This is a genomic window from Thalassobellus citreus (assembly GCF_044385915.1).
Taxonomy (GTDB): domain Bacteria; phylum Bacteroidota; class Bacteroidia; order Flavobacteriales; family Flavobacteriaceae; genus Thalassobellus; species Thalassobellus citreus.
Genome location: NZ_JBISCC010000120.1, coordinates 1 through 57,671, shown reverse-complemented (window position 1 = coordinate 57,671; position 57,671 = coordinate 1). Strand labels below are relative to the sequence as shown.

At 32.2% G+C, this 57,671-nt stretch carries 47 protein-coding genes and 2 tRNA genes (1 of these 49 running past the window's edge); 31 read left to right on the top strand and 18 right to left on the bottom strand.

Annotation, left to right across the window (positions count from 1 at the left end; translation table 11 throughout):
• The 10 genes from ACH5TX_RS05285 to ACH5TX_RS05240 form a co-directional block, all read left to right on the top strand.
• Window positions 1–117: the 3' portion of an RNA polymerase sigma factor gene (locus tag ACH5TX_RS05285; protein ID WP_439338489.1), read on the top strand. Its footprint begins 465 nt before the window's first position; 117 of the gene's 582 nt are visible here — the last part of the coding sequence; its start codon lies off the left edge, out of view; it ends in the stop codon at window positions 115–117.
• 5 nt (window positions 118–122) lie between these two features.
• Window positions 123–869: a tetratricopeptide repeat protein gene (locus ACH5TX_RS05280; protein ID WP_439338488.1), complete on the top strand. Its 747-nt coding sequence runs from the start codon at window positions 123–125 to the stop codon at window positions 867–869.
• 84 nt (window positions 870–953) lie between these two features.
• Entirely contained in the window at window positions 954–1,721 is a 768-nt protein-coding gene (locus tag ACH5TX_RS05275; RefSeq protein ID WP_439338487.1) for a TatD family hydrolase, read from the top strand.
• 3 nt (window positions 1,722–1,724) lie between these two features.
• Window positions 1,725–2,753 (top strand): asparaginase, encoded by a 1,029-nt coding sequence (locus ACH5TX_RS05270; RefSeq protein WP_439338486.1) that lies wholly within the window; start codon window positions 1,725–1,727, stop codon window positions 2,751–2,753.
• Window positions 2,754–2,831: 78 nt separating this feature from the next.
• Window positions 2,832–2,919 (top strand) — tRNA-Ser (locus tag ACH5TX_RS05265).
• Window positions 2,920–2,995: 76 nt separating this feature from the next.
• Window positions 2,996–3,766, top strand: a complete 771-nt coding sequence (locus ACH5TX_RS05260) for a MotA/TolQ/ExbB proton channel family protein (RefSeq protein ID WP_439338485.1) — start codon at window positions 2,996–2,998, stop codon at window positions 3,764–3,766.
• Window positions 3,767–3,881: 115 nt separating this feature from the next.
• The gene (locus ACH5TX_RS05255) at window positions 3,882–4,316 is read left to right on the top strand and encodes a hypothetical protein (protein ID WP_439338484.1); all 435 of its coding nucleotides are present in this window, start codon (window positions 3,882–3,884) and stop codon (window positions 4,314–4,316) included.
• Window position 4,317: 1 nt separating this feature from the next.
• Window positions 4,318–4,923 (top strand): ExbD/TolR family protein, encoded by a 606-nt coding sequence (locus ACH5TX_RS05250; protein ID WP_439338483.1) that lies wholly within the window; start codon window positions 4,318–4,320, stop codon window positions 4,921–4,923.
• A 32-nt stretch (window positions 4,924–4,955) separates the two neighbouring features.
• Window positions 4,956–5,429 (top strand): ExbD/TolR family protein, encoded by a 474-nt coding sequence (locus ACH5TX_RS05245; RefSeq protein WP_439336074.1) that lies wholly within the window; start codon window positions 4,956–4,958, stop codon window positions 5,427–5,429.
• Between the two features lie 92 nt (window positions 5,430–5,521).
• The gene (locus tag ACH5TX_RS05240) at window positions 5,522–6,211 is read left to right on the top strand and encodes a porin family protein (RefSeq protein ID WP_439338482.1); all 690 of its coding nucleotides are present in this window, start codon (window positions 5,522–5,524) and stop codon (window positions 6,209–6,211) included.
• Here the strand turns inward: ACH5TX_RS05240 and ACH5TX_RS05235 are convergent.
• The 11 genes from ACH5TX_RS05235 to rplM all read right to left on the bottom strand — a co-directional run bounded on the left by ACH5TX_RS05235 (window position 6,206) and on the right by rplM (window position 18,295).
• Window positions 6,206–6,811 (bottom strand): hypothetical protein, encoded by a 606-nt coding sequence (locus ACH5TX_RS05235; protein WP_439338481.1) that lies wholly within the window; start codon window positions 6,809–6,811, stop codon window positions 6,206–6,208. The two genes, ACH5TX_RS05240 and ACH5TX_RS05235, sit on opposite strands and share 6 nt — an antisense overlap.
• Window positions 6,811–8,268 carry an RNA polymerase factor sigma-54 gene (gene rpoN / locus ACH5TX_RS05230; protein ID WP_439338480.1) on the bottom strand — a complete coding sequence of 486 codons (1,458 nt, stop codon included), beginning with the start codon at window positions 8,266–8,268 and terminating at the stop codon, window positions 6,811–6,813. Before rpoN ends, ACH5TX_RS05235 begins: the two co-directional genes overlap by 1 nt.
• Before the next feature lie 85 nt (window positions 8,269–8,353).
• Window positions 8,354–9,787 carry an asparagine--tRNA ligase gene (gene asnS / locus ACH5TX_RS05225; RefSeq protein WP_439338479.1) on the bottom strand — a complete coding sequence of 478 codons (1,434 nt, stop codon included), beginning with the start codon at window positions 9,785–9,787 and terminating at the stop codon, window positions 8,354–8,356.
• A gap of 133 nt (window positions 9,788–9,920) precedes the next feature.
• Complete coding sequence (locus ACH5TX_RS05220; protein WP_439338478.1) at window positions 9,921–12,311, bottom strand: efflux RND transporter permease subunit; 2,391 nt, start codon at window positions 12,309–12,311, stop codon at window positions 9,921–9,923.
• 47 nt (window positions 12,312–12,358) lie between these two features.
• Window positions 12,359–13,618, bottom strand: a complete 1,260-nt coding sequence (locus ACH5TX_RS05215; protein ID WP_439338477.1) for a DUF5686 family C-terminal domain-containing protein — start codon at window positions 13,616–13,618, stop codon at window positions 12,359–12,361.
• 60 nt (window positions 13,619–13,678) lie between these two features.
• A complete protein-coding gene (gene frr / locus ACH5TX_RS05210) occupies window positions 13,679–14,236 on the bottom strand; it encodes a ribosome recycling factor (RefSeq protein WP_439338476.1) in 558 nt (185 codons plus the stop codon).
• A 46-nt stretch (window positions 14,237–14,282) separates the two neighbouring features.
• Window positions 14,283–14,990 (bottom strand): UMP kinase, encoded by a 708-nt coding sequence (gene pyrH, locus ACH5TX_RS05205; protein ID WP_439338654.1) that lies wholly within the window; start codon window positions 14,988–14,990, stop codon window positions 14,283–14,285.
• Window positions 14,991–15,397: 407 nt separating this feature from the next.
• On the bottom strand, window positions 15,398–16,372 hold the full coding sequence (gene tsf, locus ACH5TX_RS05200) for a translation elongation factor Ts (protein ID WP_439336065.1): 975 nt from the start codon (window positions 16,370–16,372) through the stop codon (window positions 15,398–15,400).
• Window positions 16,373–16,457: 85 nt separating this feature from the next.
• The gene (rpsB, locus tag ACH5TX_RS05195; RefSeq protein ID WP_439338475.1) at window positions 16,458–17,264 is read right to left on the bottom strand and encodes a 30S ribosomal protein S2; all 807 of its coding nucleotides are present in this window, start codon (window positions 17,262–17,264) and stop codon (window positions 16,458–16,460) included.
• A 189-nt stretch (window positions 17,265–17,453) separates the two neighbouring features.
• On the bottom strand, window positions 17,454–17,840 hold the full coding sequence (gene rpsI, locus ACH5TX_RS05190) for a 30S ribosomal protein S9 (protein ID WP_345273950.1): 387 nt from the start codon (window positions 17,838–17,840) through the stop codon (window positions 17,454–17,456).
• Window positions 17,840–18,295 (bottom strand): 50S ribosomal protein L13, encoded by a 456-nt coding sequence (rplM, locus tag ACH5TX_RS05185; protein WP_439336063.1) that lies wholly within the window; start codon window positions 18,293–18,295, stop codon window positions 17,840–17,842. The genes rpsI and rplM overlap by 1 nt, the downstream gene beginning before the upstream one ends.
• A 294-nt stretch (window positions 18,296–18,589) precedes the next feature.
• Between rplM and ACH5TX_RS05180 the strand changes: the two genes are divergently transcribed.
• Complete coding sequence (locus ACH5TX_RS05180; protein WP_439338474.1) at window positions 18,590–20,542, top strand: YgiQ family radical SAM protein; 1,953 nt, start codon at window positions 18,590–18,592, stop codon at window positions 20,540–20,542.
• 551 nt (window positions 20,543–21,093) lie between these two features.
• Window positions 21,094–22,161 carry a methyltransferase gene (locus tag ACH5TX_RS05175; protein ID WP_439338473.1) on the top strand — a complete coding sequence of 356 codons (1,068 nt, stop codon included), beginning with the start codon at window positions 21,094–21,096 and terminating at the stop codon, window positions 22,159–22,161.
• A 7-nt stretch (window positions 22,162–22,168) separates the two neighbouring features.
• On the opposite strand, the gene ACH5TX_RS05170 is transcribed toward ACH5TX_RS05175, so the two are convergent.
• The gene (locus tag ACH5TX_RS05170) at window positions 22,169–22,381 is read right to left on the bottom strand and encodes a hypothetical protein (protein ID WP_439338472.1); all 213 of its coding nucleotides are present in this window, start codon (window positions 22,379–22,381) and stop codon (window positions 22,169–22,171) included.
• A gap of 95 nt (window positions 22,382–22,476) precedes the next feature.
• Between ACH5TX_RS05170 and ACH5TX_RS05165 the strand changes: the two genes are divergently transcribed.
• Both ACH5TX_RS05165 and ACH5TX_RS05160 read left to right on the top strand, forming a co-directional pair.
• Window positions 22,477–22,746: a helix-turn-helix domain-containing protein gene (locus ACH5TX_RS05165; RefSeq protein ID WP_439338471.1), complete on the top strand. Its 270-nt coding sequence runs from the start codon at window positions 22,477–22,479 to the stop codon at window positions 22,744–22,746.
• Complete coding sequence (locus ACH5TX_RS05160) at window positions 22,747–24,711, top strand: DUF2075 domain-containing protein (RefSeq protein WP_439338470.1); 1,965 nt, start codon at window positions 22,747–22,749, stop codon at window positions 24,709–24,711.
• A 3-nt stretch (window positions 24,712–24,714) separates the two neighbouring features.
• On the opposite strand, the gene ACH5TX_RS05155 is transcribed toward ACH5TX_RS05160, so the two are convergent.
• Both ACH5TX_RS05155 and polA read right to left on the bottom strand, forming a co-directional pair.
• Window positions 24,715–25,107 carry a (deoxy)nucleoside triphosphate pyrophosphohydrolase gene (locus tag ACH5TX_RS05155; RefSeq protein ID WP_439338469.1) on the bottom strand — a complete coding sequence of 131 codons (393 nt, stop codon included), beginning with the start codon at window positions 25,105–25,107 and terminating at the stop codon, window positions 24,715–24,717.
• Between the two features lie 9 nt (window positions 25,108–25,116).
• Complete coding sequence (gene polA, locus ACH5TX_RS05150; RefSeq protein ID WP_439338468.1) at window positions 25,117–27,969, bottom strand: DNA polymerase I; 2,853 nt, start codon at window positions 27,967–27,969, stop codon at window positions 25,117–25,119.
• A 162-nt stretch (window positions 27,970–28,131) separates the two neighbouring features.
• Here polA and ACH5TX_RS05145 point away from each other — a divergent pair, with 162 nt between their 5' ends.
• Both ACH5TX_RS05145 and ACH5TX_RS05140 read left to right on the top strand, forming a co-directional pair.
• Window positions 28,132–29,364, top strand: coding sequence for a metallophosphoesterase (locus tag ACH5TX_RS05145; protein WP_439338653.1), 1,233 nt, complete (start codon window positions 28,132–28,134; stop codon window positions 29,362–29,364).
• A 143-nt stretch (window positions 29,365–29,507) separates the two neighbouring features.
• Window positions 29,508–29,804 (top strand): thioredoxin family protein, encoded by a 297-nt coding sequence (locus ACH5TX_RS05140; RefSeq protein WP_439336055.1) that lies wholly within the window; start codon window positions 29,508–29,510, stop codon window positions 29,802–29,804.
• A gap of 207 nt (window positions 29,805–30,011) precedes the next feature.
• Here ACH5TX_RS05140 and ACH5TX_RS05135 read toward each other — a convergent pair whose 3' ends face one another.
• Together ACH5TX_RS05135 and ACH5TX_RS05130 are read right to left on the bottom strand one after the other, a co-directional pair.
• Complete coding sequence (locus ACH5TX_RS05135) at window positions 30,012–30,674, bottom strand: polysaccharide deacetylase family protein (protein ID WP_439338467.1); 663 nt, start codon at window positions 30,672–30,674, stop codon at window positions 30,012–30,014.
• 10 nt (window positions 30,675–30,684) lie between these two features.
• Complete coding sequence (locus ACH5TX_RS05130) at window positions 30,685–34,248, bottom strand: protein O-mannosyl-transferase family (RefSeq protein ID WP_439338466.1); 3,564 nt, start codon at window positions 34,246–34,248, stop codon at window positions 30,685–30,687.
• Window positions 34,249–34,486: 238 nt separating this feature from the next.
• Between ACH5TX_RS05130 and ACH5TX_RS05125 the strand changes: the two genes are divergently transcribed.
• Together ACH5TX_RS05125 and ACH5TX_RS05120 are read left to right on the top strand one after the other, a co-directional pair.
• Window positions 34,487–34,559, top strand: a tRNA-Gln gene (locus ACH5TX_RS05125).
• Between the two features lie 291 nt (window positions 34,560–34,850).
• The gene (locus tag ACH5TX_RS05120; RefSeq protein ID WP_439338465.1) at window positions 34,851–37,916 is read left to right on the top strand and encodes a choice-of-anchor I domain-containing protein; all 3,066 of its coding nucleotides are present in this window, start codon (window positions 34,851–34,853) and stop codon (window positions 37,914–37,916) included.
• A 236-nt stretch (window positions 37,917–38,152) separates the two neighbouring features.
• On the opposite strand, the gene ACH5TX_RS05115 is transcribed toward ACH5TX_RS05120, so the two are convergent.
• On the bottom strand, window positions 38,153–38,977 hold the full coding sequence (locus ACH5TX_RS05115; protein WP_439338464.1) for a universal stress protein: 825 nt from the start codon (window positions 38,975–38,977) through the stop codon (window positions 38,153–38,155).
• A gap of 136 nt (window positions 38,978–39,113) precedes the next feature.
• Between ACH5TX_RS05115 and rimP the strand changes: the two genes are divergently transcribed.
• From rimP to ACH5TX_RS05095, 4 genes are all read left to right on the top strand, one after another.
• The gene (gene rimP / locus ACH5TX_RS05110; protein ID WP_439338463.1) at window positions 39,114–39,575 is read left to right on the top strand and encodes a ribosome assembly cofactor RimP; all 462 of its coding nucleotides are present in this window, start codon (window positions 39,114–39,116) and stop codon (window positions 39,573–39,575) included.
• Between the two features lie 10 nt (window positions 39,576–39,585).
• Window positions 39,586–40,818, top strand: coding sequence for a transcription termination factor NusA (gene nusA / locus ACH5TX_RS05105; protein ID WP_439338462.1), 1,233 nt, complete (start codon window positions 39,586–39,588; stop codon window positions 40,816–40,818).
• Window positions 40,819–40,847: 29 nt separating this feature from the next.
• Entirely contained in the window at window positions 40,848–43,691 is a 2,844-nt protein-coding gene (infB, locus tag ACH5TX_RS05100; protein ID WP_439338461.1) for a translation initiation factor IF-2, read from the top strand.
• Between the two features lie 203 nt (window positions 43,692–43,894).
• The gene (locus ACH5TX_RS05095; RefSeq protein WP_439338652.1) at window positions 43,895–44,278 is read left to right on the top strand and encodes a phage tail protein; all 384 of its coding nucleotides are present in this window, start codon (window positions 43,895–43,897) and stop codon (window positions 44,276–44,278) included.
• On the opposite strand, the gene ACH5TX_RS05090 is transcribed toward ACH5TX_RS05095, so the two are convergent.
• Window positions 44,275–44,673 (bottom strand): SPOR domain-containing protein, encoded by a 399-nt coding sequence (locus ACH5TX_RS05090; RefSeq protein WP_439338460.1) that lies wholly within the window; start codon window positions 44,671–44,673, stop codon window positions 44,275–44,277. The genes ACH5TX_RS05095 and ACH5TX_RS05090 overlap by 4 nt on opposite strands.
• Window positions 44,674–44,888: 215 nt before the next feature.
• Here ACH5TX_RS05090 and ACH5TX_RS05085 point away from each other — a divergent pair, with 215 nt between their 5' ends.
• The 9 genes from ACH5TX_RS05085 to ACH5TX_RS05045 all read left to right on the top strand — a co-directional run.
• The gene (locus ACH5TX_RS05085; protein ID WP_439338459.1) at window positions 44,889–46,190 is read left to right on the top strand and encodes a cytochrome c3 family protein; all 1,302 of its coding nucleotides are present in this window, start codon (window positions 44,889–44,891) and stop codon (window positions 46,188–46,190) included.
• Window positions 46,191–46,223: 33 nt separating this feature from the next.
• On the top strand, window positions 46,224–49,322 hold the full coding sequence (locus ACH5TX_RS05080) for a TAT-variant-translocated molybdopterin oxidoreductase (protein ID WP_439338458.1): 3,099 nt from the start codon (window positions 46,224–46,226) through the stop codon (window positions 49,320–49,322).
• Between the two features lie 28 nt (window positions 49,323–49,350).
• On the top strand, window positions 49,351–50,808 hold the full coding sequence (nrfD, locus tag ACH5TX_RS05075) for an NrfD/PsrC family molybdoenzyme membrane anchor subunit (protein ID WP_439338457.1): 1,458 nt from the start codon (window positions 49,351–49,353) through the stop codon (window positions 50,806–50,808).
• Between the two features lie 3 nt (window positions 50,809–50,811).
• The gene (locus tag ACH5TX_RS05070; RefSeq protein WP_439338456.1) at window positions 50,812–51,342 is read left to right on the top strand and encodes a DUF3341 domain-containing protein; all 531 of its coding nucleotides are present in this window, start codon (window positions 50,812–50,814) and stop codon (window positions 51,340–51,342) included.
• 7 nt (window positions 51,343–51,349) lie between these two features.
• Complete coding sequence (locus ACH5TX_RS05065; RefSeq protein ID WP_439338455.1) at window positions 51,350–51,895, top strand: c-type cytochrome; 546 nt, start codon at window positions 51,350–51,352, stop codon at window positions 51,893–51,895.
• Between the two features lie 20 nt (window positions 51,896–51,915).
• Window positions 51,916–53,277: a quinol:cytochrome C oxidoreductase gene (locus ACH5TX_RS05060; protein WP_439338454.1), complete on the top strand. Its 1,362-nt coding sequence runs from the start codon at window positions 51,916–51,918 to the stop codon at window positions 53,275–53,277.
• A gap of 31 nt (window positions 53,278–53,308) precedes the next feature.
• Window positions 53,309–54,376: a cytochrome c oxidase subunit II gene (locus ACH5TX_RS05055; RefSeq protein ID WP_439338453.1), complete on the top strand. Its 1,068-nt coding sequence runs from the start codon at window positions 53,309–53,311 to the stop codon at window positions 54,374–54,376.
• Between the two features lie 26 nt (window positions 54,377–54,402).
• The gene (locus ACH5TX_RS05050; RefSeq protein ID WP_439338452.1) at window positions 54,403–56,196 is read left to right on the top strand and encodes a cytochrome c oxidase subunit I; all 1,794 of its coding nucleotides are present in this window, start codon (window positions 54,403–54,405) and stop codon (window positions 56,194–56,196) included.
• Between the two features lie 227 nt (window positions 56,197–56,423).
• A partial coding sequence (locus ACH5TX_RS05045) for a hypothetical protein (protein WP_439338451.1) occupies window positions 56,424–57,671 on the top strand: 1,248 nt, incomplete at its 3' end.

Below are 57,671 nucleotides of genomic sequence, written 5' to 3'. Positions count from 1 at the left end.
GTCGCTAAAAGTTTAGGTGTTACCTATGCTTATGCTAGAAAAAAGAAGTCTTTATGTATTGGTAAATTAACCGAACTGGTTCAAGAGTCGCCTAAATTTAACCAACTTAATAATTAATTGCTATGAACGATCAAAATTACATAGAGTTTGAAGCCTACCTTTCTAAAGAAATGGCAAAGGAGCATGTAGTTACTTTTGAAACACGATTAAAAAATGAACCAGAATTTAATCAAGCTTTCATTACATATAAAGGACTGTCTTCTTTTTTAGAACATAAATTTGAAAATGAAACAGCATCAAATGTGTTTCAAGAGAATTTGAAAAAGATATCTAATAAACATTTTAGCAATCAGAAAAATGTTGAAAAGAACACAATAAAGCCTAAAACATTTAACCTTTTTAAATATGCCATAGCAGCAAGTGTTGCATTGTTAATTGGTGTTTTTACATTTAATCAATTTTCAAATCCTACCTATGGCGATTATGCGAGTTATGATGCCATAAGTTTAACGGTTAGAGGCGCGAATGATGCATTATTGCAAACTGCCGAAAATGCATTTAATAATAAAGAATTTGCTAAGGCTGAACATGCTTTTAAAAGCTTAATTGAATTAGATAGTGAAAATTCAGAATTGATACTTTACAGTGCTATTTCTAATATTGAATTGAATAATTTTGAAATTGCAGATGGTTTATTAGAGGATTTAAAAGAAGGAAAATCGGCTTATAAATATAAAGGAGCATGGTATTTAGCTTTAAGTAAGTTAAAGCAGAAAGATGAAAAAGCATGTTTAGAAATTTTGAAAACAATTCCAGAAGATGCCGATGATTATAAACAAGCTCAAAAACTTATTAAGAAACTAGATTAGTTTTTACCGTTGCAAGCTTTATTGTTGAAAATATAAATTATAAAAAAGTCATCTTAAATTAGATGACTTTTTTACTTTTACCGCATGATTATTACAGACACACATACACATTTATATAGTGAAGCATTTGAAGAAGATAGAAGCGGCATGATGAGTCGTGCTATAGAACAAGGTGTTTCCAGATTTTTTATTCCAGCAATCGATTCAACGTATACCGAATCGATGCTTCAGCTTGAAAAAGAGTATCCAGAGAATGTTTTTTTAATGATGGGGTTGCACCCTACGCATGTAAAAGAGAATTATAAAGAAGAGTTAAAGCATGTTGAAGAGATGCTTGCAAGCCGAAAATTTTATGCAGTAGGCGAAATTGGTATTGATTTGTACTGGGATAAATCAACATTAGAAATTCAAAAAGAAGCCTTTAAATATCAAATTCAATTAGCAAAAAAGTATCAGTTGCCAATTAATATACATTGTAGAGATGCTTTTTATGAAGTTTTTGAGGTTTTAGAGAGTGAGAAAAGCGATGATTTATTTGGCGTTTTTCATTGTTTTACCGGAACTTTAGAACAAGCACGTCAAGCTATTTCTTATAATTTAAAATTAGGAATTGGCGGTGTGGCTACTTTTAAGAATGGAAAAATAGATCAGTTTTTAAATCAAATAGATTTAAATGACATAGTTTTAGAAACCGATGCGCCATATTTAGCACCAACACCATATAGAGGGAAGCGAAATGAAAGTGCATATATTATAAAGGTGTTAGAGAAATTAGCTGTCCTATATAATAGGACTCCAGAAGAAGTTGCAACTATTACAACTCAAAACTCAAAAAACGTTTTTAAAGTTTAAAGTATGAATAAATCAAAAGCTAACATATTGCTTATATATACAGGTGGTACTATAGGTATGATTAAAGATTTTAAAACGGGAACGTTAAAGGCTTTCGATTTTAAAACACTTCTTGAGAAAATACCAGAGTTACAATTATTAGATTGTAATATAGATACAGCTTCATTTGAGCCAATAGACTCTAGTAATATGAAACCTGAGTATTGGGTGCAAATAGCAGAGCTTATAGAAACAAATTACGAAAAGTTTGATGGTTTTGTTGTTTTACACGGAAGTGATACTATGAGCTATACAGCATCTGGTTTAAGTTTTATGTTAGATAATTTAGCAAAACCTGTCGTTTTTACAGGTTCGCAATTACCAATTGGCGATTTGCGTACCGATGCTAAAGAGAACTTAATAACCTCTATTCAGGTCGCTTCTTTAAAAAGCGAAGGCAAACCTTTAATAAAGGAAGTCTGTTTGTATTTTGAGTATAAATTATATCGAGCAAATAGGACTACAAAAATTAATGCAGAAAATTTTCAAGCATTCGCCTCTTTTAATTATCCAGATTTAGCAGAATCTGGAGTGCATTTAAAAATTAATAATAAGTATTTATTCAAGCCTAATTTGAATAAAACCTTGCAAGTTTATAAGAAGTTAGACAACAATATCGCGCTCATAAAGCTATTTCCGGGTATTTCTGAGTCAATAATTAGAGGGATTATTAGTACATCGAAGCTAAAAGCAGTCATAATTGAAACTTTTGGCTCTGGAAATTGTACCACAGAAAAATGGTTTATCGATATTTTAAAAGAAGCAATTTCAAAAGGAATTTATATTGTTAATATAACACAATGTTCCGGTGGTAGTGTTATGATGGGGCACTATGAGACTAGTAATCAGCTAAAAGAGATTGGTGTTATATCGGGAAAAGATATAACTACAGAAGCAGCAATTGCAAAGTTAATGTTTATGTTGGGGCAAAATATTTCAAGTGAAAAATTTAAAGGAATGTTTGAAAAATCGATTAGGGGAGAAATGTCCTAAATTTAACTGATAAAATTTTAGCTTTTAAACTTTTTTTCGTTATTTCATGCCCTGTAATTTAAGTGATGTTTAAAATACAGAGAGGTGGCCGAGTGGCTTAAGGCGCACGCTTGGAAAGCGTGTATGCGTTAATAGCGTATCGAGGGTTCGAATCCCTTTCTCTCTGCTGTTATTTTTTCCTTTTAATTACTTTATTTTTTATATCTTTAACACTTTAACTAATAAAATTAAGAAACGAGAACATGAAAAGATTATTTTCTATCCTTGCTATCACAGGAATGATGGCATTCGGAACTGCTAATGCAACTACAAATACTAGTGTTAGTGCAGCAGTAACAACTGTAACAACAACTCAAGACGCTGATCCAGCACCTGCTGAAGAGCTAGGGTTTCATCAAGAATTAAAGAAACGTTTTATTGAAGGTGGCCCAGGTTTTATGGGAATAGTGCTTTTATGTTTAATTTTAGGTTTAGCTATTGCTATCGAAAGAATTATCTTTTTAAACCTTTCTACTACAAATTCAAAAAAATTAACTCAATCTGTTGAAGATGCATTATCATCTGGTGGTGTTGAAGCAGCAAAAGAGGTTTGTAGAAACACGAAAGGACCTATTGCTTCTATTTTCTATCAAGGTTTAGATAGAGTTGATGAAGGTGTAGAAGCTGCAGAAAAAGCAGTTGTAGCATATGGTGGTGTACAAATGGGGCAATTAGAGAAAAATGTATCTTGGATTTCTTTATTTATTGCATTAGCGCCAATGCTTGGTTTCATGGGTACTGTAATAGGTATGATTCAAGCATTCGATAAAATTGAAGCAGCTGGAGATATGAATCCTTCTTTAGTAGCAGGTGGTATTAAAGTAGCACTTTTAACAACTGTATTTGGTTTAGTTGTAGCAATTATACTTCAAATTTTTTACAATTATATTATTGCTAAAATTGATAGCATAGTTAATGATATGGAAGATTCTTCTATTACATTAATGGACTTGTTAATTAGAAACAAGAAGTAATAATTTAAAATTGTAAGTATTATGAAATGAGCCATATATAATTAGGGTTGTATTAATCTTATATATGATTTTGGCGAATTACATCTGACTTATTAACACAATAAAATTTAAACAGATGAAAAAAATATTAACTATATTATTAGCGGTTGTAGGCATACTTTCTATTGTATTTCTAGCTATGATAATATCAGCAGGAGATGAAGCTATAAAAGCTGGGGAATCAAGTGGATCTGTAAATTCGTTTATGTATATAGGATACATTGTTTTCTTTTTAACATTAGCTTTTGTAGTTGTATTTAGTTTGATAAACATAGTATCTGATGGAGATAAACTAAAGAGCACTTTAAAGGGTGTTGGTATTTTCGCTTTACTATCAGCTATATGTTATTTCGGATTAGCTAATGGAGTTGAAACACCATTAAAAGATGGAGGTTCTTTATCAGCAGGAGGTTCACAATTATTGGGAGCAGGTTTATACTTATTCTATGCACTTATTTTAATTGCAGCAGGATCTATGTTGTTTTTTGGAATTAAAAAAATGGTAAAATAATATGGCAAAAAGAGCAGCACCAGAAGTTAATGCAGGCTCAATGGCCGACATTGCTTTCTTACTATTAATCTTCTTCTTGGTAACAACTACCATAGAAAAAGATTCTGGTATCAACCGAAAATTGCCACCTATTGATGACTCTGAACAAGATGTTGTTATTAAACAGAAGAATATATTTACTGTTATAATAAATAAAAATGATCAGTTGTTAGTCGAAGATGAGGTGATGGAACTTAAAGATTTAAGACAAGCGGCTGTTGATTTTTTAGATAATAATGGAGACGGTTCTTGTGGCTTTTGTCAAGGAAGTAAGAATTCTTCATCTTCTGATAATCCTGTAAAAGCAATTATCTCTTTAGCTAATGATAGAGAAACTTCTTATTCATCATATATATCTGTACAAAATGAATTAGTTGCAGCTTATAATGTGTTAAGAAATAGAAGGGCACTACAAATTGGAGGATCTAAAGGTTTTCCTGGTATGGATTTTGTTAAAATGCAAGCCAATTATAAAAGTGTTCAATGGCCTGGAAATAAGGATAAGTTAAAAGCGGTTATCGATTTAATTAAAGAAGAGATTCCTCAAAAACTATCTGAAGTACAGTAGTATAATTTAGAATTAAATAAATAAAGATTAATATGTCTAAATTTAAAAAGAAGAAGGATGGAGGGTTAGCTCCAATTAATACGGCATCATTACCAGATATTGTATTTATGTTATTATTCTTTTTTATGGTTGCTACCGTAATGAGAGAAGATACACTTAAGATAAAGAATGCATTACCTTTGGCTAATCAAATAGAGAAACTAGATAAAAAGAATCCTGTTAGTTATATATATATGGGAAAACCTAGTGATAACTATAAGAATTTTGGTACTGAAGCAAGGATCCAATTAAATGATAATTTTGCTGAAGTTACTGATATAGCTGCTTTTATAGGTGCAGAAAGAGCTGCATTAAGAGAAGAACTTATTCCTTATTTAACAGTTTCCCTAAAAGTAGATAAAGATGCTAATATGGGCATAGTAGGAGATGTTAAGCAAGAATTGAGAAAAGTAAATGCATTAAAAATTAACTACACAACTGGTAGTGGAGATGCATTGAATAATTAAGTAAAATAATCTTAATTTGTTAAATATATAAGGGTGTTCTTTAATAGAATGCCCTTTTTTATTTTCGGTATATTATAATAATATTAGTTACAATGAAGAAATTATTCACTTTTATTTATGTTACTTTTTTTGTAATAATTATTAATGCACAAGAGGTTGTTAATACAGAAATTGATTCACTTTATCGCGAAGATCAATTTTATATAGGTGTAACCAATAATTTATTTGGGAATAAACCTAAGTGGTTGTCTCAAAGTGGGTTTTCTGGTGGTTTTCACTTAGGTTTCATTAGAGATATGCCTTTTAATAAAAATAGAAATATAGCTATTGGTTTAGGGCTAGGTTATTCTGTTAATTCTTTTAATGAAAACTTATTTGTAAGTAAAGATGATTTAGGAACTGTATTTTATAATATTTTAGATGAAAATACGTTTACTAAAAATAAATTTTCTAGACATTTAATAGAACTTCCTTTAGAATTTAGATGGCGTACTTCATCACCTTCAGAATATAGTTTTTGGCGTATTTATACTGGTTTTAAACTAGGGTATTTGTTTACGCACAGTACAAAATATAAAGGTGACTTGGGTAGTTTCAAATATACCGATATTGAAGATTTTAATAAGTTTCAGTATGGTTTAACATTTAGTGTAGGCTACAATACTTGGAATGTTTATATGTATTACGCTTTAAATTCTATTTTCTCTAATAAAGCCATAGTAAATGGAAAGTCAATAGATATGAATGTTATTAAGGTAGGTTTAATGTTTTATATTTTATAACCAATAAGAAACTAGTAATAGTTGCGGTATTATGCCAACAAATAAACCCATAATTAATTCTTTATAAGTATGAGCTTTTAAATGTAATCTAGAAGTTGCTACGGCTCCAATTATAATCATCATTAAAGCCAAAGTACCATTAATGTTAATACTAAAATGAATACTTAAGACTACAAAAAACATAAATACTCCTGATACATAAATCATATGTATACTTGCTTTAAACTTTACAAGGGCAAGAAATAAACAAGTCATTGTAGAAATTAATAAGCCAACAAAGAAATAATAAAGTTCTAGTACTTGAGTTGGGGTTAAAATACGTTGTATTACAATAAAAATAATAGCACAATTAAGAGCTAACGGATATACCCTTTCATTTGTGTTTTTTAGATAAATAGACTTTACTTTTCCTAAAGTTTTAAGCAAATAGTAGATTAGTATTGGTAGAATTACGGTAAGTATAATAAGAGAGACTATTTTAGCTTGTTTAATCTCAGTGGGTATATATCTAGGCGATTTCGAAAAATAAAAGCAAACACCTAAAAGAGGCATAAATAAGGGGTGAAAAATATACGATATACTTTTTAAAAGCCAATTCATTATATTTTTTTACGTAATCTAGCTACCGGTATGTCTTGTTGTTCTCTGTATTTAGCTACTGTACGACGAGCAATAGGATATCCTTTTTCTTTTAGAATAGACGCTAATGTTTCGTCTGTTAATGGTTTTTTCTTGTCTTCTTCGTCTATAACCGTTTCTAGTATTTTCTTTATTTCTCTTGTAGAAACATCTTCTCCTTGGTCATTTTTCATCGATTCAGAAAAGAATTCTTTTATCAATTTTGTACCATAAGGTGTGTCAACATATTTGCTATTTGCAACTCTAGATACTGTAGAAACATCCATAGAAATTTCATCTGCAATATCTTTAAGAATCATAGGTTTTAAATTACGCTCATCACCTGTTAAAAAATACTCGCTTTGATAGTGCATAATAGCACTCATAGTTATAAATAAGGTCTGTTGACGTTGTTTTATAGCTTCAATAAACCACTTAGCAGCATCTAACTTTTGTTTTATAAAAGTAACGGCGTCTTTTTGTGATTTTGATTTGTCTTTAGATTCTTTATAACCATTTAGCATGTTGTTATATTCTCTAGAAACATGAAGCTCTGGAGCGTTTCTTCCGTTTAAGGTTAACTCTAATTCGCCTTCAACAATTTTAATTGCAAAATCAGGAACCACATGTTCAACAATTCTATTGTTTCCAGCGTAAGAACCTCCTGGTTTTGGATTTAAATGTTCAATATTTGAAATTGCATCCTTTAATTGATCTTCTGAAATATTAAATTTCTGAAGTAATTTTTTATAGTGTTTTTTAGTGAACTGCTCAAAAGCATTATCAATAATATTAATGGCCAATTCACAATCTGCTGTTTTCTCTTTTCTATGCAATTGAATGCTTAAGCATTCTTGTAAGTTTCTTGCACCAACTCCAGCAGGATCTAATTGGTGTACTATTTTTAAAACTTTTTCTATACTTTCTTCTGTGGTATAAACGTTTTGTGTGAACGCTAAATCGTCCATAATATCACTTAAATCGCGACGTATATAACCGCTTTCATCTACACTGCCAACTAAAAATTCAGCAATATCTCGTTCCACATCAGATAATCTATAGGTGTTTAATTGATTAACTAAATGTTGGGTGAAAGAAGTTCCAGCTGCATACGGCATGGTTTTATCTTCATCATCACTACTGTAATTATTTGCTTGTGTGCGATAATCTGGAATTTCATCATCGCTTAAATATTCATCAACATTAATATCTTCAGCATTTATCGTTTCATTATCATTAATGTCATTGGTGTTGTCTAGATCAGCATCAAACTCATTATCAAGATCCTCCTTGCCACCTTCAAGTGCTGGATTTTCTTCTAATTCTTGTTTTAAACGTTGTTCAAATGCTTGAGTAGGCAACTGTATCAATTTCATTAATTGAATTTGTTGCGGCGATAATTTTTGCGATAATTTAAATTGTAAATATTGCTTAAGCATGTTTAGATTTAAGGTTGTTGCTCAAAGATAAAAAAAGGAATTAGCATACCAAAGTCGTGCCAAGATTCCTTTTTTTTAAAATTTACTAAAATTCAGCATTTTGAGGTGTTCTAGGAAAAGGAATAACATCTCTAATATTACTCATTCCTGTAGCAAACATAACTAAACGCTCAAAACCGAGCCCGAAACCTGAATGTACAGCTGTACCATATTTACGTAAGTCTAAATACCACCAAAGGTCTTCTTCTGGGATATTAATAGCGGCCATTCTTTCTTTTAAGATATCTAAACGCTCTTCACGTTGTGCGCCACCAACAATTTCTCCAATACCTGGGAATAAGATATCCATGGCTCTAACCGTTTTGCCATCTTCATTTAAACGCATATAAAAAGCTTTTATATTTGCTGGATAATCAAAAAGAATAACAGGGCATTTAAAATGTTTTTCAACTAAAAAGCGTTCGTGTTCACTTTGTAAATCACAGCCCCACTCGTTAATTAAATATTTAAATTTTTTCTTTTTATTAGGTTTACTATTTCTTAAAATATCAATAGCTTCAGTATAACTAACACGTTTAAAGTTGTTTTCTGTGACGAAGTTTAATTTTTCAATTAAACTTAACTCACTGCGTTCTGCTTGAGGTTTTGTTTTTTCTTCGTCTAGTAAACGTTTGTTTAAAAACTCTAAATCTTCACGGTTATGTTCTAAAATATATGTGATTACAGACTTCATGAAATCTTCAGCTAAATCCATATTACCAGCTAAATCCATAAAAGCAACTTCGGGTTCTATCATCCAGAATTCTGCTAAATGACGGGATGTATTTGAGTTTTCGGCTCTAAAAGTAGGTCCAAATGTATACACTTTACCTAAAGACATGGCATAGGTTTCTGCTTCTAGTTGGCCAGATACCGTTAGGTTGGTTTCTTTTCCGAAGAAATCTTTAGAATAATCAACTTTACCTTCATCATCTAGTGGCGGGTTTTTAGAATCTAAACTAGAAACTTTAAACATTTCTCCAGCTCCTTCAGCATCGCTCCCAGTGATAATAGGTGAGTGCATATAATAAAAGCCGTTTTCATTAAAATATTTATGAATAGCAAATGATAATGTAGATCGTAAACGCATTACGGCACTAAAAGTATTTGTTCTAGTACGTAAATGTGCATTTTCTCTTAAAAACTCAAACGAGTGTTTTTTTGGTTGAATAGGGTATGTTTCAGGATCTGAATCGCCTAAAACCTCTAGGTGACTTACTTGTATTTCTACTTTCTGACCCTTGCCTTGGCTTTCAACCAATTCGCCTTTAATATGAATAGCAGCACCTGTTGTAACTCTTTTTAAAAGTGCTTCATCAAAATTTTCAAAATCTAAAACACATTGAATATTATTAATAGTTGAACCATCATTTAAAGCTATAAATCGATTAGCTCTAAAGGTTCTAACCCATCCTTTAATTTCTACTTCAGGTAATATAATGTCTTGTGTTAATAATTCTGAAACGGTACGTAATTGCATAAATACTTGTTTTGAAATGTAAATATAATGGTTTAAATTGTTAAAATTAAAATTATAAATTGCAAAAATTACAAGTAATTTGTTTTAATTAACATAATTATGTTTAAATCTGTAATTTAATTTTTTAACTTCTTTATTGTTCTGTTTCGTCCTCTTCTGGAATAATATTAATTGAGGGTTTTCTAAGTACTTGTTTATTCGCAATACTACGTTCTAACGATAATAATAATGAAGGAAGTAATAACAAGTTAGATAACATAGCAAATAACAACGTTGCAGAAACTAAGGCTCCTAAAGCTACGGTGCCACCAAAGCTTGAAATTGTAAATACCGAAAAGCCAAAGAATAGTACAATAGAAGTATAAAACATACTAACGCCTGTTTCTCTTAAAGCACCATACACAGATGTTTTAATTTTCCAGTTATTAGCTTGTAATTCTTGACGGTATTTTGCTAAAAAGTGAATAGTATCATCTACCGAAATACCAAAAGCAATACTAAAAACTAAAATAGTTGAAGGCTTTATAGGAACTCCTAAATATCCCATTAAGCCAGCAGTAATAACAAGTGGTAGTAAGTTGGGTATAAGAGAAACAATAACCATACGTCCAGACCTAAACATATAAGCCATAAAAATTGATATTAAAAATATGGCTAGTGATAACGAAATGGCTAAGTTTTTAACCAAGTATTTTGTTCCTTTTTGAAATACTAATGCTTTACCTGTCATGGTAACATCGTATTTTTCTTTAGGAAAAACTTTGTCTATTTTAGTTTGAAGGTTTTCTTCAATACGCTCCATTTTGTCTGTACCAATATCTTTCATAAAGGTTGTGATACGAGCATATTGACCAGTTTTATCTACAAAGTTATTCAGTAAATCGACATTTGAAGTTGAGTTTTTTGCATATGATAAGATGAAACTGTTTTCTTGAGATGTTGGTAATTGATAAAATTTTGGATTACCGTTGTAGTATGCTTGCTTAGAATATTTAACTAAACCTACTACAGATATTGGTTTAGATAATTCTGGAGTTTCAATAATTAAATCTTCTAATTCGTTCATTCGTTTTAGCGTAGAAAGTTTCATAACGCCTTTCTTACGCTTTGTATCTACCATGATTTCTAACGGCATAATACCATTAAATTCATTTTCAAAAAAACGAATATCATTTACAAATTCAGAATCCTGTGGCATATCTTCAATTAAACTACCAGATATTTTTATTTGATAAATACCAATAATACTAGCAACAAGAAGAATAAGAGACGTTACGTAAATAGCAATACGTTTTTTACGAACCATCCATTCCATCCAATTAACAAATCCACCAATCCACTTTTTATTTAAATGTTCTAAATGTCTGTCTTTAGGATAAGGCAAAAACGTGTAAATAATAGGTATAATTAATAAACATAGTATAAATATAGATATAATACTTAATGAAGCTACCACCCCAAACTCTTTTAATAATGAGCTTTCTGTTAGAATAAAAGTAGCAAAACCAGAAGCAGTAGTAACATTGGTCATTAATGTAGCATTCCCAATTTTTGTAATAACACGTTGTAACGATTTTACTTTATTACCGTGTAATTTTACTTCATGCTGATATTTGTTAATTAAAAAGATACAATTAGGAATACCAATAACTATAATTAATGGAGGAATAAGCGCTGTTAAAACACTGACTTCGTATTTTAAAAGGCCTATAATTCCTAAAGTCCATGCAACACCAATACAAACTACAATTAATGAGATAAAAGTGGCTCTAAACGATCTAAAAAAGAAAAAGAAAATTAATGAGGTTACCAATAACGCAGCAATAACAAAAAGGTTAATTTCCTCAATAATATTTTGCGAATTTAAAGTTCGAATATAGGGCATACCCGAAACTCTAACATCTAAATTGTATCTAGCCTCAAATGCTTCAATATTTGGTATTAATACATTAACAACAAAATCTTTTCTAGCAGCAGTATTTACAATGGCTTTGTTTAAGTAAAGGGCGCTTCTAATTGTTTTTGTGTCTTTATTAAATAAGAAATTATCGTAAAAAGGATACTTGTTAAAAAGTTCGTTTTGAAGGACTTCTATTTCTTCAATTGTAGAAATGGAGTCCTTAATAAAAGGTTCTAAAGTAAATTTTTCGTTTTTAGTATCTTTTACAAGTTTTTGTAAATCTTTTATAGATATAACAGATTCTACCGCAGAATCTTTTTTAAAGGTTTGAGATAATTTATTCCAAGCGTTTAATTTTTCTACAGAAAATAGAGTTGTGTCTTTTACTCCAATTACAATTAAGTTTCCTTCTTCACCAAACTTTTGTAGAAAGTCATTATATACCATGTTTACTTCATGATCATCAGGAAGTAAATTAGCTTCGGTATACGTAAAACGCATGTATTTCCATTGCGTACTAAATAGTAAAGTAATTATAACGATACCAATAAGAATGATAATTTTATTACGCAAAATTAATCTTGCAATAACGTCCCAGAAGTCTTTAGAAAAAAGTTTAAACATGCCTTGTATAAAAGATGCGCAAAGGTAGAAAAAAGGAGTGTATTACCTCATAAAGAGACGTTAAATGTAAACTTAAAAGCAACATTATCTCCAAATTCAGGTAGGTGATATGCGCCATAACGGTATGTGAAGCTTAATCCGAAGCCAAATAACAATTTATTAAATTCAAATCCAGATTCTGTGTAGCCCTTTTTTAAAGAGCCAAAAGTAATGTTTTGGTGTCTTACAGGGTTTTTCATGTCGCCAATGGCATAGCGTGTTATTATAACCAATTGAGGTTTAAAACGTTCTGTAACATTAAAAGGTTTTAAATAATGTTTTATTTGAAGGGTTCCAAATTTATCAGAAAAGAACTCGTTAAAAAACATGGTTTCAAAACTATTTAATCCAGCAACTGAGAAACGTTGTAAAATGGTCTCTTTATTTATGTTGTTTGGGTAGGCATGGTATAAATGAGTTATGGGTATATTTCCATTAGCTATACCAGAAACTAATGTGATTTTTGTTAAACCATTACCTTTTGTTCCTATTTCATGAATGGTTCTAAAATCTAATTTAGAAAAGTTAAAATCACTTTTAAATATATTTTTAAAACTTTTGGTATACTGTAATGTAAATTTAGGAAAGCCTTCTTTAGTTTCTTTAAACCCTTCTGGTGAAGTTTCATATTTACTAAACGGGCTCCATTGAAGTGCTATTTTTGCAATACTTAAGTCGAAGTTTTCAAAGGTGTTGCCATTAACGTTATAACTGTAATTATAAGTAGGATCTATTTTACTTATTGCTAATTCAGTCTCAGTTAATAAATGGGGTGTTAATTGATGCTCTAAATCTACTGATTTTGTAATATGTTTATGAAACAAATCAATATTAAGTAAGCGGGGTTCAAAGAATTGAAAAAATCGCTTGTCTGTTAAAAATTTAGTGCTACCAGTTTCTTGTAAATCATCTGTATATGAAATATTTAACCAAGTATTTGTTTTTTCTGCTAATCTAAAGCTACCACCAATACTGTATTTAAATCTGTGATCATTAAACCCATAAACTAAATAGCTATTTATACGGTATTTTTTTGAGAAAGCATCATTAGTAATTCCTCCTATGCCAGTTCTAAGTGCTTCATATTGGTTGTATTTAATTAAATACCTTAAATCGAAGTTAAAGTATTTTGTAGGGAGGTATCCGTTTCCAAGGTGTTTAATAAATTCACTTTTCCCAATGGAATCTCGTACTGGCGCATCGCCAGTTTGACTATACGTTAATGTGTAGCAAAGAATAAATAAAAAAAGAAAACAATGCTTCAGCATTTATTTAAATAAAATAGGAATGAATTTATAAAAAAAGCGACAATTTAGTCGCTTTTCAAATTATACTGTCATGATTTCTTTTTCCTTAGCTTCAAAGAGAGTATCAATTTTCTTAACGTAATTATCTGTTAAAAGTTGTACATCTGCTTCTCCATTTTTTTTAAGGTCTTCAGATATATCTTCTGTTTTTTTGATGTCGTTATTAGCATCTTTACGAGCAGTTCTTACGCTTATTTTTGCATCTTCAGCTTCAGATTTTGCTTGTTTTGCTAAATCACGTCTACGTTCTTCTGTTAAAGGTGGTACATTAATAATAATAGTATCACCGTTATTCATAGGGTTAAAACCAAGGTTAGCATAAGCAATACCACGTTCAATTTCTTGTAGCATATTTTTTTCCCAAGGTTGTACTGTAATGGTTCTACCATCAGGCGTGTTTACATTGGCTACTTGACTTAGTGGTGTTTGCGACCCGTAATAATCTACCATAACGCTACCAAGCATTGCAGGACTAGCTTTTCCTGCTCTAATGTTAGTGAATTGCTTTTCTAAATGCTTAATAGCATTATCCATTGATTCTTTTGTGCTATCTAATATAAATTGTATGTCTTCGTTCATTGTTTTAAACTTTAAAGTTCAATAAATACAAAAATTACGCCAAATGCTATACGTTTACTTCGGTTCCTATATTTTCACCAGAAACCACTTTCAGTAAATTACCTTTTTTATTCATATCAAAAACAATAATTGGTAATTCGTTTTCTTGACTTAAAGTAAAAGCTGTTGTGTCCATAACTTTTAAGCCTTTACGTAAAACATCATCAAAAGATATGAAATTAAATTTAATTGCTTTGTCATCCTTTTCAGGATCTGCATTATAAATACCATCTACACGCGTACCTTTTAAAATAACATCGGCTTCAATTTCTATGGCACGTAAAACGGCTGCAGAATCTGTAGTAAAATAAGGGTTTCCTGTTCCGCCACCAAAAATTACCACACGTCCTTTTTCTAAATGACGCATTGCTTTTCGTCTAATAAAAGGTTCAGCCACTTCATTAATTTGAATAGCCGTTTGTAATCTTGTTGGCATGCCAGCATCTTCTAAAGCACCTTGTAATGCTAAACCATTAATAACGGTTGCAAGCATACCCATATGGTCTCCTTGTACACGATCCATACCTTTGCTAGCACCAGCAACTCCTCTAAAAATATTACCGCCACCAATAACTATGGCAACTTCAATACCTTTATCTGTAATTGTTTTTATGTCTTGAGCATATTCGGCTAAACGGTCTGGATCTATGCCGTATTGACGATTTCCCATTAAGGCTTCGCCAGATAGTTTTAAGAGTATTCTTTTATATTTCATGAGTAGTTTATCAGGTGTCCACAAAAGTGGAATCAAAAGTTTAGCAAAGCTACATAAATTTTTTATTTTTTTGAATTTATTAAGCGCAATACCAATCTATGTTTTTAAATATTGTTAAAATAGTTTTGGGCGGGTTTTTATGAAAAATAAAAAGCGAGCTATCCACTATATCTTTTTATATGAAGTATGTTTTAGTATTTTAATTAAGCTAAGGAATGCATGATGTTTATTACTTTCTATTTATAAAACGAAAGCATATAAAAAGGATGCCGTTTCTATCTCTCCCGCATTAATCTGCCAAAAACAGTTACAACACCTAGCTAATAGACTTGTTTGCATAAAAAAACCACTACTCAAAACGAATAGTGGTTTAATATTATAGATTTCTGCTTTCACAGAAAATAGGTTTATCCTAAAGTAACACGTTTAAAACCTGTTAAAGCAACATCTCCGTAAGATGCTACATATTTAGCAACGTCTATTTTTTCATCTTTAATAAACTTCTGGTCTAATAAACATTGTTCTTGATCTAAAGTTGTATTGTCAGAAATATAACGCTCCATTTTTCCTGGTAAAATTCTATCCCAAATTTGTTCTGGTTTACCTTCAGCTTTTAATTCAGCTTTTGCAGTTTCTTCAGCAGCAGCTAATACTTCAGGAGTTAATTGTGCCATAGAAATATATTGAGGTACGTTTTTAAGTGTTTTACCTAAACGACCTAATTCAATATTATCTTTTTCAATAACAGCAATTCTTGCTTCAGTTTCTGCAGCAATGTAAGCAGGATCAAAATCTTTGTAAGATAATGTAGTTGCACCCATAGATGCAATTTGCATAGCAACATCTTTAGCTAAAGTTTCAGCTTTATCAACGTTTGCAGATAAACCAACTAAAGCAGCAATTTTGTTAATATGTACATAAGTACCAACGTAAGCAGCTTCTAATTTTTCAAAACCGTTGATTTCTAATTTTTCACCAACAACTCCAGTTTGCTCAATTAATTTTTCAGCAACTGTCATACCATCAAAATCAGCAGCTAAAAAAGCTTCTTTAGTATCGCAGTTTAAAGCAATATCAGCCAATTGATTAGCAAGTGCTAAAAAGTTTTCGTTTTTACCAACAAAATCAGTTTCACAACCTAATACAATAGCAACACCAGCAGTGTTGTCTGCATTTATTTTAGAAACAGCAGCACCTTCGCTAGACTCACGGTCAGCTCTTTTTGCAGCCACTTTTTGACCTTTTTTACGTAAAACTTCAATAGCTTTATCAAAGTCTCCTTCAGCTTCAACTAATGCTTTTTTGCAGTCCATCATACCTGCACCAGTAGCTTGTCTTAATTTATTTACTTCAGCCGCTGTAATTTTTACTGTAGTACTCATAGTTATTATAATTTAAAAAAGTCGCTCAATATATTTTCAACAAAGAAAAGAATTAAACGACTTATTTGTGTTGTATTAATGTTATTTATTCTTCTTCTTCAGAAACCGCTTTTTTTGCTGGAGCAGCTTTAGCTATAGGAGCAGCTTTTTCAACTGCAACTTCTGCTTTTGCTTCCGCTTTTGGAGCAGCCGCCGCATCTTTTTCAGCTTTACGTTCTGCTAATCCTTCAGATACTGCAGATGTTACGTGAGATAAAATTTTATCAATTGATTTAGAAGCGTCATCATTTGCTGGTATTACATAATCAACCTGACGTGGGTCAGAGTTTGTATCAACCATTGCAAAAATTGGAATGTTTAATTTTTGAGCTTCTTTAATCGCGATGTGCTCACGTTTAATATCTACAACAAATAAAGCACCAGGTAAACGTGTCATATCAACAATAGAACCTAAATTCTTTTCTAATTTACCACGTTGACGATCTACTTGTAAACGTTCTTTTTTAGATAAAGTTAAAAAAGTACCATCTTTCTTCATTCTATCAATAGTAGCCATTTTTTTAACAGCTTTTCTAATAGTAACAAAGTTAGTTAGCATTCCACCTGGCCATCTTTCAGTGATGTAAGGCATGTTAATTTCTCCTGCTTTTTCAGCAACGATATCTTTTGCTTGTTTTTTTGTTGCAACGAATAATATTTTACGTCCAGAAGCTGCAATTTTAGCAAGTGCTGCACCTGCTTCATCAATTTTAGCTGCTGTTTTGTAAAGGTTTATAATATGGATGCCGTTACGTTCCATATATACGTAAGGAGCCATGTTTGGATCCCACTTACGTGTAAGGTGTCCGAAGTGTACACCTGCTTCAAGTAATTCTTTTACTTCTACTGCCATTTTTGTAATAGTTTACGTTCTGTTGAATTAGCAATAATTAAGTGGTCATTTTTTTAATTCGCCTTAACTATTTAGATGCTAAACTAAATCCTGTTTTTACACTAGGACAACAATAACTTATTTAAAATTTGTTTGTTTGAAAATGATAAAGAAATCTGTGTAAACAGATCCTGAACCAAGTCCAGGATATTAACGTTTTGAGAATTGAAACTTCTTACGAGCTTTCTTCTGACCGAATTTCTTACGTTCAACCATTCTTGGATCTCTTGTTAATAAACCTTCTGGTTTTAATGTTAATCTGTTTTCAGCATCAACTTCGCACATAGCACGAGAAATTGCTAAACGAACAGCTTCTGCTTGACCAGTAATACCACCTCCATATACATTTACTGTAATATCAAAGTTGGCGTCATTGTTAGTCAAAACTAATGGTTGTTTTACTTTGTACTGTAAAGTAGCAGTCGTAAAATAATTAGCTAAGTCTTTTTTATTGATTGTAATGTTACCTTTTCCTGGGGCAACATAAGCGCGCGCAACAGCCGTCTTTCTACGGCCAATTTTGTGAATTACATCCATTATTTGAATTCGTTTAAGTTAATTGTTTTTGGCTTTTGAGCTTCGTGTTTGTGCTCTGTACCAACAACAACTGTTAGATTACGGAATAACTCTGCACCTAATTTGTTTTTAGGTAACATTCCTTTAACTGATTTTTCTACTACTCTTGCAGGATCTTTTCCATACAATTCTGTAGCAGTTAAACTTTTTTGACCTCCTGGATATCCAGTGTGACGAATGTACGTTTTGTCGTTCCATTTGTTACCAGATAATGTGATTTTTTCTGCATTGATAACAATAACGTTATCCCCGCAATCAACATGAGGTGTGAAGTTTGGCTTGTGTTTACCTCTAATAAGTTTTGCAACTTTAGATGCTAAACGACCAAGCGCCTGACCTTCAGCATCAACTAATACCCACTGCTTATCTGCAGTAGCTTTGTTGGCTGAAATCGTTTTGTAGCTTAATGTGTCCACACTAATTAATTTTTATTTATTAAACATTCCTCTCTTAAAAAGAGTTTGCAAATGTACGACAATCTGATTGATTACCAAATAGTAACACAGTAATTTTTTGCCAGATTAATCAAGATGCTTTTGTAAAATGAAATTCCTTGATTTTAAGGCTGTTGTTTGCCGTAATTGTTTATTTATGTTTAGTTTTAGAATGATACTTTCTATTCTTCAACTTTTAAGGTTTATTGGTTTAAAAGGCTAGCAACATCTTATTCTGTTATAAGACTAGCAATTTTTGTCTATTTTTGCAGTCTTATGCAAGACTTAAAACTTTCAGATTGGTTGCCTACCACAAACAAAGAGGTGAAAATACGCGGTTGGGATGCGCTAGATGTTATTCTATTTAGTGGCGATGCTTATGTAGACCATCCATCGTTTGGGCCTGCTGTTATTGGTCGTATTTTAGAAAGTTACGGCTTGCGTGTTGCTATTGTTCCACAACCCAATGTAAACGATAATCTTCAGGATTTTGTAAAAATGGGTAAGCCAAAATTGTTTTTTGGTGTTACTGGTGGTTGTATGGATCCAATGCTTAGCAATTATAATGCTAATAAAAAGCGTCGCGATAAAGATGCTTATACGCCTAATGGCGATATTGGCTTTAGACCAGATTATGCAACAACCGTTTATTCGAATATTTTAAAAGAAAAATGGCCCGATACACCTATTTTAATTGGAGGTATTGAAGCATCATTGCGTCGTGTTACACACTACGATTATTGGAGCGATAAGTTGATGCCTAGTATTTTAGAAACTTCGAAAGCGGATATGTTGGTATATGGTATGGGCGAGCAACCTTTACGAGAAGTGGTGCGTTTACTTCAAAAAGGCGTTCCGTTTTCTAGTATTACAACTATTAAACAAACCGCCGTTTTATTGGATGCTGGTGCAAAAATTCCTAAAAACAGTAATTGGGAAGATGTAGAAATTGCTTCACATGAAACCTGTTTAAAGGACAAGAAAAAGTATGCTTCTAATTTTAAGGTTATTGAGCAAGAATCTAATAAGCTAGCGGCAAGACGCATTTTTCAGAAAGTAGGCGATAAGACCTTGATGATTAATCCGCCATGTCCAACCATGACCGAAGACGAAATTGATGCGTCTTTCGAGTTGCCTTACACGCGTTTACCACATCCTAAATATAATAAGCGCGGACCTATTCCTGCTTACGAAATGATTAAGTTCTCAATTAACATACATCGTGGATGTTTTGGAGGTTGTAGTTTCTGTACTATTTCGGCACATCAAGGAAAATTTATTGCGTCTCGTAGTCAAGAATCTGTTTTAAAAGAAGTTGATATTGTTGCAAATATGCCCGATTTTAAAGGGTATTTATCTGATATTGGAGGACCGAGTGCGAATATGTATAAAATGAAAGGTAAAGTACAGTCTATATGCGATAAGTGTGTAGCGCCAAGTTGTATTTCACCTGTTATTTGCAGTAATTTAGATACGTCACATAAGCCATTAACCGAGTTATATCAAGCGGTTGATAAGCATCCAAAAATAAAAAAATCTTTTATAGGTTCTGGAATACGTCATGATATGTTGGTTCCAGAATTTAATAAGAATGCTGACCCTAAAGAGTTAGATGATTATACGGAAGAAGTAATGACGAAGCATGTTTCTGGTCGACTAAAAGTAGCACCAGAGCATACTAGTGATCCGGTTTTGAAACTGATGCGTAAACCATCATTTTCATATTTCCATAAGTTTAAAGAACGTTTTGATAAGATTAATATTAAGAAAGGATTGAAGTTACAACTGATACCTTATTTTATTTCGAATCATCCAGCTTGTGAAGTTGAAGATATGGCAAATTTGGCTGCCGAAACCAAAGATATGGGATTTCAGTTAGAGCAAGTACAGGGTTTTACACCAACACCTATGACGGTGGCTACCGTTATTTATTATAGTGGTTATCATCCGTACACACTTCAAAAAGTAAATACGCCTAAAACACGAAAAGAAAAAGACGAGCAACATCGTTTTTTCTTTTGGTATAAAGATGAAAATAAAGCTTGGATTAAAAATACCTTAAATAAATTAGGTCGTAAAGACTTATTAAAAGTTTTGCTTCCTGAGAAGTCAGAAAAGTGGAGAAAAAACAAGCCAACAGGTGAAGTTAAAAACACCTATGATGATGCCATTCCTTTTAATAAGCGTAAAAACAAGGCTAAGTTTAGATCTAAAAATAAGCGTAGGTAGGTTATAGTGTAGACGTGAATACCCCTAAGAGCTATGCTCGGTATCTTCTATGAAAATATATTTCCATTTTGATAACCCTCAAGGGGATATTTGTTTGCGTTGTTTATAATGTTTTCAGTCCTTTTAGAGTGTTTTATTAAAAGAAATGTGCTTTCTGAATTTCTGTATTTAAATAAAGAAGTCTAATTTGTAAATATTAGATAATATTTACAAGAAAGTCTGTTGGTCTAGATTGTCCCCTTGAGGGGGCTTTAGGGGTGTCTTATCACGCTATTTTAAAGACCTAATCATATTCTTTATTATTATCATTATAACATATTTTAAAAAAGTACCTTTGTCGCATTATTTATCTGTTGATATTAATTGATATTTCGCATCACTTCAGCGAAATTTTCAGACTTTCTTTCTTAAGTCTTTAATTTTGATTAATGAAACCCTAGTGACCAACTTAATGCCTGCTTACTAGTAAGTAACTATGTAATAGTGATTTTTTAACCTTACGACTTGCTAACGTCATTACTCTGCAATCCGTTTCAATTTAGAATAAAACGATGATTACAGATATACATGTAAACAAACCCGTGCCTTTTTTACCAGAACAGCCATTAGCTCAATTTAATAAATCTATAAATATTACGCGTGCCATTAAAGGTTTAGAAGCGGGCAAGCCTATACAAATAACCGAATTTTATAGTAACGGTTTATTGCTACTTAATGAGTTGCATAAGCACCTTAAAAAAACTTTGCCTAATAAAACATTTCAAGAGCAACGCGCGTATCGTTCGGCATATAGAAAGTTATCAAGTCTTATTTATATAAAAATTGTAGATCATAAATTAACCGTAAAAAAAGCACCTGCTATTGGTTGGTTAGCAAAATTATATCCAGAAGTTAGTAATTTCTTATTGCCTTTTTCTAAAGTTCAAGGATTAAATAGCTCTTGGCAATGGCATCAAAATGGTATTTTACTTCCTGTTTTACGAAATAAAATCCATCCTTATTATGGTGTTTATTTTCCAACGCGGTTCGATCATTTAATATTGTTTGATAATTGGTTGAAACGTTACGAAGGTGCTAAAAAATCGGCTATTGATGTGGGGGTTGGAAGTGGTGTATTGGCTTTTCAAATGATAAAACATGGTTTTCAAAAGGTTTTCGGAACCGACACTAATCCTAATGCTATAGTTGGACTTACAGAATCTATGGGCGACACAAAAATGTCTCGGAAAATAGAACTCGATTTTGCTTCGCTTTTTGGTAAGTTTGAAAAGCAAACCGAATTGATTGTTTTTAATCCACCGTGGTTACCAGCAAATCAAGACATGGATAAAAACGATGAAGCTATTTATTATAATGAAAACCTGTTTTTAGAGTTCTTTACTGAAGCTAAAAAAAGACTTTTTCCAGAAGGAAAGCTCGTTATTATATTCTCGAATTTAGCCCAAATAAGCCATGTTACAAAAGACCATCCTATAGAGAAAGAATTAGCCAAAGGCGGACGTTTTAAATTAGACGCCTGTTTAAAAAGAAAAGTGAAAGCGGCGTCTAATAAAACCATGCGAGAACAAAATTGGCGTTCTGAAGAGGAAGTGGAGCTATGGGTGTTGGTTAATGCTTAAGGTTATTTTAAAATCTATTTTTTATAAAATAATGATGTATTCCATTTATTGCTAATATTGCTGAGTATTCACTTATTTGTTTTTGGTTAGATATTGATTCTTTTAAATTAGAAGCGATTAAATATGATTTAATTGCATCTGTTTCTGAATTTCCTCTTTCGTTTCCTAAATGATTATTATTCTTATATATAGCGTAAATTTTACTTGATTTATTCTTCATTGTAATTATTTAAAATAATTAGATTCATTACAAAGATAATAAAATGATACTTATTGTATGTTGATAATTGCATACAATAAGTATAGTTTCGACTAATGGTAAATAAATTCCTTCTTAAAGAATTTGGACAAAGAATTCGAGAGTTAAGACTTGAAAATAAACTGAGTCAAGAGAAACTATCTTTTAAAACAGGTTTTCATCGAACATACATTGGTATGATTGAAAGAGGTGAGCGTAATATTTCGCTAACCAATATTGCTGTCTTTTCAAAAGCTTTTGAAATGGATGTTTCTGATTTGCTAAACTTTAAAAAGCAGAATCCAAAACTTAGCTATCACGATTATAAACTTAAAGCGGATAGCTAAATGAATAGAGCATATTACAATAATACAATCTCAGGTTTTCTTTCTGAAGATTCAAATTCAATATTAGGGCAATTAAGTTTAAATCATACAAATCGTTCTCTTGAAGATTTACAAAAAAATGCTTGGGTTAAACAGATTGAAATTCTTAAAGGTGAATTAAAAGAAATAAATGGGACAATTTATTTTGAATTTACTATTCCGAGAATGGGAAAGAGGGTTGACAATATTATAATTGTTGATGATTGTGTTTTTGTTGTCGAATTTAAAGTTGGTGATGATTCTTATGGGAAACATGCAGAAATACAAGTAATAGACTATAGTTTAGATTTAAGAAACTTTCATGAAGGTAGCCATTACATTAAATTAATACCAGTTTTAATCGCTACAAATGCTGAATCTAGTTTTACTGACATTGATGAGGTAATAGAACTTAATCAAGTTGCTAAATGTAACAAATTTGGAATAAAAGAGATTATTGAAAAATTTACCCAATTTTCAAATCATAAAATTGATATTGATAAATGGCAAAGTTCAATCTACAAGCCTACACCAACAATAGTTGAAGCAGCTCAAGCACTTTATAAGGGGCATAAAGTTAAAGAAATATCTCGTTATGATTCAGAAACTATAAACCTTTCTAAAACTTCTAATTTTATTAATGAAATTATAGAGAATTCTAAATTAAATAGAAAAAAATCAATTTGTTTTATTACTGGAGTTCCTGGAGCTGGAAAAACTTTAGCGGGCTTAAATTTAGCAAATGAAAGGATGAATGCAGATAAGAATGAACATGCGGTTTTTCTATCAGGAAATGGTCCTTTGGTTGAGGTTTTAAGAGAGGCTTTGGCAAGAGACCTTGTTTTAATATCAAAGGAAAATGGAGAACATATTACTAAAGAAAATGCAAAAAGAAGAACTAGTGCATTCATTCAGAATATACATCATTTTAGAGATGAATATTTAAAGCATAATGTTGAACCAACTGAAAAGGTTGTAGTATTTGATGAAGCTCAAAGAGCATGGACTAGAAAGCAAGTTAGTTCATTTATGAAAAGAAAGAAAGGAATTGAGGATTTTGCAATGTCAGAGCCAGAGTTTTTGATTGATGTAATGAATCGTCATGAAGATTGGTGTACAGTTGTATGCCTTATTGGAGGAGGGCAAGAAATAAATACAGGAGAAGCAGGATTGGAAGAGTGGGTTAATGCATTTGAAAATAATTATAAAGGTTGGGACATTTATTTTTCTAATTCAATTGTTGATAGTTCAAATTATATTAAAAAGCAAAGACAAAAAGATTGGCTTTTTCAAAATGCAATTTCTGAACCTGATTTACATTTATCCGTTTCTGTTCGTTCTTTTAGGTCTGAAAAAGTTTCTGCTTTTGTTCATGAACTTTTAGATTTGAATATAGTTAATACTAAAAACTTGTTTTTAGAAATTAAAAAACAATTTCCAATATATTTAACTAGAGATATAGAAGTTGCTAAGAATTGGTTAAGAAAACAGAGAAAAGGTTCAGAAAGGACTGGTTTAATTGCTTCTTCGGGTTCTAGAAGGCTTAAAGCTTTAGGTGTGGATGTAAAGAATGAGATTTCTGCTCCTAATTGGTTTTTGAATTCTGAGGATGACATTAGGTCTTCTTATTTTTTAGAAGATATAGCAACAGAATTTGATATTCAAGGTTTAGAAATTGATTATACATGTTTAATTTGGGGAGCTAATTTTTATTTGAATAATAGTGATTGGAAATATCAAAGTTTTAAAGGAAGCAAATGGATGAATATAAATCAGGAGATAACTAAAGATTATCTTAAAAACACCTATCGTGTATTGCTAACTCGTGCAAGACAAGGGATGGTGATTTTTATTCCTGAAGGCTCTAAATTAGACCATACAAGACCAAGTCATTTTTATGATGGTACTTATGATTATTTAAAAGAAATTGGAATTAAAGAAATATAAATCTTAATTATAAGATTCAATGAATTCTTTTAAAATTGGTAAGTCAGCTTCAGCCCAATCTAAATTAATCAATTCTTCTTTATTTGCTAAAACAAAATTACAATGTTCTCTTAATTTTAATTCACCTGAAAGATATTCAGCAATAAAAGGAATTAATTTAATTTTGAAATTTGGGTATTGATGAATAACAGGTGTCAATCCTTCTTTGACTTCAATTTCAATATTTAATTCTTCAAAAATTTCCCTTTTAATACAATCAATTTCAGATTCTCCTCCTTCAATTTTTCCTCCTGCAAATTCCCATTTCAATGGAAGCTTCATTGTTTCACTTCTTTGAACAACTAGAATTTTATCATCAAAATTAATGATAGCACAAGTAACATTAATGGTTTTCATTTATAAAAATTAATGCGCCTCCAACCAATCATTTCCAATACCAACTTCAACATCCAATGGAACATCTAAAACAAAAGCATTTTCCATTTCTGTTTTAACCAAAGTTTTAATGGTTTCTAGTTCGGGTTTGTAAACATCGAACACTAATTCATCATGAACTTGCAGTAGCATTTTGGTTTTATAGTCACCTGCTTCAAGTTTGTTGTAAATATTAATCATGGCAATTTTAATAATATCGGCAGCACTACCTTGAATAGGAGCGTTAACGGCATTACGTTCGGCAGCACCACGCACCACGGCATTACGCGAATCGATATCTTTTAAATAACGACGACGTCCTAAAACGGTTTGCACATAACCATTATCGCGAGCAAAATCGACTTGCTCACTCATGTACGCTCGAAGTTTAGGGTAGGTTTCATAATAGGTGTCAATTAATTCTTTTGCTTCGCCACGAGATAAATCGGTTTGATTGCTCAATCCGAAAGCAGACACGCCATAAATAATTCCGAAGTTTACAGTTTTCGCATTGCTACGTTGTTCGCGAGTCACATCTTCTAAAGCTACATTAAATACTTTTGAAGCTGTAGACGCGTGAATATCTTCACCATTTTTAAAAGCTTCAATCATAGTTTCTTCTTTGCTTAAAGCAGCGATGATACGAAGTTCTATTTGCGAATAATCGGCAGCTAACAAAGTGTATTCTCCATTTCTAGGAACAAAGGCTTTACGCACTTGTCTGCCTCGTTCGGTACGAATAGGAATATTTTGTAAATTCGGGTTGTTACTACTTAAACGCCCGGTTGCAGCAACGGTTTGCATATAATCTGTATGTACTCTGCCTGTAGCTTCATCAACCTGAGTTGGTAATGCATCAACATAGGTGCTTTTTAGTTTTGCTAATCCGCGATAGTCTAAAATATTCTGAATAATATCGTGCTCTTTTGCTAAATATGATAAAATATCTTCGCCAGTAGCATACTGTCCTGTTTTGGTTTTTTTAGGCTTATCGACTAGTTTTAGTTTTTCAAAAAGAATGATTCCTAATTGTTTTGGAGATGCAATATTGAACTCCTCGCCAGCGGTTTCATAGATTTTTGTTTCTAAAGTTTTAATGTCGTTATTTAAATCTTCCGAAAGGGAATTTAAAAAAGCAACATCTAAATTAATACCTTCAACTTCCATAGCTGCCAATACACGAAGCAACGGAATTTCAATATCATCAAACAGTTTTTGAGTATTAGCATCGCCTAATTCTTTTTCAAAATGTTCTTTAAGTTGCAAAGTAATATCGGCATCTTCAACAGCATATTCCGTTTGTTTTTCTAACGGCACCTCACGCATCGATAATTGGTTTTTACCTTTTTTACCAATTAATTCTGTAATAGAAATGGGCGTGTAGTTTAAATAGGTTTCTGCCAAAACATCCATATTATGGCGCATATCTGGATTGATAAGATAATGCGCTAACATAGTATCGAATAATTTTCCTTTTACGGTGATGTTATATTTTGCAAGGACTTTGATATCGTATTTTAAATTCTGGCCAATTTTCTGAATAGTATCACTTTCAAAAAACGGACGTAATTGTTCTATAAGTTCTTGAGCTTCTTCTTTGCTTTCAGGAAAGGGTAAATAAAAACCTTTACCAACTTCCCATGAAAAGGCAATACCTACTAATTCTGCGGTTAGCGGATTTAAACCTGTGGTTTCCGTATCAAAACATACTGAGGTTTGATTCATTAAGTTTTTAATAAATAGCTTCGTTGCCATTCCTGGTGCTACACTTTGGTAAAAGTGCGAAGTGGTTTCATTCGTTTTTCTAGTGAATTCCGATACCGTTTCGGTTTCAGTAGTACTAGAAGGATCTGCTCCAAATAATGAAAATTGACCAGCACCTGCCGAAGCCGTTTCTTTTGGTGTTGCAGTTTTTGCTTCTGTTTTTTCTGAAGTTTTTTCAACAGCAGCAGGAGGTGTTTCAACAGCAAATGTCTTGGTGAAGTTATCAATCATCCTTCTAAACTCTAACTCCTGAAATATCTCAGTCACTTTCGGAATATCGGGTTGATCTAATTCAAAATCTTTGGCATTAAAAGTCACGGGAACATCTAGCATGATGGTTGCTAACTTTTTTGAAAGCAGACCTAATTCGCCATTGGCTTCAATTTTCTCTTTCATTTTACCTTTTAGCTCGTGGGTATTGGCTAAAAGATTTTCCATACTACCATAAGCCGCTAAAAACTTTTTGGCTGTTTTTTCGCCAACACCAGGAAGTCCAGGAATATTATCACTAGAATCTCCCATCATTCCTAAAAAGTCAATAACTTGTATTGGGTCGGTCACTTCAAACTTTTTCTGAACCTCAGGAATACCCCAAGTTTCGTAACCACCACCAAAAACAGGACGGTACATAAAAATGTTTTCAGAAACCAATTGTGCAAAATCTTTATCGGGCGTTACCATAAAGGTTTGGTAACCTTCTTTTTCGGCTTGTTTAGCTAGGGTTCCTATAACATCATCGGCTTCAAAACCTTCTTTTACCATAATAGGAATATGCATGGCTTTTAAAATATCTTGAATAATAGGAACGGCTATTTTTATGGCCTCTGGTGTTTCGTCTCTGTTGGCTTTGTAAGCCTCGTACATTTCTACACGGTCTGCACTTCCGCCTTTATCAAAACAAACAGCTAAATGGTCGGGGCGTTCTCGCTTTATAACATCTAAAAGCGAATTCATAAACCCCATAATAGCTGAGGTGTCTAATCCTTTTGAATTGATTCTTGGGTTTTTTATAAAGGCATAGTAGCCACGAAAAATTAATGCGAAAGCATCAACTAAAAAGACGCGTTTGTTATTGGACATGTTGTTTGTTTTGATAGAAAATCAAAACTACAAAAAGTTATGCTTAAAATAAGATATTCAGATTTCATTCTTTAAAGAGATAATTCTTAACAATTAGTTAAATAAAACTTAGCTATCAATAATTACTTTGCAATACTGTTATCTTTGGTAGAAAAAAGAATTATGCTTCGTTGGATTATTTTTCTAATTATTTTTATTGTTGCCGATTTATATGCCTTTCAAGCCTTTAAAACGGTTGTAAAAAGTAATTGGATTCAAGTATTATACTGGTTGGTTTCAGTTCTAGTATTAGGTAATTTCGTTTTTCGTTATTACGGCTTAAATAGAGATGATTTTACACATGCACATGCTTATGCATTTGGCTTTTTAATAGCTGTTTTAATTCCAAAAATAGTTTTGTCATTTGGTATGCTTGCCGAAGACGTTTTTAGAGTACCTCAAGCTATTTATAGTTATTTTACAGCTGGTGATGCTGCAAAAGGGCAGTATTTTGTTTCTAGAAGACAATTTGTAAGCAAACTAGCGCTTGGTTTGGCAGCCATTCCTTTAGCGTCTATAATTTACGGTATTTATAAAGGACGGTACAATTTTAAGGTTTTAAAATACACTATGTATTTTGAAGATTTACCAGCGGCTTTTAATGGTTATAAAGTTACCCAAATAAGTGATATTCATTCTGGTAGTTTTGATGATGTAGAGAAAGTAGAATATGCTATAAACCTAGTAAATGAACAACAGAGTGATGTGATATTATTTACAGGCGATATGGTAAATAATAAAGCTGAAGAATTAAAACCATACATAAATATTTTTGGAAAGTTAAAAGCCAAAGACGGCTTGTTTTCAATTTTAGGAAATCACGATTATGGCGATTATGTTACATGGAAATCAAAAGAAGCTAAGCATCAAAATTTAGAAGATTTAAAAGCGCTTCAAAAGGAAATTGGTTTTGATTTATTATTGAATGAAAGTCGGTTTTTAGAAAAAGATGGGGAGCGTATCGCTTTAGTTGGTGTTGAAAATTGGGGTGTTGGCGGTTTTAAACAAGCAGGAGATTTAAAAAAGGCATCTCAAAATATTGATGCTAACGATTTTAAAATATTAATGAGCCACGATCCGTCGCATTGGGAAAATAAAGTAATTCAAGACGATTATCATTATCATTTAACCCTAAGCGGTCATACCCATGGTATGCAATTTGGTATAGAAATACCAGGTTGGTTTAAATGGAGTCCTGTAAAATGGCGTTATAAATATTGGGCAGGTATTTATCAAGAAATGGGACAATATATAAATGTAAATAGAGGTTTTGGTTATTTGGCATTTCCTGGGCGTGTTGGCATCTGGCCAGAAATTACAGTAATAGAACTAAAAAAGGGTGTAAAACCTGCTTAAACGCTAAGATTTATTGTAATTAAAAACAAAATTGTTTATATTTATAAATAGGTATAAAGCAAAGTGATTAAAACGTTGATTTTCAAACAAAAATAAAAATTGTACGTTTGTAAAATTATAAGTTGACTTAAAACTTTTAAGATATGTCAAAATTTGGAGAGCTTATCGATGTAGATATCCCTGTTCTGTTAGATTTTTATACAGAATGGAATGAACAATCTACAGCTATGCACCCGGTATTGCGCGATGTAGCAGCAGCAATGGGCGATAAGGCTAAGGTAATTAAAATTGATGTTGAAAAAAATCAAGAATTAGCCGAAGCTTTACGTGTAAAAGGTTTGCCAACGCTAATTGTTTACAAAAATGGCGAAATGAAATGGCGTCAAAGTGGCGAGCAAGATGCTAATACACTCATTAGTATTATTCAAGAATATATTTAAATTACTAAAGCGTAACCTTTTAAATGTTTGGGCGTTACCCAAGGGTCGGGCTTTACGTTACAATCTTTTGTTTTGTCATTCTTGCTAAGGCAGGAATCTATAATAAAGTTAGGAGTTTTTCTAAGTTCAGTTTTATCTAAAGAAAACAAAAGGATTTCCTCTGCAATCCCTAACGCAATGCGGAATTGGTATAACTCTATAACTAGTTTAAACAGCCGAATTTAAAGCTTTAAAACAATATCCTTTTTCGCTAAAATACGTTAACACTTTAGGTAAAGCGTATTGCATGTTTTTAGAAGCTTTTACACTATCATGAAACACAACAACACTTCCATCGCTTGTCTTTTTAATCACATTATCTAAACAAGTTTCTTTACTTACATTGGCATCCCAATCAAAAGATAAAATATCCCACATAATGATGTTATAGCCTTTGTTTCTAAGTAGTTTTCCTTGTTTAGGAGAAATTTGTCCGTAAGGAGGTCTAAAAAGGTTTGTAATTAATGATTGATTATTTGGGATCTGATTTTTGAATTCAGATTCACATAACTCAATGTTCTCATTATATGCTTCTGCCTTTGTTTTCCAACCTTTAATATGGTTGTGTGTATGGTTTCCAATGGCATGACCTGCTTTTACTATATTTTGAAAAATATCAGGATGTTTGTTAACATTATTTCCAATGCAAAAAAAAGTCGCTTTTGCATTAAATTTTTCTAAGGTTTGTAATGTCCAGTTTGTAATTTCTGGAGTAGGGCCATCATCAAAAGTAAGGTAGATTGTTTTGCTAGTTGAAGCGATGTCCCAAATATAATTTGGGAACATCTTCTTTACAACTAATGGTGTTTTTATTGGGGTTATTAAGGTCATAACCTTAAAACTATTCAATTTCTAAGCTACTATCAGTAGGAATATCAATGTCTTGTCGTTGTTCGTTTACAGGTTCATCTCCACCGTAAAAAGATCTAAATAACATTAAAAAGTTATTAAAAGTGTCACCTTCCGTTTTTGCAAACTCAGTATCGTATTCAACTAAAACGTCAACTAATCCTTTGTAACGTTGAATATCGGTGTAAATATCTTCAAACAAGCGCTCTTGTTTATCAATTTTTAAACTACTATAATACGTTAGGTTTTCTTGATATTTATTAGCAACTTCTTTAAATAATTGTTGTGCTTTTTCTTTGTTTCCAACTTCATAATATGCGCTAATATAAGGTTCTAAAAGGGTGTAATAACCAAAATATTCAACAGGCATATTTGTCATTGCTATATCTGCAATTTCTTCAGCTTTATCTAGTTTCTTTTCGTTAATTAATTTTTCAATTAATCGAGCTAAATTACTTCTATAACTTATTGAGTTTTTACGAGTTTCTGGGTCGTGATAAATATCTGGACTACCACTGTTTCCCCAGTCCCATGTTTTTACTTTTTCATACATTAAATCGGCATCTACACGACCCATTTCAAAAGGATTGTTTTTATCGAGCTCGCTTTTAATAGGTACTAGTTTATAGCACATACCATCTAATTGTAAGTAGTCTTTCATCCAAAGATAATCGTCGTCACCAAAACTACCACCTGTAAAATATATAGGGCGTTTCCATTCATTATTGGCTACAATATCAAGCATCAATAATCTGTTTTTATATAATGCGCCGCCTGTAACATGAATATCAATATATGGTACAATTTTATCGGCATCTTTTTCATTTACAATACCAGATTTTAAGGCATTTCCTTTATTTACAGGAAGTCTTAAATTTGGGGTTGGCATATAGCTTGCCTTTAAGTCTTGTGGTCTTACTTGGCTAATGTCAACACCTTGTTTTTCTAGTACATGCCCATATTTTGTTCTAGAATCATCGCTTGATATAAAATCTAAAAACTTTTTAATTTTTAAAGTGTCAGGAATGACATTCTCGATAATAATATAATCGTTGGTACCATATTTATATAAATTGTGGGTTAATTGAGACGGAATCGGATCGCTTTCATAAGCTTTACGTTTCATTTGGTCTATATACCAATCCGTTTGAAATAAACTAGTATTAACAACACGAACATCGGTTCTGTAGCCTTCAATTTCTTGAGCATACCAAAGAGCAAACGTATCATTGTCTCCAATGGTAAATAAAATACCATTTTCTTCACAGGAGTCTAAATATTTTTTTGCCATAGACCTGGCAGTGTATTTATCAGATCTATCATGGTCATCCCAATTGTTAGCAGCCATAATACTAGGTACTAAAATTAAGCAGGCAATTGATATTATTGGTGCTGCTAAATTTTCAGGTAAATATTTTTTAAGTGTATCATAAATAGCATATACGCCAAAACCAATCCAAAGGGCAAATACATAAAAAGATCCTACAACCGAGTAATCGCGTTCACGAGGTTCAAACGGGCGTACATTGGTATAAACTTGAATGGCTATTCCTGTAAAAAGGAAAAATACAAGCATCACCCAAAACAGTTTTTTGTCTTTATTAAATAAAAAGAAGAATCCTAATATACCTAAAATAAGAGGAAGCAAGTAATAAGTGTTTCTTGCTTTGTTGTTTTTAACATCGCTAGGTAAATTGTCTTGCGGGTAGCCTAAATGTAATTCGTCTAAAAGTTTTATTCCTGTTATCCAATTTCCGTGATTGTCATAACGACCTTGAATATCATCTTGTCTTCCAGAGAAATTCCACATAAAATAACGCCAATACATATAGCCTAATTGGTACTCAAATAAGTAAGCAATATTACTAACTAATGAAGGCTTTTCTATTTCAATAGAGTTCTTTTCTTGAGATAAAAACTTATCATAATCTTCATAGTCTACTTGACCTTGAGCTACTTGTTTTTTAAATGAGGCTATTTGTGCTTTATAATCAGTTACTCGATTTAATGCATAAGTATTCGCTTGTTCTTCCGAAGCACCTGCGTTAATAGCACTGTTGTAAAATGTGTTTTGTAAACTAGGTTTTACTTTGAAATCTAAAAAACCAGAAAACATCATATAATTTTCAGCATGTTCTCCACTCCACATACGCGGTAGAATAGAAGCTTGTTTTGAGTTAAAGTTTTGTTTCGCTTTTTTATAATCGTTTACAATTACATATTCACCTTTTTCTAAGTCCTTTTCATATTTAGGTTTTTCGTCTACATAAGGCTCATTTTCGTCTAAATATGCGTATTTGTCTGTAAACTGTGGTCCATAAAACAAGTGTGTTTTTGGGTATTGCTCTAAATTATAGTACGCCAATAATTCTCTAGCACTAGATGGGTTGTTTTCGTTAATAACAACATTAGCATTGGCACGAATAGGTAGCATTAACCAAGTAGAAAATCCTATAATAACAAATGTTAAACATAGGATAGCGGTATTTAAATGTATGTATTGCTTTTTTCTAGTGTATTTTAAACCGTAGTAAATAATAGCAACCAACAGTATACCAGCAATAATAGATCCTGAATTAAAAGGAAGCCCAATAGTGTTAACAAAAAAGATTTCTAAAGCACTAAATATTTTTAGAATGTTAGGAGCTAATAATTTAAAAATAAATAGAAGAACACCTATTGAAATTAGGTTTACTAAAGTAAAATGTAAATTAGATTTTATAAATTGTTTGAAAGTAATACTGCTATTTGTTTTGAAAAAGAAGAAGTAACCAATACAAGTAATTAATAAAGTTAATATAAAAAGTGGATTTTTTAATAAATCAGATAAATAATTAATATTAAATAAAATAATAATTATGTCTAAAATTGCTAGCAAAAAAAGAGCAAAAGACATAAGGAAAATTTCTTTGTTTAATATATTATAGCTTTTAAAATAGTATATAAGTCCGATAGCAGGAATGGTTAATAACCCCATAAAGTGAACTCCAAAAGAAAGTCCAATAACAAATGCAATTAAAATAAGCCAACGGTTACCACGTGGTTTATCCATGTCTTGTTCCCAACGTAATCCTAACCAAAATAAAATAGCCATGATTAAAGTTGCCATAGCATAAACTTCGGTTTCAACAGCATTAAACCAAAAAGAATCGGTAAAACAAAAAGCTAAACTACCAACTAAGCCACTTCCTAAAATAGCGATGGCTTGGTTTTTATTAAAAGCATCATTACCTATAATTAGCTTTTTAAGCAATAATGTAATGGTCCAAAACATAAATAGAATAGTAAAAGCACTAGATACGGCGCTCATCATATTCATCATCCAACCAATTTGTGAAGGCTCAAAAGCAAATATCGAGAAAAAAGCACCCATCATTTGAAACAAAGGTGCTCCAGGTGGGTGTCCTACTTGTAGTTTCGACGATGTTAAAATGTACTCTCCAGCGTCCCAAAAACTAACGGTAGGCTCTACTGTTAAACTGTATGTAATAAGTGCTATTAAAAAAGAGAACCATCCTGTAATGGTATTCCATTTTTTAAAATTAAAATCTATCATAAAAGTTTTTGTTTATTTGCTTTGGCGAATTTAATAATAATTATGAAATGAGGCATAACTATTTAGTTTGTCTTAACATACCAAATACTATATATAAGTATAATAAGCTTGAAATAATGTAATATTTGGTTGATGTATTTAGGTTGTTTTTAAGAAACAATATTTATTTATAATATTTTTTCTTAAAAAACTTGTGGAAAGAAAAATTTCTTCTAAATTTGCACCCTCAATTACACATTGGCCTATGGTGTAACTGGCAACACGTTGGTTTTTGGTACCAAAGAGTCTAGGTTCGAGCCCTAGTAGGCCAACAGAAAATCCTAATTTCGAAAGAAGTTAGGATTTTTCTTTTTAATACATTTTCCAAAGTTGTTGCTTAATCATTTGTTCATCATTTCTTTTGGTGTAATTTTCTTCAAGAAAGAATTAAAAAGAGTCTTATAAAACTCAATATTTTAATGTTTAGTTAATATTCTTAAACTTAAGATTGCAATTAATTAAGATTGCAGCATCATGTTTTACATTAAAATAATTTTGTGGTGATATCAAAATAGACTGTAATAGCGTCATTTGTTGGGTTAATTAATCCAATTTAATATAAAATGAAAAAAATTACTCTTTTTGCTAGTTTACTAGTATTTGCTGTAACAGCTGTTAGAGCTCAAAACCCACTTAATCATTTGGCTTCTTATCAAGCAACAAAGGTTAATGCTGATGATTCTGCAGCAGAAACAGTAGCTTATGATGTAACAAATAAACATGCATTTTTTACAAATTCATCAAAAAATGAATTTACAATTGTAGATATTAGTACACCTGCGACTCCAACTTTAGTTAAAACAGTTGATTTATCTACTTACGGAGGAGGGCCAAATTCAATAGCTATATACGGAGGTATTGTAGCGATTGCAGAAGAAGCGAACATAAAACAAGATGCTGGAAAAGTAGTGTTTTTTGATCTGAATGGTGATTTTGTAAAGGAAGTTACTGTTGGTGCTTTACCAGATATGTTAACTTTTACACCAGATGGTAAAAAAGTTTTAGTAGCTAATGAAGGTGAGCCTTCTGGCGATTACCTTAACGATCCTGAAGGAACTATTAGTGTTGTAGATTTGACTGGAGGTGTAGCTTCTGCATCTGTAACTTCTATTAATTTTAATGGATATGATGATAAAAAAGTATCGTTACAAAATAAAGGTGTTCGTATTTTTGGAAACAATGGAAGTGCTACTGTTTCTCAAGATATGGAGCCAGAGTATATTACTGTTTTAGAAGATGGTAGTAAAGCATACGTTAACTGTCAAGAAAACAATGCTTTAGTGGTTATAGATTTATCAAATAATACCATTCTTGATATTTTACCTTTAGGGTATAAAAATCATATGTTAGGGACTCCTAAAGTAACACAATATGTTGTTAATGATTTAGTTGCTAATTGGCCAACATTAGGAACGCCTGTGTACGATGGAGGACAGCCAACAGTTAATTTAGGAGGTTTTTCAGGTTTGTTTTACGATGAAGCAAATTCAACAGCTACGGAGTATGTGTTTTATGCTGTGCCAGATAGAGGCCCTAATGATTCGCCAGTTAAAAATGCTACGGATGTAAAAACACCAACAAATACTCCAAAAAATTTAAGACCATTTAAATTACCTAATTATCAAGGTAGAATTGTAAAATTTACATTAAATAAAACAACAGGAGCTGTTACTTTAGATGACCAAATTCTATTAACTAGAAAAGATGGAACAACACCAATAACAGGAAAAGGAAATATACCAGGTGTTGATGAAGTACCCGTAACATATACCGACAATACAACTGATTATAAAAATGTTGATTATACTTTGGATACTGAAGAATACCACGCTTTACCATATGATGCATATGGAGGAGATTTTGAAGGTGTTTTAAGAGATAAAGATGGTAATTTCTGGGCTTGTGATGAGTACAGACCAGCATTATATAAATTCCAATCTAACGGAACTTTAATAGAGCGTTATGTAGCATCAGGAACATCAGCATTAGGAACTACAGCTCAACCAGAAGGTACTTATGGTGCTGAAACGTTGCCAGCAGTTTATGCTAAAAGAAGAGCTAATAGAGGTTTTGAGGCAATTGCTTACGATGAAGCAAACAATACTATTTATGGTTTTATACAATCGCCAATGTATAATCCTTCTAGTGCTACTAAAAATAATTCAGATGTTATTAGAATTTTAGGGATCAATGCAAATGATGGAACTCCAGTTAGTGAGTATGTATATTTATTAGAAAGAAATAAAGATGCAGGATATGCTTCTTCAAGAGTTGATAAAATTGGAGATGCTGTTTACACAGGAAACGGTAAATTTTTAGTAATTGAAAGAGATTCAGAAGGTCCAACAGTTGCTTATGGTAAAAAGTATGTATTTGAAATAGATATTAATTTTGCAACTAATATTTTAAATAAAACTTTAACAGGAAAAGAGTTAGAAGAGTTGACGGCTGATGAAATAGCGGCTGAAAATATTGTAGCAGTTCATAAAATAAAAATGGTTAATTTACCATCTGTTGGGTATCAAGGGTCTGATAAAGCAGAAGGAATTGCTTTATTACCAAACAATGAAATTGCTGTTATAAACGACAACGATTTTGGTTTAGCTGGTGCAGGAATTACAGATAACAGTGTATTAGGAATTATTTCTTTTGCAAATGATTATGGTTTTGATGCATCTAATAGAGATGATAAAATTAATATCACACAACATCCAACTTTAGGTATGTTTATGCCAGATGCAATTACATCTTATAAAGTTGGTAATCTAAATTATATTATTACAGCAAACGAAGGTGATTCTAGAGATTACGATGGGTATTCTGAAGAAGAACGTGTAAAAGATTTAACATTAAATTCTACTTATTATCCAAATGCAGCAACCTTACAAGAAAATACTAATTTAGGAAGATTAAAAACAACCACAGCTACAGGAGATTATAATGGTGACGGTACTATTGAGCAAATTTATTCTTATGGCACAAGATCGTTTTCAATTTTTGATGAATACGGAAATTTAGTATTTGATAGCGCAGATGAATTTGGTCAAAAAATAGCGACTGAAGAAGCTGCTTTATTTAATCAAGATGACGGTGAGTTTGATGGGAGATCAGATGATAAAGGTGGCGAGCCAGAAGCTGTTGCAATTGGAACTATTAATGGTAAAACCTATGCTTTTGTTGGATTGGAAAGACAAAGCTCTATCCTTATGTATGATATAACAAACCCTAAAGATGTAGAATTTGTAACATATTATAAAGGCAACACAGTATCAGGAGATGTTGCGCCAGAAATTATAAAATTTGTTCCTGCTGCCGATAGTCCAAATTCAAAAAATCTATTATTAGTAGGTTATGAAGTAAGCGGTACATTAGGAATTATTGAAATAGATCAAGCATCACTAAGTGTTAGTAAAGTAGTTGCTAAAAACGATTTTAAAATGTATCCTAACCCTGTGGTTGAAAGTAAATTAAAATTCAATAAAACATTATCAGGAGTTATATATAATATCAATGGTCAAGAGGTAAAAAGATTTGAGAGAGAAACATTATTAAACCTGTCTCAACTTACATCAGGAGTTTATATTATAAAAACAAAATCATACGGTGTTAAGCGTTTTGTTAAATTATAGATTAAAACATTATCCATTAAAAATCCCAATCGTTAGGTTGGGATTTTTTTATTCTTAAATGGCTATAATTTGAATGTTAGCACAATAGGCGTGCTTTTTGTTGCAAGCTCTCGCTTGCATCTCGGTATGGGTTTTTCACGGCAAATGAAAAGCATTCGAGATTTCATTATTATTATTATTAAAATAGAAATCAATAAGTAATCCCTAATGCAAAAGTAGAATTCTTAATTAGTGTTTTATATTTTAAAAGTAATCACAGGTCTTTTAGCATGATTGACTAAGTCTTCACTAATGCTACCATTAAAAAAATGTGAAATACCTTGTCTGCCATGAGTTCGCATGCCAATTAAGTCGGCTTTTATCGATTCAGAAAAATTCATAATACCTTTCTCAATACTTATGTCATTATAAATATTAATGGTGTATTTAGAAAAAGGATGGCTTTTGGCAAGCTTTTCCATTCTGTTTTTTGCCTTTGCAGATGTTATAAACTTGTTAGGTGTATTAACCATGAGTAAATGTATTTTAGCTCCTAAAATTTCGGCAAATTTTATAGCTTTTTTATAAGGCATGTTGCATTCTTCTTTAAAATCAGATGCAAATACAAAGCTTTTAGTTTTGAACTTTTTATGTTCTTTTTTAATAACTAATACAGGGGTTTCAGAGGTGCGAACTACTTTTTCGGTATTACTTCCAACAAGAAGTTCTTTAAAGCCACTAACACCACTAGATCCCATTACAATTAAATCTATATGTTGTTTTTTGCAAACATGAAAAATGCCTTTAAAGATTTCGTGAAATTCTACGTGTTCATGTATGGTGAGCCCTTTTAGGTAATCTTTATTTTTTAAAGTTTCAAATTGTTTATGAGCCAATTTCATAAAATACATGGCTTCAGGTAAGTTATTATAAGATCCGTAAGCATCTTCGTTATGAAGCGGGATTTCAAGTATGTGAAGCAAGTGAATTTCACAATCATGTTTTTTAGCTAATTGAGCAGCGACTTTTAAGGCGTTTTCTGCTTGCGAGGAAAAGTCTGTAGGTACAAGTATTTTTTCCATAATTTAGTTATTTGAGTGGTATATAAATTTATAAAAAATTACTTTAAAAATCAATAAAAATATCATATATTTGCACCGTTGAAAGGCGAATTAAGAGAATGAGGGGACGTAAAGTCCCCTCTTTTTATACTAAAAAATGTTTAAAAATACCGTTAAAGAACTACTTGAAACTGCTCTAGTTGAGCGTTCAGATTTATTTCTAATAGATTTTTCTATTCAGGGCGATAACCAGATAAAAGTGATTATTGATGGTGATAATGGCGTTTTGGTTGAGGATTGTATGTTTGTTAGCAGAGCTATAGAAAATAATTTAGATAGAGAAGAGCAAGATTTTTCTTTAGAAGTTATGTCGGCTGGAGCCACTGCTCCTTTAGTAAATATAAGACAATATAAAAGACATTTAAATAGAGTGCTAGATGTAAGAACAGCTTCAGAACAAATTGAAGGAACGCTTACAGAAGCAACAGATGATAATATTATTTTAGAATGGAAGGTTAGAGAGCCCAAACCTGTAGGTAAAGGTAAAGTAACCGTTAAGAAAGAAGCGAGTATCGCTTATAAAAATATTGTAGAAGCAAAAGTTATGATTAAATTTTAATTCAAGATCTATGGAGAATATCGCGTTAATTGAATCTTTTTCAGAATTCAAAGACGATAAGCTAATTGACAGAGTAACGTTAATGGCAATTTTAGAAGATGTATTTAGAAGCGCCTTAAAAAAGAAATTTGGTGATGATGATAATTTTGATATTATTGTAAACCCTGATAAAGGTGATTTAGAAATATGGAGAAATAGAATTGTTGTAGCCGATGGTGAAGTAGAAGAACCAAATCAAGAAATTACTTTAACTGAAGCTCGTAAAATTGAACCAGATTTTGAAGTAGGTGAAGATGTTTCTGAAGAAGTTAAACTTATTGATTTAGGAAGACGTGCTATTTTAGCATTACGTCAAAACCTAATTTCTAAGATTCATGAGCATGATAATACTATTATCTATAAGCAATTTAAAGATTTAATAGGAGAAATATATACAGCAGAGGTTCATCATATTCGTCACAGAGCAGTTATTTTGTTAGATGATGAAGGTAATGAAATTGTCCTTCCAAAAGACAGACAAATCCCATCTGATTTTTTTAGAAAAGGAGATAATGTTAAAGGTGTTATTGATAGTGTAGAGCTTAAAGGAGCAAAACCTACTATTATGATGTCTAGAAGTTCTCCTGCTTTTTTAGAAAAGTTATTTGAACAAGAAATACCAGAAGTTTTTGATGGATTAATTACTATTAAAAATGTAGTAAGAATACCAGGAGAGAAAGCTAAAGTTGCGGTAGATTCTTATGATGATAGAATAGATCCAGTTGGAGCTTGTGTAGGTATGAAAGGATCTAGGATTCACGGTATTGTTCGTGAATTAGGTAATGAAAATATTGATGTAATAAATTATACTAATAATTTACAATTATATATTACGCGTGCTTTAAGCCCTGCAAGAGTAACTTCAGTAAAAATTAATGAAGAAACAAAGCGAGCTGAGGTTATTTTAAAACCAGAAGAAGTAAGTAAAGCAATTGGTAGAGGCGGGCATAACATTCGTTTAGCTGGTCAACTAACTGGTTACGAAATAGATGTGTTTAGAGAAGGAGCAGAAGAAGATGTTGAATTAAGAGAGTTCTCTGATGAAATTGAAGGATGGATTATTGACGAATTTAGTAAAGCTGGGTTAGACACTGCTAAAAGTGTTTTAGAGCAAGAAGTTGATGATTTAGTAAAAAGAACTGATTTAGAAGAAGAAACAATTAAAGATGTTATAAGAATTCTTAAGGAAGAGTTCGAAGAATAACATATATTTGAGTATTTTAAAGGCGATTTATGGCTGAGACAATTAGATTAAATAAGGTATTACGTGAGCTTAATATCTCTTTAGATCGTGCTGTTGAATTTTTAGATTCAAAAGGCATTGAAATAGAGAAGCGACCTACTACGAAAATTTCTGAAGAAACATACAGAGTTCTTTCAGGTGAATTTCAAACAGATGCAAGTAAAAAAGTAGCGTCTAAAGAAGTTGGTGTTGCTAAACTAAAAGAGAAAGAAGTGTTGCGTGAACAACGCGAGCGTGAACTTGAAGAGAAGCAAAAAGCATCAGCCAGAAGAGAAGAAGTTGTAAAAGCCTCTAAAGTACTTTCTGGACCTAAGCAAGTTGGTAAAATTGATTTGAATCCTAAAGCTAAAAATGCTGAAGTTAAACCAGCTGAGGTTAAGGAGGAAGTTAAAAAAGAAGAGGTTGCTAAACCAGAAGTTGAAAAGCTAGAAACTGCAAAACCTAAAGTTGTTGAAACGGTAAAAGAAGAAGTTGCTAAAGTTGTTAAGGAAGATGTTGTTAAAGACGACGTTAAAGAAACAGCAAAAGTAGAAGATTCTAAACCAGTTGCAGAAGAAAAAGTTGTAGTTGAGAAAAAAGCGCCTTCTAAAGAAGCTCCAATTATTGTTGATGATGAAATTGTCATTCCAGAAGAAAAAGTTCAAACACAATATAAAAAGCTTACTGGTCCAAAAATAGCTGGAGATAAAATTGATTTATCTCAATTTAATAAGCCAAAGAAAAAGCCTGTTGATAAAAAAACAGACCCAAAAGCAGGAGACGCAAACAAGAAAAAACGCCGTCGTATAAGTAAAGTTGGAGGCCCAAATACAGGAGGTTCTAATAGACCAGGTGGTGCAGGAAGACCAGGAGGAGTAAGACCAGGTGGTAACGATCGTTTTAAAGGGAAACCAGGACAAGGAAGACGTAATGTAGTTAAAGAAGAGCCTTCTGAAGAAGATGTAAAGAAACAAGTTAGAGAAACACTTGAAAAACTTCAAGGAAAATCTAACAAAGGTAGAGGAGCAAAAAACAGAAGAGATAAAAGAGATAAGCATAGAGAGCAGACTGAAATCGATCAACAAATCGAAGCAGCAGAAAGCAAAATCATTAAAGTAACCGAGTTTGTTACGGCAAGTGAAATGGCTACTATGATGGATGTTGGGGTAACTCAAATTATTTCTGCATGTATGTCTCTTGGTATGATGGTAACTATGAATCAGCGTTTAGATGCTGAAACATTATCTATTGTAGCAGATGAATTTGGTTATCAAGTTGAATTTGTAACTGCAGACATTGAAGAATCTATAGAAGAAGTTGAAGATAAACCAGAAGATTTAAAATCACGTGCGCCAATTGTAACTGTAATGGGACACGTAGATCATGGTAAAACATCACTTCTAGATTACATTCGTAAAGAAAATGTAATTGCAGGTGAGTCTGGAGGTATTACACAGCATATTGGTGCTTACGGAGTAGAGTTAGAAAACGGTCAAAAAATAGCCTTTTTAGATACTCCAGGTCACGAGGCCTTTACAGCGATGCGTGCTCGTGGTGCTCAAGTTACAGATATTGCTATTATTGTAGCTGCTGCCGATGATGATATTATGCCACAAACAAAAGAAGCTATTTCGCATGCACAAGCTGCGGGAGTTCCTATTGTTTTTGCAATAAATAAAATTGATAAGCCAGATGCTAATCCTGATAGAATTAAAGAAGGCTTAGCGCAAATGAACCTATTAGTTGAAGATTGGGGTGGGAAAATCCAATCTCATGATATCTCAGCAAAAATGGGAACTGGTGTTAAAGAATTACTTGAAAAAGTATTACTTGAAGCAGAATTATTAGAACTAAAAGCAAATCCAAAGAAAGCGGCTGTTGGTACTGTAGTTGAAGCCTTTTTAGATAAAGGTAGAGGTTATGTATCTACTATATTAGTACAAGCAGGAACTTTAAAAGTTGGTGATTATGTTCTAGCAGGAAAAAATAGTGGTAAAGTTAAAGCGATGCATGACGAACGTGGTAACGATGTTGCTGAAGCAGGGCCTTCAACACCAGTATCTATTCTTGGTTTAGATGGTGCACCACAAGCTGGAGATAAATTCAATGTATTTGAAGATGAACGTGAAGCGAAGCAAATAGCTTCAAAACGTGCACAGTTACAACGCGAACAATCAGTTAGAACACAACGTCATATTACACTTGATGAAATTGGTCGTCGTATCGCACTTGGAGACTTCCAAGAATTAAATATCATCCTTAAAGGTGATGTAGATGGTTCGGTTGAAGCCTTAACAGATTCTTTCCAAAAATTATCTACAGAAGAGATACAAGTTAATATTCTTCATAAAGGTGTTGGTGCCATTACAGAAAGTGATGTGCTATTAGCATCAGCATCTGATGCTATTATCGTAGGATTTAATGTGCGTCCGGTTGGAAATGCAAGAATGATTGCCGATAAAGAAGAAATTGATATTAGAACATACTCAATTATCTATGATGCTATAAATGATCTTAAAGACGCTATGGAAGGTATGTTATCTCCAGAGCTTAAAGAAGAGATTTTAGGTACTGCCGAAATTAGAGAAATATTTAAAGTAACTAAAATAGGTAGTATTGCAGGTTGTATGGTTACTAATGGTAAAATACTTAGAAGCTCTGGTATTAGATTAATTAGAGATGGTGTTGTTGTTTATACTGGAGAATTAGCTTCTTTAAAACGATTTAAAGACGATGCTAAAGAAGTAACAAAAGGTTACGATTGTGGTATGCAAATTAAAAATTACAACGACATTAAGGAAGGCGATATTATTGAAGCTTTCCATGAAGTTGAAGTTAAGAAGAAACTTAAATAATATATCATTTAGATATATCATGAAGTATAAAAATGAAAGCGACCAATTTGGTCGCTTTTTTTATGATTTTAATTTATTTTTTATCTTGTAGTTCTAATTCTAACACAATATATATGAAAACTAAATTTTTAATTTTAGTAACTTTTTTAACTTTATCTACCACGTTTTCTAATGCCCAAGAAGCATTTATAGGAGAAATTAGAATGTTTGCTGGTAATTTTGCTCCAAGAGGCTGGGCTTTTTGTGATGGTCAGTTATTGTCTGTTAGTCAAAATTCAGCTTTGTTTTCATTATTAGGAACCACTTATGGTGGCGATGGTAGAACCACTTTTGCTTTACCAGATCTTAGAGGGAGAACTCCAATTCATCAAGGGCAAGGGAAAAATTTAAGTGAAATAGATTTAGGACAAAAAGGAGGGGCAGAATCAAAAGAATTAAGGAAAATAAGTGTCTCTGAAAAACTTTCAGGAAAAACATATGAAACCTATAGTGTTAGAAGCGGTGACCCTGATTTTTATACAAGAGATCCCTATATAGGAATTAGCTATATTATTGCATTACAAGGTATTTATCCTTCTAGAAACTAGTCCTTTTTCTTTAGAGGTTTAAAAATAAATGCGCTAGGAAATTTTGATTTAATACGTTTTAAAGCTCTGTCTGCTTCTAAACGTGTTCTAAAGTTTCCAACCCATATTTTAAAGTTTGGAGACTCATAACTGTCAGTTGAATTCCAATCACTAAAAGACTCTTTAAATTTTTTCTGAGCTGCTTGTGCGCCAGATCTATTACCGTTATATATTTGAATTTTATAGCGATCAGAATTATTTTCGAGTTTATTTATTTCTTTTTTAAGATTTAATAAAGTTTCAATTTTTTTATCTTGATCTAAGCTTACTGTTCCTTCTTGAGAATAGCTAGAAGTTGTAGATATTATAAACACCAAAATAGCTAAAGCACTAATTTTCAAACTCAATGTTTTCATTTCTTTAATATATTTGTACAAATGTATACGTTATAATTTAAATTGTGGTTGTTTTTATTATTTAGAATCTCTCTAAATTATTAATTAACCGTTCTCTAACATTTTGCAAATCGACTTTAAATATTACTTTTGCTTGAGATTTTTATAAGTTTTTTTGTCATCATATTAAATGACAAAAGTCATACCAAAGTTTAGAAGTTAATTTAACCAACAATATGAAACAGGTGATTCACCGTAAATTAAGTAAAAGCATTCTTCATGTCGGCTTAATTATTTTATTAGCGTTTACAACATCTCTTTCTGCTCAAGATGGAGATCCAGCAAAAGGAAAATCATTATTTAATGCGAATTGTGCTGCTTGTCATAAGTTAGATAAGAAAATGACAGGTCCAGCATTACGTCACGTAGAAACTCGTTTATCTGACGAACAAGGTTTGGATAGAGAATGGATTTATGCTTGGATTAAAAATAGTTCAGGAGTTATTAAATCTGGTGATGCTTACGCTAATAAAATTTATAATGAATTTGGTGGAGCTGCAATGACTGCTTTTCCTCAATTATCAAATGAAGATATAGACAATATTTTAGCTTATACTGCTGAAGAAAAGAAAGCGCCTGTTGCTACTGTTGATACAGGAGCGTCTACTGCAAATACAACGGGATCTTCTTCTGGTATTTCAAACGAATTAATTTTAGGGGCTCTAGCAATATTATTTGTGCTTTTAGCTGCTGGATTATTTTTAGTAAACAAAACGTTGCGTCGTTTTGCAATGGCCCAAAATATTGAGGTTCCAGAAGATTCAAAAAGAATGCCGCTTTGGCAAGCCTTTATTAAGAATCAATTCTTAGTGTTGGTGTTTACTATATTTCTTTTGTTGTCTAGTGCATATTTTGTTTTTGGATATTTAATGCAAATTGGAGTAGATCAAGGGTATCAACCAGTACAACCAATACACTTTTCTCATAAAATACATGCCGGAGATAATGGAGTTGATTGTAAATACTGTCATTCTTCTGCAAGAGTAAGTAAAACATCAGGGATTCCTTCTTTAAATGTATGTATGAATTGTCATAAGTCAATTTATGAAGTAGCACCTGAAACGTTAGCGGAAGGAAAAGCTATTGGTAAAGATTATAATGCTGAAATCAAAAAATTATATGATGCAGTAGGATGGGATGATGCCGATCAAAAATACACAGGAGATTCAAAGCCAGTTAAATGGGTTAGAATTCATAATTTACCAGACTTTGTTTACTTTAATCACTCACAACACGTTACTGTGGCAGGTGTTGAATGTCAAACATGTCATGGTCCTATTGAAACCATGGAGATTGTTGAGCAATTCGCTCCTCTAACAATGGGTTGGTGTATAGAATGTCATAGAACAACAAATGTGAATATTAAAGACAATGACTATTACAAAAAAATACATGAAGAATTATCTAAAAAGTATGGCGTAAAAGAATTTACGGAAGCTGAAATGGGTGGTTTAGAATGTGGTAAATGTCACTACTAATAAATTTAATAAGAAGTAATTCAATTATATAATATGTCATCAAACAAGAAATACTGGAAAAGTGTTGAAGAGCTAAACGAGAATAGCTCTATTGTTGAGACGCTTAAGCAAAACGAGTTTGTAGCAGAAATACCTACTGATGAATTTTTAGGGGATAAAGATACATTAGAGACTTCTTCTACAACGCGACGCGATTTCTTAAAATATGTAGGGTTTACTACAGCTGCAGCATCTTTAGCTGCTTGTGAAGGTCCTGTGAAAAAATCGATTCCTTATATAGTTCAACCAACAGAGATTATTCCTGGTGTTGCAAACTATTATGCAACAACAATTGCTGATGGGTTTGATTTTGCAAGTGTTTTGGTTAAAACGCGTGAAGGTCGTCCAATTAAAATTGAAAATAATGCTTTAGCTACTACTAATGGTAGTGCAAATGCTAGAGTAAATGCTTCTGTTTTAGGCTTGTATGATAGCTTAAGAGTTCAAGGTCCTAAAAAAGATGGTAATGCTATTTCTTGGAGTGATTTTGATGCTGAAACAAGTAAGAAATTAACAGATATTGCAGCGGCTAATAAAGAGATTGTTTTATTAACACAAACTTTTGCAAGTCCGTCTACAAGTAAATTAATATCGGAGTTTAGCGAAAAGTACGGTAATGTTCGTCATGTAGTTTATGATGCTGTTTCAGAATCAGCTGCATTAGATGCATACCAAGCTAAATATGGTGAACGCGCATTAGCTAATTATGATTTTGAAAAAGCGATGACTATTGTATCTGTCGGAGCAGATTTCTTATCAGATTGGCAAGGTGGTGGTTTTGATTCTGGGTATTCTAAAAACAGAATTCCAGATCATGGTAAAATGTCTCGTCATATTCAGTTTGAATCTAATATGTCGTTAACAGGTGCTAATGCAGATAAGCGTGTGCCTTTAAAACCAAGTGAACAAAAATTAGCTTTAGCTAAATTATATAGTTATGTTGTTGGTGGTTCTGTTTCAGGAAGTTTACCAAAACATATCGAAGATGCTGTTAAAAGTGCAGCAAGAGAATTAAAGAAAGCAGGAAGTAAAGGTGTAGTAGTTACAGGTATTCAAGATGTAAATGCTCAAACAGTTGCTTTAGATATTAATGAAGCTTTAAGTAGTAAAGCTTTTGATAAATCTGCTCCAATAAAAACAAGACAAGGTAATGATAAAGCTGTTGCTTCTTTAGTAGCCGATATGAAGGAAGGTAAAGTTGCTGCTATTATTATGAGTGGTGTAAATCCATTATATACCTTATCAAATGCGTCAGACTTTGCTGCAGGGTTGAAAAAAACAGAATTATCTGTTACGTTTTCAATGAAAGCAGATGAAACGTCTTCAGAAACTAATTATATAGCTGCAGCACCACATTATTTAGAATCATGGGGTGATGTTGAAATAAAGAAAGGACACTATGCTTTAACACAGCCAACTATTCGTCCTTTATTTGATACGAGACAATTTCAAGAGGCTTTATTAAAATGGACAGGAAACGATGTTTCTTATCATGATTATATTAAAGACGCTTGGGGAACTACTATTTTAGGTGGAAGTTCTTTTAATGAAGCATTGCATGATGGTGTTTATGTTGGTGAAATAGCAGCTCAAACACAAGAAACAAGTTCAGAAGAAACAGAAACTCCTGCTGGAAATGCAGCAAATGCTTTAGCTGCTTCAGCTAAATCTAAAGGAGGTTTTGAATTAACATTATATACTAAAGTAGGTATGGGTGATGGTCAACAAGCCAACAACCCATGGTTACAAGAGTTTCCAGATCCTCTTACAAGAACATCTTGGGATAATTACTTAACTATTTCTAAAGCTGATGCAGATGCGCTTGGTTTAGAAAATAATCATGTTGCTACTGGAGCCTTAAACGGAAGTTATGCTAATGTAACAGTTAATGGTACAACTATTACTGCACCAGTAATGATTCAACCAGGACAAGCAAAAGGTTCTGTTGGTTTAGCATTAGGTTATGGTAAAACAAAAGGTTTAAAAGAAGAAATGCAAACAGGTGTTAATGCTTACGCATTATACCAAGGTTTTAGCAAAGTACAAGACGTTACTATTGAAGCTGCAGCAGGCGAGCATGAATTTGCTTCTGTTCAGTTACAAAACACTTTAATGGGGCGTGGTGATATTATTAAAGAAACTACTTTAGAAATCTTTAATACATCTAGTAGAGATGTTTGGAATAAAGTTCCAACAGTTTCATTAAATCACGAAGAAACACCAGTTACTTCTCCAGAAGTTGATTTATGGGATGAATTTGATCGTTCAATAGGGCATCATTTTAACTTATCAATCGATTTAAATGCTTGTACAGGATGTGGTGCTTGTGTTATAGCATGTCATGCTGAAAATAATGTACCAGTAGTAGGAAAAGAAGAAGTACGTCGTAGTCGTGATATGCACTGGTTACGTATTGATAGATATTATTCATCTGAAGAGACATTTGCTGAAGATGATACTAAGAAAGAAGAGTTTTCAGGATTATTTGGAGATAATGGTTCTTTAGGTGGTTTTGGTGAGTTAGAAAACCCAACAGAAAATCCTCAAGTAGCATTCCAACCAGTAATGTGTCAACATTGTAACCATGCACCTTGTGAAACAGTTTGTCCTGTGGCAGCAACATCACATGGTCGTCAAGGTCAAAACCATATGGCATATAACCGTTGTGTTGGTACTAGATATTGTGCAAATAACTGTCCTTATAAAGTACGTCGTTTTAACTGGTTCTTATATAATGGGAACGATGAGTTCGATTATCATATGAATGATGATTTAGGACGTATGGTTTTAAATCCAGATGTTGTAGTACGTTCTCGTGGTGTTATGGAAAAATGTTCTATGTGTATTCAAAAAACACAAAAAACAATTTTAGATGCAAAACGTGATGGACGAGAAATTAAAGATGGTGAATTCCAAACAGCATGTTCTGCAGCTTGTAGTAGTGGTGCAATGATATTTGGAGACATTAACGATAAGGAAAGTAAAGTTGCAAAACTTTTAGAAGATGACCGTATGTATCATTTATTAGAAAGTGTTGGTACAAAGCCTAATGTGCAGTATCATACTAAAGTGAGAAATACAACAGAAGCATAAATTTAATTAAAGAATCAATTATATAATTATGGCGTCTCATTACGAAGCACCTATTAGAAGACCCTTAGTTACTGGGGAAAAATCATACCACGACGTGACTGTTGATGTGGCTAAACCAGTAGAAGGAAAAGCAAATAAACAGTGGTGGATAGTTTTTTCTATTGCCCTTGTAGCCTTTCTTTGGGGTATTGGATGTATTTTATATACTATATCTACAGGTATTGGAACCTGGGGATTAAACAAGACCGTAGGTTGGGCTTGGGATATTACTAACTTTGTTTGGTGGGTAGGTATTGGTCACGCAGGAACATTAATTTCAGCGGTACTATTATTATTCCGTCAAAAATGGAGAATGGCTATTAACCGTTCTGCGGAAGCTATGACCATTTTCTCGGTAGTTCAAGCAGGTTTATTTCCTATTATTCACATGGGTCGTCCATGGTTAGGATACTGGGTATTACCAATTCCAAATCAATTTGGTTCACTGTGGGTAAACTTTAATTCGCCATTACTTTGGGATGTATTTGCAATTTCAACATACTTATCTGTATCATTAGTATTCTGGTGGACAGGTTTACTTCCCGATTTTGCGATGTTAAGAGATAGAGCAGTTAGACCTTTCCAAAAGAAAATATATGCTTTATTAAGCTTTGGTTGGTCTGGTCGTGCTAAAGATTGGCAACGTTTTGAAGAAGTATCATTGGTACTTGCTGGTTTAGCAACACCATTAGTACTTTCTGTACATACTATTGTATCATTCGATTTCGCAACATCTGTTATTCCTGGTTGGCATACAACTATATTTCCTCCTTACTTTGTTGCTGGAGCGGTATTCTCAGGATTTGCAATGGTAAATACTCTTCTTATTATTATGAGAAAAGTATGTAGCCTTGAAGATTATATTACAGTACAACACATTGAATTAATGAACATAGTAATCATGATTACGGGTTCTATAGTAGGTGTGGCATATATTACAGAGTTGTTTATTGCATGGTATTCTGGTGTAGAGTATGAGCAGTATGCATTCTTAAACAGAGCAACAGGACCTTATGCTTGGGCATATTGGATGATGATGTCTTGTAATGTATTCTCACCACAATTTATGTGGTTTAAAAAACTTAGAACAAGTATTATGTTCTCGTTCTTTATATCAATTGTAGTAAACGTAGGAATGTGGTTTGAGCGTTTTGTAATTATTGTAACATCGTTACATAGAGATTACTTACCATCATCATGGACTATGTTCTCTCCAACATTTGTTGATATTGGAATTTTTATTGGAACTATAGGGTTCTTCTTTGTATTATTCTTATTATACTCAAGAACATTCCCTGTAATTGCACAAGCTGAAGTTAAAACTATTTTAAAATCTTCAGGAGAACGTTATAAGAAAATTAGAGAGGCTGGTGATAGTTTAGTAGGAACCGGTGCAGATGAAAGAACATCTGGAAGTAATAATAAAGAAACAAAAAACGACAAGTAGCATATGGAAGCTTCAAAAGTAATTCACGCTATTTATACCGATGATGATGTTTTAATGTCTGCCGTTAAAAAGGTAAAGGCAGAAAGATTTCACATTGAAGAAATATACACACCATTTCCGGTACACGGATTAGACAAAGCTATGGGACTTGCTCCAACGCGTATAGCTATAACAGCATTTATCTATGGTTTAATTGGTTTAACAGTTGCAATCACAATGATGAATTTCATAATGATTGAAGATTGGCCTCAAAATATAGGTGGAAAACCAAGTTTTAGCTATATAGAAAATATGCCAGCATTTGTACCAATTATGTTTGAGCTAACTGTATTTTTTGCTGCCCATTTAATGGTAATAACATTTTATTTACGTAGTAGAATGTGGCCTTTTAAAAATGCTGAAAATCCAGACCCTAGAACTACTGATGATCACTTTTTAATGGAAATAGCTGTGAGTGGTAACGAAGGTGAATTAGAAAATTTGCTTAAGGAAACTGGAGCAGTTGAGATTAATTTAATTGATAAAGCGCATTAAGAGAAAGATGAAGAGCTTAATTAAAATATTAGTACTAGCCGTTATTTTCGTAGCAGTGTCTTGTAAAAAAGATACATCTCGAAATTACCAATTCATGCCTAACATGTACCAATCTGTAGGGTATGAAACATATGATGAAGCTGCATTTCCAAATGGAGTTGAAGCACAAATTCCTGCTGAAGGTTCTGTTCCTAGAGGTTATATTCCTTTTGATATTGAAAATTCTACTGAAGGTTATGAATTAGCTAAGGCTACTTTAACAAGTCCTTTAGATTCTACACAAGTAGATTTAGTTAAAGGTAAGGAGTTATATGATATTTATTGTGGTATATGCCACGGTAATAAAGGTAAAGGTCAAGGTAATTTAGTTAAAAGAGAAAAAATTCTTGGTATACCAAATTATGCAGATAGAGACATTACCGAAGGGAGTACTTACCATACTATTTATTATGGTAAAAATGCCATGGGTAGTTATGCAAACCAACTAAACGAAGAAGAACGTTGGCAAGTAGTTTCATACGTGTTAAAATTAAGAGCTGATTTAGTAAAGTAAGAAGATAAGATTATATAGATATGTACACATTTTCAAATAAATTAAAGACATTTTCTTTCATCTTAATGCTATTAGGAGCAATAGGAGTTGGGATTGGTTTTGCGACATCTCATAAGTCTTTTGAAGAAGTTGAAACCTTACTTGCAGGAGAACATCATGGAGGTGGTCATGCAGAAGATACTCATGCTGAAGTTGGTCATGATGCACATAAAGTTGAATCTCATGGAGAAGAAGCACATGCTGAATCAGATCATGCAGTTGTAGATGAGCATGCAAAACATGTAGAGCATGTTCAACATCAAATTGCTAATAGACCTTGGTCTGCATTATATGTAGCAGCATTTTTCTTTATGATGATTTCTTTAGGAGTTTTAGCATTTTATGCTATACAAATTGCATCACAAGCAGGATGGTCTCCAGTATTATTTAGAGTTATGGAAGGTATTACTGCATATTTATTGCCAGGTGCTTTAATAGTTTTAGGTATTGCCGCAGCTTCACATTTTATTGGACACAATAATATATTCATCTGGATGGATCCAGAGGTTGTTGCTCACGATAAACTTATAGAAGGAAAAACAGGATGGTTAAATATTTGGGGTTTCATTATTAGAGGTTTAATATTTATTGCAGGTTGGAGTTTATATCGTCATTTTTCACGTAAATTTTCAATTGCTCAAGATACAGCAGAAGATAAAAGTAACTTTAAAAAATCTTTCCGTATTTCAGCAGCATTTTTAGTATTCTTTATTTATACAGAATCTATGATGTCTTGGGATTGGATTATGAGTGTAGATCCACACTGGTTCTCTACATTATTTGGATGGTATGTATTTGCTAGTATGTTTGTAAGTGGTATAACTGTTATTGCGTTAATAACAATATACTTAAAATCTAAAGGTGTATTAGAATTTGTAAATGAAAACCATTTACATGATGTTGCTAAATTTATGTTTGCCTTCAGTATTTTTTGGACGTACTTATGGTTCTCTCAATTTATGTTAATATGGTATTCAAATATTCCAGAAGAGGTAACATATTTTGTAACACGTTTTCAAGATTATAAATTACTATTCTTAGGTATGGTAGTTATGAATTTTGTTTTCCCTATATTAATGTTAATGAATGCCGATTATAAACGTATTCCTTGGTTTGTTGTTATGGCTGGTTTAGTAATATTATTTGGACATTATATAGATATTTTCAATATGATCATGCCTGCAACTGTAGGAGACCAATGGTTTATTGGTATTCCTGAAATTAGTTCAATATTATTATTTGCAGGATTATTCATATTTGTAGTGTTTACTGCATTAACAAAAGCACCATTACTTGTAAAAGGATATCCTTTTAGAAAGGAAAGTGAAGATTTTCATTATTAATCAAGATATTAAATAAAGACGAACGATACCAATGACAGCTTTATTAACAATTATAGTTTTAGTATTTATATTAGTTGCCATTTGGCAAATGGTAAAGATTTTTGATTTAGCTCAAGCTAAAAACGAAAACTCTCAAGTTGCCAGTGACAAAGACAATACAATGAATGGATATTTAATGATGGGCTTTTTAGCTTTCATTTATATCATTACAATCATATGTTTTATAAATTGGGGTGATTTACCTTTATTATCTAATTCGGCATCAGAGCATGGGCCAACAATTGATAATTTGATGATTATCTCTTTGGTTCTTATTTTTATTGTACAAACAATTACTCAGTTTTTATTACATTATTTTGCTTTTAAATATAAAGGTGAAAAAGGAAAGAAAGCGTTGTTTTTCTCCGATAGTGGTAAGTTAGAAGCTATATGGACTATTATTCCTGTAATTGTTTTAACAGGTTTAATTATTTACGGATTAAATACTTGGATTAACATAACTAGTGTTGATGAAAGTGATGACCCATTAGTTGTTGAATTATATGCACAACAATTTAACTGGAAAGCAAGATATTCAGGAGCCGATAATACTTTAGGTAAAGCTAATGTGCGTTTAATTGATATTGATCGTGCTAATATATTAGGTTTAGATGAAGCCGATCCTAACGCTCAAGACGATATTATTACAACAGAATTACATTTACCTGTTGGAAAACCAGTATTGTTTAAAATGCGATCTCAAGATGTATTGCATTCAGCTTATATGCCTCACTTTAGAGCGCAAATGAATTGTGTTCCAGGTATGATTACACAATTTGGTTTTACGCCAACAGTTACTACTGCAGATATGCGTGAAACACCACAAATGCAAGAGAAAGTTACCAAAATTAATAAAATTAGAGTTGAAAATAGTAAACCATTAGTTGCTAAAGGTGAAGAAGCTTTAGAACCTTATGAGTTTGATTATTTACTATTATGTAATAAGATTTGTGGTAAATCGCATTACAACATGCAAATGAAAATTGTAGTAGAAACTCAAGATGAATACGATGCTTGGATTAAAGAGCAAAAAGAATTCAAAAACTCTCTAATTAACTAATTAAAAGATAAACCAGATATAAGATTATGTCAGCACACGCAGATACTCACGCACACGAAGACGACCACGGACATCATCATAAAGAAACGTTTGTAACTAAATATATATTTAGTCAAGACCATAAAATGATTGCTAAACAGTATCTAGTTACAGGTACTATTATGGGAGTTATAGGTGTTTTAATGTCTATGATGTTTCGTATGCAAATTGCATGGCCAGAAGAACCAAACGTGTTATTTGAAGCATTATTAGGTAAATGGGCACCAGACGGTGTTATGGATGCAGATATTTATTTAGCATTAGTAACAATACATGGTACTATCATGGTATTCTTTGTATTAACAGCTGGTTTAAGTGGTACGTTTAGTAACTTATTAATTCCGTTACAAATTGGTGCACGTGATATGGCATCAGGCTTTTTAAATATGATATCATATTGGTTATTCTTTTTATCAAGTGTTATCATGGTTATTTCATTATTTGTTGAAGCAGGACCAGCTGCTGCTGGTTGGACTATATATCCTCCATTAAGTGCTTTACCTATGGCACAAGGTGGTTCAGGTATGGGTATGACTTTATGGTTAGTTGCTATGGCAATATTTATTGCATCTTCATTAATGGGATCTCTTAATTATATTGTTACTGTAATTAACTTACGTACTAAAGGAATGTCTATGACAAGACTTCCTCTTACAATTTGGGCATTTTTTGTTACTGCTATTATTGGTGTTATTTCTTTTCCAGTATTATTATCAGCAGCATTATTATTAATAATGGATAGAAGTTTTGGAACATCATTCTTCTTATCAGATATATTTATTCAAGGTGAGGTACTGCATTATCAAGGAGGTTCACCAGTATTATTCGAACATTTATTTTGGTTCTTAGGACACCCTGAGGTATATATTGTAATATTACCTGCTATGGGATTAGTTTCTGAGATTATGGCATCAAATTCACGTAAGCCAATTTTTGGTTACCGTGCCATGATTGCTTCAATTTTAGCAATTGCATTCTTATCAACAATTGTATGGGGTCACCATATGTTTGTTTCGGGAATGAATCCTTTCTTAGGTTCTGTATTTACTTTTACAACCTTATTAATTGCGATACCATCAGCTGTAAAAGCCTTTAACTGGATAACAACTCTATGGAAAGGTAATTTACAAATGAATCCTGCCATGTTATTCTCAATTGGTTTTGTATCAACATTTATAACAGGTGGTTTAACAGGAATTATTTTAGGTGATAGTGCTTTAGATATTAATGTACATGATACTTACTTTGTAGTTGCTCACTTCCATTTAGTAATGGGTATATCTGCTTTGTATGGTATGTTTGCTGGTATATATCACTGGTTCCCTAAAATGTATGGAAAGATGTTAAACAAAAACTTAGGGTATATTCACTTTTGGATAACTGCAGTTTGTGCTTACGGTGTGTTTTTTCCAATGCACTTTATAGGAATGGCTGGTTTACCTCGTCGTTATTATACAAATAGTAACTTCCCTTTATTTGACGATTTAGCTAATGTAAACGTTATTATAACAATTTTTGCCTTAATTGGTGGGGTAGTACAATTAGTTTATTTATATAATTTCTTTATTAGTATTTTCTATGGTAAAAAAGCAACTCAAAACCCTTGGAAATCTACAACTTTAGAATGGACAACACCAGTTGAGCATATTCATGGTAACTGGCCTGGAGATATTCCTCATGTATACCGTTGGGCTTATGATTATAGTAAACCAGGACATGATGTAGATTTTGTTCCTCAAAATATTCCTTTTAAAGAAGGCGAAGAAGAGTTACATCATTAGTACTTTTCTTTAATATAAAATTTTAAACCCACCTAAATAGGTGGGTTTTTTGTGTTTTAAATCTTTTTTTATCTATAAGATTAAAAAAAATTAAAAAAAATCGATGAAATACAAAAAAATCAGTTAAATTGCGCAAGTAATTTATTTCAAACCGGATTTAGATTAGTCTTATTGAGATATTTTATTACAAATATGTTTTATGATTGTAACCTTAATTAACCAAATCTATGAAAACAAAATCCCTTTTTAGGTATACAAATTTTCTTGTTGCCTTTTTAATTGTATTTCTATGGACAACATTTTCTGTAAATGCACAATGTCCTACAATTCCCGATCCTACACCAACAGCCATTTGCGATGCATCTGGATTTACATTTGAAGATTTAAATGCTTATGCTTCAGGTAGTGATATTGTTTGGTATAACCTTGATACAGGTGGAGTAGCATTTGTAAGTAATCAGTTAGTCTACGAAGGTACTTTTTACGCCGGAGATAGTTCAGGAACCTGTGGAACAAGGCCTTCAATAACAATTAGTTTTCAGGTAAATGATTCAGGTCAAAGTTTAGACGGTATTTATTGTAGTAATGAAAACCCAACTGTACAAACATATATAGACGATGTATTACTATCAAATATACCTTCTGGTGGGTCAGTAGAGGTTTATGATGATTTTGAATTAACAAGCTTAGCGAATGGAACTGATGCTATACCTTCTGGTGGATCTTTCTACTATGTAGTATTTGTTGATAACGGTGGTTGTAAAAGTCAAACAGAGATTGGAAGTACTGCAATTTTTAATTCACCAAATGATCCAACACCTTCAAGTTCACAAGAATTTTGTTCTGATGTAAATCCAACAATAGCTGATTTAGACCCAGGTACTACAGCATCTTATAATTGGTATGCTAACATTGATGGATTTGGAGAACCAATTCAGCCAGCTTTATCACCTTCAGTACCTTTAACAGATGGGGCTACATATTATATTCAAATTGATGAATTATTTTGTGATAGTAATGCTGTACCAGTTAATGTTGTTATAGATACACCACGAAATGCAGGTACACCAGGAAGTTTAACATATTGTGAAAATAATATACCTACGACAGATATTAATTTATTTGATGAATTGGGTGGTTTAAAAGATCTTAATGGAACTTGGTCTGGAGATTTAACAACTTCAAACGGAGATTTAGGTACTGTAAATATTTCATCTTTAGCAGTAGGAACTTATATAAATACTTATACAGTACTTAGTACTGGTGTTTGTCCAAATGCTACTTCTACAGTTACTATAATAATAGAGCCAGCTCCAGAATCAGGAACAGCAAACACACCAGTAGAATTTTGTTTAGAAGCAATAACAACAGGACAAACCTATAATTTATTTGATTTACTAACAGGTGAAGATCAAACAGGAACATGGAGTGATGATGATTCATCAGGCGCTTTAAGTGGAAACACAGTTACACTA

What these genes read in the sequence shown, in the direction of transcription:
- ACH5TX_RS05280 (WP_439338488.1), top strand. Translation starts at nt 123, where the DNA reads ATGAACGATCAAAATTACATAGAGTTTGAAGCCTACCTTTCTAAAGAA.
- ACH5TX_RS05275 (WP_439338487.1), top strand. Translation starts at nt 954, where the DNA reads ATGATTATTACAGACACACATACACATTTATATAGTGAAGCATTTGAA.
- ACH5TX_RS05270 (WP_439338486.1), top strand. Translation starts at nt 1,725, where the DNA reads ATGAATAAATCAAAAGCTAACATATTGCTTATATATACAGGTGGTACT.
- ACH5TX_RS05260 (WP_439338485.1), top strand. Translation starts at nt 2,996, where the DNA reads ATGAAAAGATTATTTTCTATCCTTGCTATCACAGGAATGATGGCATTC.
- ACH5TX_RS05255 (WP_439338484.1), top strand. Translation starts at nt 3,882, where the DNA reads ATGAAAAAAATATTAACTATATTATTAGCGGTTGTAGGCATACTTTCT.
- ACH5TX_RS05250 (WP_439338483.1), top strand. Translation starts at nt 4,318, where the DNA reads ATGGCAAAAAGAGCAGCACCAGAAGTTAATGCAGGCTCAATGGCCGAC.
- ACH5TX_RS05245 (WP_439336074.1), top strand. Translation starts at nt 4,956, where the DNA reads ATGTCTAAATTTAAAAAGAAGAAGGATGGAGGGTTAGCTCCAATTAAT.
- ACH5TX_RS05240 (WP_439338482.1), top strand. Translation starts at nt 5,522, where the DNA reads ATGAAGAAATTATTCACTTTTATTTATGTTACTTTTTTTGTAATAATT.
- ACH5TX_RS05235 (WP_439338481.1), bottom strand. Translation starts at nt 6,811, where the DNA reads ATGAATTGGCTTTTAAAAAGTATATCGTATATTTTTCACCCCTTATTT.
- rpoN (WP_439338480.1), bottom strand. Translation starts at nt 8,268, where the DNA reads ATGCTTAAGCAATATTTACAATTTAAATTATCGCAAAAATTATCGCCG.
- asnS (WP_439338479.1), bottom strand. Translation starts at nt 9,787, where the DNA reads ATGCAATTACGTACCGTTTCAGAATTATTAACACAAGACATTATATTA.
- ACH5TX_RS05220 (WP_439338478.1), bottom strand. Translation starts at nt 12,311, where the DNA reads ATGTTTAAACTTTTTTCTAAAGACTTCTGGGACGTTATTGCAAGATTA.
- ACH5TX_RS05215 (WP_439338477.1), bottom strand. Translation starts at nt 13,618, where the DNA reads ATGCTGAAGCATTGTTTTCTTTTTTTATTTATTCTTTGCTACACATTA.
- frr (WP_439338476.1), bottom strand. Translation starts at nt 14,236, where the DNA reads ATGAACGAAGACATACAATTTATATTAGATAGCACAAAAGAATCAATG.
- pyrH (WP_439338654.1), bottom strand. Translation starts at nt 14,990, where the DNA reads ATGAAATATAAAAGAATACTCTTAAAACTATCTGGCGAAGCCTTAATG.
- tsf (WP_439336065.1), bottom strand. Translation starts at nt 16,372, where the DNA reads ATGAGTACTACAGTAAAAATTACAGCGGCTGAAGTAAATAAATTAAGA.
- rpsB (WP_439338475.1), bottom strand. Translation starts at nt 17,264, where the DNA reads ATGGCAGTAGAAGTAAAAGAATTACTTGAAGCAGGTGTACACTTCGGA.
- rpsI (WP_345273950.1), bottom strand. Translation starts at nt 17,840, where the DNA reads ATGGATGTAATTCACAAAATTGGCCGTAGAAAGACGGCTGTTGCGCGC.
- ACH5TX_RS05180 (WP_439338474.1), top strand. Translation starts at nt 18,590, where the DNA reads ATGCAAGACTTAAAACTTTCAGATTGGTTGCCTACCACAAACAAAGAG.
- ACH5TX_RS05175 (WP_439338473.1), top strand. Translation starts at nt 21,094, where the DNA reads ATGATTACAGATATACATGTAAACAAACCCGTGCCTTTTTTACCAGAA.
- ACH5TX_RS05170 (WP_439338472.1), bottom strand. Translation starts at nt 22,381, where the DNA reads ATGAAGAATAAATCAAGTAAAATTTACGCTATATATAAGAATAATAAT.
- ACH5TX_RS05165 (WP_439338471.1), top strand. Translation starts at nt 22,477, where the DNA reads ATGGTAAATAAATTCCTTCTTAAAGAATTTGGACAAAGAATTCGAGAG.
- ACH5TX_RS05160 (WP_439338470.1), top strand. Translation starts at nt 22,747, where the DNA reads ATGAATAGAGCATATTACAATAATACAATCTCAGGTTTTCTTTCTGAA.
- ACH5TX_RS05155 (WP_439338469.1), bottom strand. Translation starts at nt 25,107, where the DNA reads ATGAAAACCATTAATGTTACTTGTGCTATCATTAATTTTGATGATAAA.
- polA (WP_439338468.1), bottom strand. Translation starts at nt 27,969, where the DNA reads ATGTCCAATAACAAACGCGTCTTTTTAGTTGATGCTTTCGCATTAATT.
- ACH5TX_RS05145 (WP_439338653.1), top strand. Translation starts at nt 28,132, where the DNA reads ATGCTTCGTTGGATTATTTTTCTAATTATTTTTATTGTTGCCGATTTA.
- ACH5TX_RS05140 (WP_439336055.1), top strand. Translation starts at nt 29,508, where the DNA reads ATGTCAAAATTTGGAGAGCTTATCGATGTAGATATCCCTGTTCTGTTA.
- ACH5TX_RS05135 (WP_439338467.1), bottom strand. Translation starts at nt 30,674, where the DNA reads ATGACCTTAATAACCCCAATAAAAACACCATTAGTTGTAAAGAAGATG.
- ACH5TX_RS05130 (WP_439338466.1), bottom strand. Translation starts at nt 34,248, where the DNA reads ATGATAGATTTTAATTTTAAAAAATGGAATACCATTACAGGATGGTTC.
- ACH5TX_RS05120 (WP_439338465.1), top strand. Translation starts at nt 34,851, where the DNA reads ATGAAAAAAATTACTCTTTTTGCTAGTTTACTAGTATTTGCTGTAACA.
- ACH5TX_RS05115 (WP_439338464.1), bottom strand. Translation starts at nt 38,977, where the DNA reads ATGGAAAAAATACTTGTACCTACAGACTTTTCCTCGCAAGCAGAAAAC.
- rimP (WP_439338463.1), top strand. Translation starts at nt 39,114, where the DNA reads ATGTTTAAAAATACCGTTAAAGAACTACTTGAAACTGCTCTAGTTGAG.
- nusA (WP_439338462.1), top strand. Translation starts at nt 39,586, where the DNA reads ATGGAGAATATCGCGTTAATTGAATCTTTTTCAGAATTCAAAGACGAT.
- infB (WP_439338461.1), top strand. Translation starts at nt 40,848, where the DNA reads ATGGCTGAGACAATTAGATTAAATAAGGTATTACGTGAGCTTAATATC.
- ACH5TX_RS05095 (WP_439338652.1), top strand. Translation starts at nt 43,895, where the DNA reads ATGTTTGCTGGTAATTTTGCTCCAAGAGGCTGGGCTTTTTGTGATGGT.
- ACH5TX_RS05090 (WP_439338460.1), bottom strand. Translation starts at nt 44,673, where the DNA reads ATGAAAACATTGAGTTTGAAAATTAGTGCTTTAGCTATTTTGGTGTTT.
- ACH5TX_RS05085 (WP_439338459.1), top strand. Translation starts at nt 44,889, where the DNA reads ATGAAACAGGTGATTCACCGTAAATTAAGTAAAAGCATTCTTCATGTC.
- ACH5TX_RS05080 (WP_439338458.1), top strand. Translation starts at nt 46,224, where the DNA reads ATGTCATCAAACAAGAAATACTGGAAAAGTGTTGAAGAGCTAAACGAG.
- nrfD (WP_439338457.1), top strand. Translation starts at nt 49,351, where the DNA reads ATGGCGTCTCATTACGAAGCACCTATTAGAAGACCCTTAGTTACTGGG.
- ACH5TX_RS05070 (WP_439338456.1), top strand. Translation starts at nt 50,812, where the DNA reads ATGGAAGCTTCAAAAGTAATTCACGCTATTTATACCGATGATGATGTT.
- ACH5TX_RS05065 (WP_439338455.1), top strand. Translation starts at nt 51,350, where the DNA reads ATGAAGAGCTTAATTAAAATATTAGTACTAGCCGTTATTTTCGTAGCA.
- ACH5TX_RS05060 (WP_439338454.1), top strand. Translation starts at nt 51,916, where the DNA reads ATGTACACATTTTCAAATAAATTAAAGACATTTTCTTTCATCTTAATG.
- ACH5TX_RS05055 (WP_439338453.1), top strand. Translation starts at nt 53,309, where the DNA reads ATGACAGCTTTATTAACAATTATAGTTTTAGTATTTATATTAGTTGCC.
- ACH5TX_RS05050 (WP_439338452.1), top strand. Translation starts at nt 54,403, where the DNA reads ATGTCAGCACACGCAGATACTCACGCACACGAAGACGACCACGGACAT.